The 54524-nt window shown below is 63.9% G+C and carries 54 protein-coding genes and 4 tRNA genes (1 of these 58 only partly in view); 26 read left to right on the forward strand and 32 right to left on the reverse strand.

Translation table 11 applies throughout. The features are described 5' to 3' along the window. Window positions 1-245, reverse strand: partial view of a hypothetical protein gene (locus V9L21_RS02215; RefSeq protein ID WP_337308746.1) — the 5' portion only. The gene continues 109 nt to the left of window position 1, outside the view; 245 of the gene's 354 nt are visible here — the first part of the coding sequence; the start codon lies at window positions 243-245; its stop codon lies beyond the left edge, outside the window. 92 nt (window positions 246-337) lie between these two features. Between V9L21_RS02215 and V9L21_RS02220 the strand changes: the two genes are divergently transcribed. Then, window positions 338-697, forward strand: a complete 360-nt coding sequence (locus V9L21_RS02220; RefSeq protein ID WP_337308866.1) for an HU family DNA-binding protein — start codon at window positions 338-340, stop codon at window positions 695-697. Between the two features lie 110 nt (window positions 698-807). Here the strand turns inward: V9L21_RS02220 and V9L21_RS02225 are convergent, their stop codons facing one another. The 5 genes from V9L21_RS02225 to V9L21_RS02245 form a co-directional block, all read right to left on the reverse strand. Beyond that, entirely contained in the window at window positions 808-1446 is a 639-nt protein-coding gene (locus tag V9L21_RS02225; RefSeq protein WP_337308748.1) for a L,D-transpeptidase, read from the reverse strand. A 92-nt stretch (window positions 1447-1538) separates the two neighbouring features. Continuing rightward, the gene (locus V9L21_RS02230; RefSeq protein WP_337308750.1) at window positions 1539-1904 is read right to left on the reverse strand and encodes a hypothetical protein; all 366 of its coding nucleotides are present in this window, start codon (window positions 1902-1904) and stop codon (window positions 1539-1541) included. A gap of 214 nt (window positions 1905-2118) precedes the next feature. Next, window positions 2119-5517: an efflux transporter outer membrane subunit gene (locus V9L21_RS02235; RefSeq protein ID WP_337308752.1), complete on the reverse strand. Its 3399-nt coding sequence runs from the start codon at window positions 5515-5517 to the stop codon at window positions 2119-2121. Continuing rightward, the gene (locus tag V9L21_RS02240) at window positions 5505-6824 is read right to left on the reverse strand and encodes a hypothetical protein (protein ID WP_337308754.1); all 1320 of its coding nucleotides are present in this window, start codon (window positions 6822-6824) and stop codon (window positions 5505-5507) included. Before V9L21_RS02240 ends, V9L21_RS02235 begins: the two co-directional genes overlap by 13 nt. A 41-nt stretch (window positions 6825-6865) precedes the next feature. Further along, window positions 6866-8122, reverse strand: coding sequence for an HlyD family secretion protein (locus V9L21_RS02245; protein ID WP_337308756.1), 1257 nt, complete (start codon window positions 8120-8122; stop codon window positions 6866-6868). Window positions 8123-8967: 845 nt separating this feature from the next. Here V9L21_RS02245 and V9L21_RS02250 point away from each other — a divergent pair. Next, a complete protein-coding gene (locus tag V9L21_RS02250; RefSeq protein ID WP_337308759.1) occupies window positions 8968-9372 on the forward strand; it encodes a hypothetical protein in 405 nt (134 codons plus the stop codon). 30 nt (window positions 9373-9402) lie between these two features. Here V9L21_RS02250 and V9L21_RS02255 read toward each other — a convergent pair whose 3' ends face one another. The 5 genes from V9L21_RS02255 to V9L21_RS02275 all read right to left on the reverse strand — a co-directional run bounded on the left by V9L21_RS02255 (window position 9403) and on the right by V9L21_RS02275 (window position 14131). Beyond that, window positions 9403-10164 (reverse strand): enoyl-CoA hydratase, encoded by a 762-nt coding sequence (locus tag V9L21_RS02255; protein WP_337308761.1) that lies wholly within the window; start codon window positions 10162-10164, stop codon window positions 9403-9405. Then, the gene (locus tag V9L21_RS02260) at window positions 10161-11342 is read right to left on the reverse strand and encodes a CaiB/BaiF CoA transferase family protein (RefSeq protein WP_337308763.1); all 1182 of its coding nucleotides are present in this window, start codon (window positions 11340-11342) and stop codon (window positions 10161-10163) included. The genes V9L21_RS02255 and V9L21_RS02260 overlap by 4 nt, the downstream gene beginning before the upstream one ends. A gap of 4 nt (window positions 11343-11346) precedes the next feature. Beyond that, on the reverse strand, window positions 11347-12321 hold the full coding sequence (locus tag V9L21_RS02265) for a Bug family tripartite tricarboxylate transporter substrate binding protein (RefSeq protein ID WP_337308868.1): 975 nt from the start codon (window positions 12319-12321) through the stop codon (window positions 11347-11349). Between the two features lie 135 nt (window positions 12322-12456). After that, entirely contained in the window at window positions 12457-13350 is an 894-nt protein-coding gene (locus V9L21_RS02270) for a LysR family transcriptional regulator (RefSeq protein ID WP_337308765.1), read from the reverse strand. A gap of 433 nt (window positions 13351-13783) precedes the next feature. Further along, complete coding sequence (locus V9L21_RS02275) at window positions 13784-14131, reverse strand: DUF2958 domain-containing protein (RefSeq protein WP_337308767.1); 348 nt, start codon at window positions 14129-14131, stop codon at window positions 13784-13786. Window positions 14132-14267: 136 nt separating this feature from the next. Between V9L21_RS02275 and V9L21_RS02280 the strand changes: the two genes are divergently transcribed. Further along, window positions 14268-14540 (forward strand): helix-turn-helix domain-containing protein, encoded by a 273-nt coding sequence (locus V9L21_RS02280; RefSeq protein ID WP_337308769.1) that lies wholly within the window; start codon window positions 14268-14270, stop codon window positions 14538-14540. 69 nt (window positions 14541-14609) lie between these two features. Here V9L21_RS02280 and V9L21_RS02285 read toward each other — a convergent pair whose 3' ends face one another. Then, window positions 14610-15290 carry an ImmA/IrrE family metallo-endopeptidase gene (locus V9L21_RS02285; protein WP_337308771.1) on the reverse strand — a complete coding sequence of 227 codons (681 nt, stop codon included), beginning with the start codon at window positions 15288-15290 and terminating at the stop codon, window positions 14610-14612. 313 nt (window positions 15291-15603) lie between these two features. On the opposite strand from V9L21_RS02285, the gene V9L21_RS02290 reads away from it, so the two are divergent. Continuing rightward, on the forward strand, window positions 15604-16350 hold the full coding sequence (locus tag V9L21_RS02290; protein ID WP_337308773.1) for a TraB/GumN family protein: 747 nt from the start codon (window positions 15604-15606) through the stop codon (window positions 16348-16350). Between the two features lie 168 nt (window positions 16351-16518). On the opposite strand, the gene V9L21_RS26365 is transcribed toward V9L21_RS02290, so the two are convergent. The 11 genes from V9L21_RS26365 to V9L21_RS02345 all read right to left on the reverse strand — a co-directional run bounded on the left by V9L21_RS26365 (window position 16519) and on the right by V9L21_RS02345 (window position 25880). After that, window positions 16519-16785 (reverse strand): hypothetical protein, encoded by a 267-nt coding sequence (locus tag V9L21_RS26365; protein ID WP_443304489.1) that lies wholly within the window; start codon window positions 16783-16785, stop codon window positions 16519-16521. Between the two features lie 234 nt (window positions 16786-17019). Further along, entirely contained in the window at window positions 17020-17622 is a 603-nt protein-coding gene (locus V9L21_RS02300) for a hypothetical protein (RefSeq protein ID WP_337308775.1), read from the reverse strand. 647 nt (window positions 17623-18269) lie between these two features. After that, on the reverse strand, window positions 18270-19004 hold the full coding sequence (locus tag V9L21_RS02305; RefSeq protein ID WP_337308776.1) for a hypothetical protein: 735 nt from the start codon (window positions 19002-19004) through the stop codon (window positions 18270-18272). Between the two features lie 285 nt (window positions 19005-19289). Next, entirely contained in the window at window positions 19290-19772 is a 483-nt protein-coding gene (locus V9L21_RS02310; protein WP_337308778.1) for a hypothetical protein, read from the reverse strand. 138 nt (window positions 19773-19910) lie between these two features. Further along, window positions 19911-20861 (reverse strand): hypothetical protein, encoded by a 951-nt coding sequence (locus V9L21_RS02315; RefSeq protein ID WP_337308780.1) that lies wholly within the window; start codon window positions 20859-20861, stop codon window positions 19911-19913. A 297-nt stretch (window positions 20862-21158) separates the two neighbouring features. Further along, window positions 21159-21246, reverse strand: a tRNA-Ser gene (locus V9L21_RS02320). 32 nt (window positions 21247-21278) lie between these two features. Continuing rightward, on the reverse strand, window positions 21279-22538 hold the full coding sequence (gene hemW / locus V9L21_RS02325) for a radical SAM family heme chaperone HemW (RefSeq protein ID WP_337308782.1): 1260 nt from the start codon (window positions 22536-22538) through the stop codon (window positions 21279-21281). 25 nt (window positions 22539-22563) lie between these two features. Further along, window positions 22564-23163 carry a non-canonical purine NTP pyrophosphatase gene (locus tag V9L21_RS02330; RefSeq protein WP_281151236.1) on the reverse strand — a complete coding sequence of 200 codons (600 nt, stop codon included), beginning with the start codon at window positions 23161-23163 and terminating at the stop codon, window positions 22564-22566. Window positions 23164-23175: 12 nt separating this feature from the next. Further along, a complete protein-coding gene (rph, locus tag V9L21_RS02335) occupies window positions 23176-23907 on the reverse strand; it encodes a ribonuclease PH (RefSeq protein WP_258502198.1) in 732 nt (243 codons plus the stop codon). Window positions 23908-23970: 63 nt separating this feature from the next. Beyond that, window positions 23971-24876 (reverse strand): PP2C family protein-serine/threonine phosphatase, encoded by a 906-nt coding sequence (locus V9L21_RS02340; protein WP_337308784.1) that lies wholly within the window; start codon window positions 24874-24876, stop codon window positions 23971-23973. Beyond that, entirely contained in the window at window positions 24873-25880 is a 1008-nt protein-coding gene (locus tag V9L21_RS02345) for a serine/threonine protein kinase (protein ID WP_126747017.1), read from the reverse strand. The genes V9L21_RS02340 and V9L21_RS02345 overlap by 4 nt, the downstream gene beginning before the upstream one ends. A gap of 91 nt (window positions 25881-25971) precedes the next feature. On the opposite strand from V9L21_RS02345, the gene V9L21_RS02350 reads away from it, so the two are divergent. From V9L21_RS02350 to V9L21_RS02365, 4 genes are all read left to right on the forward strand, one after another. Next, entirely contained in the window at window positions 25972-26886 is a 915-nt protein-coding gene (locus tag V9L21_RS02350) for a YicC/YloC family endoribonuclease (protein ID WP_337308786.1), read from the forward strand. A gap of 8 nt (window positions 26887-26894) precedes the next feature. Next, entirely contained in the window at window positions 26895-27515 is a 621-nt protein-coding gene (gene gmk, locus V9L21_RS02355) for a guanylate kinase (protein ID WP_015867099.1), read from the forward strand. A 31-nt stretch (window positions 27516-27546) separates the two neighbouring features. Further along, window positions 27547-27750, forward strand: a complete 204-nt coding sequence (rpoZ, locus tag V9L21_RS02360) for a DNA-directed RNA polymerase subunit omega (RefSeq protein WP_021009011.1) — start codon at window positions 27547-27549, stop codon at window positions 27748-27750. A gap of 93 nt (window positions 27751-27843) precedes the next feature. Continuing rightward, window positions 27844-30099, forward strand: a complete 2256-nt coding sequence (locus V9L21_RS02365) for a RelA/SpoT family protein (protein ID WP_337308787.1) — start codon at window positions 27844-27846, stop codon at window positions 30097-30099. A 22-nt stretch (window positions 30100-30121) separates the two neighbouring features. On the opposite strand, the gene greB is transcribed toward V9L21_RS02365, so the two are convergent. Continuing rightward, complete coding sequence (gene greB / locus V9L21_RS02370) at window positions 30122-30700, reverse strand: transcription elongation factor GreB (RefSeq protein WP_337308789.1); 579 nt, start codon at window positions 30698-30700, stop codon at window positions 30122-30124. Between the two features lie 140 nt (window positions 30701-30840). Next, window positions 30841-31290 (reverse strand): hypothetical protein, encoded by a 450-nt coding sequence (locus V9L21_RS02375; RefSeq protein WP_337308791.1) that lies wholly within the window; start codon window positions 31288-31290, stop codon window positions 30841-30843. Between the two features lie 191 nt (window positions 31291-31481). Here V9L21_RS02375 and V9L21_RS02380 point away from each other — a divergent pair, with 191 nt between their 5' ends. Further along, window positions 31482-31745 (forward strand): hypothetical protein, encoded by a 264-nt coding sequence (locus tag V9L21_RS02380; protein ID WP_337308793.1) that lies wholly within the window; start codon window positions 31482-31484, stop codon window positions 31743-31745. A 50-nt stretch (window positions 31746-31795) separates the two neighbouring features. Here V9L21_RS02380 and V9L21_RS02385 read toward each other — a convergent pair. The 3 genes from V9L21_RS02385 to hrcA all read right to left on the reverse strand — a co-directional run bounded on the left by V9L21_RS02385 (window position 31796) and on the right by hrcA (window position 33052). Beyond that, window positions 31796-31872 (reverse strand) — tRNA-Arg (locus V9L21_RS02385). A gap of 63 nt (window positions 31873-31935) precedes the next feature. Next, window positions 31936-32012, reverse strand: a tRNA-Ile gene (locus tag V9L21_RS02390). Window positions 32013-32044: 32 nt separating this feature from the next. Next, window positions 32045-33052 carry a heat-inducible transcriptional repressor HrcA gene (gene hrcA, locus V9L21_RS02395; RefSeq protein WP_126747023.1) on the reverse strand — a complete coding sequence of 336 codons (1008 nt, stop codon included), beginning with the start codon at window positions 33050-33052 and terminating at the stop codon, window positions 32045-32047. A gap of 28 nt (window positions 33053-33080) precedes the next feature. Here hrcA and V9L21_RS02400 point away from each other — a divergent pair, with 28 nt between their 5' ends. The 3 genes from V9L21_RS02400 to rapZ are packed head-to-tail and all read left to right on the forward strand — an operon-like array spanning window position 33081 to window position 36548. Further along, window positions 33081-33992 (forward strand): NAD kinase, encoded by a 912-nt coding sequence (locus tag V9L21_RS02400; RefSeq protein WP_337308795.1) that lies wholly within the window; start codon window positions 33081-33083, stop codon window positions 33990-33992. A 1-nt stretch (window position 33993) separates the two neighbouring features. Continuing rightward, window positions 33994-35673, forward strand: a complete 1680-nt coding sequence (gene recN / locus V9L21_RS02405; protein ID WP_337308796.1) for a DNA repair protein RecN — start codon at window positions 33994-33996, stop codon at window positions 35671-35673. Beyond that, window positions 35673-36548, forward strand: a complete 876-nt coding sequence (gene rapZ / locus V9L21_RS02410; protein ID WP_258502210.1) for an RNase adapter RapZ — start codon at window positions 35673-35675, stop codon at window positions 36546-36548. The genes recN and rapZ overlap by 1 nt, the downstream gene beginning before the upstream one ends. A gap of 28 nt (window positions 36549-36576) precedes the next feature. Here rapZ and mutY read toward each other — a convergent pair whose 3' ends face one another. The 3 genes from mutY to mutM form a co-directional block, all read right to left on the reverse strand. Then, window positions 36577-37611: an A/G-specific adenine glycosylase gene (gene mutY / locus V9L21_RS02415; protein WP_337308798.1), complete on the reverse strand. Its 1035-nt coding sequence runs from the start codon at window positions 37609-37611 to the stop codon at window positions 36577-36579. Between the two features lie 37 nt (window positions 37612-37648). Further along, window positions 37649-39610, reverse strand: a complete 1962-nt coding sequence (locus V9L21_RS02420) for a dynamin family protein (protein ID WP_337308800.1) — start codon at window positions 39608-39610, stop codon at window positions 37649-37651. 89 nt (window positions 39611-39699) lie between these two features. Then, window positions 39700-40512 carry a bifunctional DNA-formamidopyrimidine glycosylase/DNA-(apurinic or apyrimidinic site) lyase gene (gene mutM, locus V9L21_RS02425; protein ID WP_337308802.1) on the reverse strand — a complete coding sequence of 271 codons (813 nt, stop codon included), beginning with the start codon at window positions 40510-40512 and terminating at the stop codon, window positions 39700-39702. Window positions 40513-40584: 72 nt separating this feature from the next. Between mutM and V9L21_RS02430 the strand changes: the two genes are divergently transcribed. From V9L21_RS02430 to V9L21_RS02465, 8 genes are all read left to right on the forward strand, one after another. Further along, window positions 40585-42438 carry a tetratricopeptide repeat protein gene (locus tag V9L21_RS02430; RefSeq protein WP_337308804.1) on the forward strand — a complete coding sequence of 618 codons (1854 nt, stop codon included), beginning with the start codon at window positions 40585-40587 and terminating at the stop codon, window positions 42436-42438. Between the two features lie 5 nt (window positions 42439-42443). Continuing rightward, window positions 42444-42956 (forward strand): lipoprotein insertase outer membrane protein LolB, encoded by a 513-nt coding sequence (locus tag V9L21_RS02435; RefSeq protein ID WP_337308870.1) that lies wholly within the window; start codon window positions 42444-42446, stop codon window positions 42954-42956. Next, the gene (gene ispE, locus V9L21_RS02440; protein ID WP_337308806.1) at window positions 42953-43843 is read left to right on the forward strand and encodes a 4-(cytidine 5'-diphospho)-2-C-methyl-D-erythritol kinase; all 891 of its coding nucleotides are present in this window, start codon (window positions 42953-42955) and stop codon (window positions 43841-43843) included. Before V9L21_RS02435 ends, ispE begins: the two co-directional genes overlap by 4 nt. A gap of 68 nt (window positions 43844-43911) precedes the next feature. Further along, window positions 43912-43988: transfer RNA gene (locus V9L21_RS02445), tRNA-Gln, on the forward strand. Between the two features lie 172 nt (window positions 43989-44160). Next, complete coding sequence (locus V9L21_RS02450) at window positions 44161-45132, forward strand: ribose-phosphate pyrophosphokinase (protein ID WP_126747032.1); 972 nt, start codon at window positions 44161-44163, stop codon at window positions 45130-45132. Window positions 45133-45223: 91 nt separating this feature from the next. Continuing rightward, a complete protein-coding gene (locus V9L21_RS02455; protein ID WP_157615666.1) occupies window positions 45224-45892 on the forward strand; it encodes a 50S ribosomal protein L25/general stress protein Ctc in 669 nt (222 codons plus the stop codon). Between the two features lie 72 nt (window positions 45893-45964). Beyond that, window positions 45965-46597 carry an aminoacyl-tRNA hydrolase gene (gene pth, locus V9L21_RS02460; RefSeq protein ID WP_337308808.1) on the forward strand — a complete coding sequence of 211 codons (633 nt, stop codon included), beginning with the start codon at window positions 45965-45967 and terminating at the stop codon, window positions 46595-46597. Window positions 46598-46807: 210 nt separating this feature from the next. Further along, window positions 46808-47161 carry a hypothetical protein gene (locus V9L21_RS02465; RefSeq protein ID WP_337308810.1) on the forward strand — a complete coding sequence of 118 codons (354 nt, stop codon included), beginning with the start codon at window positions 46808-46810 and terminating at the stop codon, window positions 47159-47161. On the opposite strand, the gene V9L21_RS02470 is transcribed toward V9L21_RS02465, so the two are convergent. Then, window positions 47147-47449: a YfhL family 4Fe-4S dicluster ferredoxin gene (locus tag V9L21_RS02470; protein WP_337308812.1), complete on the reverse strand. Its 303-nt coding sequence runs from the start codon at window positions 47447-47449 to the stop codon at window positions 47147-47149. The genes V9L21_RS02465 and V9L21_RS02470 overlap by 15 nt on opposite strands. A 62-nt stretch (window positions 47450-47511) precedes the next feature. On the opposite strand from V9L21_RS02470, the gene V9L21_RS02475 reads away from it, so the two are divergent. From V9L21_RS02475 to V9L21_RS02500, 6 genes are all read left to right on the forward strand, one after another. Continuing rightward, entirely contained in the window at window positions 47512-48462 is a 951-nt protein-coding gene (locus V9L21_RS02475; protein ID WP_337308814.1) for an ABC transporter permease, read from the forward strand. Next, window positions 48459-49334, forward strand: coding sequence for an ABC transporter permease (locus V9L21_RS02480; RefSeq protein WP_337308816.1), 876 nt, complete (start codon window positions 48459-48461; stop codon window positions 49332-49334). Before V9L21_RS02475 ends, V9L21_RS02480 begins: the two co-directional genes overlap by 4 nt. Window positions 49335-49337: 3 nt before the next feature. Then, the gene (locus V9L21_RS02485; RefSeq protein ID WP_337308818.1) at window positions 49338-50327 is read left to right on the forward strand and encodes an ABC transporter ATP-binding protein; all 990 of its coding nucleotides are present in this window, start codon (window positions 49338-49340) and stop codon (window positions 50325-50327) included. After that, complete coding sequence (locus V9L21_RS02490; RefSeq protein WP_337308820.1) at window positions 50324-51154, forward strand: ATP-binding cassette domain-containing protein; 831 nt, start codon at window positions 50324-50326, stop codon at window positions 51152-51154. The genes V9L21_RS02485 and V9L21_RS02490 overlap by 4 nt, the downstream gene beginning before the upstream one ends. A 218-nt stretch (window positions 51155-51372) precedes the next feature. Then, complete coding sequence (locus V9L21_RS02495) at window positions 51373-52860, forward strand: ABC transporter substrate-binding protein (RefSeq protein WP_337308822.1); 1488 nt, start codon at window positions 51373-51375, stop codon at window positions 52858-52860. Further along, entirely contained in the window at window positions 52857-54278 is a 1422-nt protein-coding gene (locus tag V9L21_RS02500; protein ID WP_337308824.1) for an amidase, read from the forward strand. Before V9L21_RS02495 ends, V9L21_RS02500 begins: the two co-directional genes overlap by 4 nt. Window positions 54279-54524 lie beyond the last annotated feature (246 nt).

Consider the following 54524-nt stretch of genomic DNA (forward strand, 5'->3'; position numbering starts at 1 on the left):
AGCGAGCGGCGTTCTTGGGCCGCGTCTACCTGAAATTCGACGAGCCACTTCATGATCATTGCCATGACGATGAGAAGGCCGATGAGGGCAGCCATCAATGTGCCGCGCCAGTTGCGGATGCGCAGGACCGAAGATTCCGAATTATTCATTGCTGTGGGTGTGCAAGCCGCAAGATCAGGACTTGCCCTTTTGGCTTGGCCACGAAGATACGTGGTGCGCCCAATTTCCCACAGGAAATGTTTCACGTTCGGGATTGGTTTACGTGTAACACCGTAACTAGGGTACAACTCTGTCCAGTACGCCACATACCCAGCCGCGAAGTTCTCGCCGAGCGGAAATTCGGCATTCGCATTCAGTCAAACTCGGGGGCTGTACCTCACTTTTTCCAACCGTTCTATTGAAAGGAACTCCTGTTTTGAACAAGACCGAACTCATTGCCGCAATTGCAGAAGACACCAACCTCAGCAAGGCCGACGCAGGCCGCGCCTTCGACTCGGCGCTCGAGCACCTGTCGCGTGCCCTGGTGCGCGGAGAAACCGTTCAGCTGATCGGCTTCGGCACCTTTACCGTGGCAAGCCGCGCCGAGCGCCAGGGCCGCAACCCGTCGACCGGCGAAGCGATCACCATCAAGGCCAGCAAGAGCCCCAAGTTCGCCGCCGGCAAGGCGCTGAAGGACGCCATCAACCAGGTGGGCTGATCCATCGGGGCACCAGCCCCGATGCAAGTTGGCGATTCGCCGGTTCGAATGCGCTTCGGGCCGGCGCGCCAACGTGCAGCGCACCGCGCTGCACAAGGCCCGGCGCAGGGTCAACCATCGCCTTCGGGCAAAAAGCTGAAATACGCACGCGCAGGCTGCTTCTCGGGCAAGACGTAGACCACGCCACGCGCACTGCCGAACACCGGCTTCACATAGGTTTCGTAAAACGCCGCGGGCACATTGATGCATCCGTAGGAAACGCGGCGATCTTCCGCATTTGCCGACGCAAGCCGCTCCAGCCGCCGCTCTGACTTGTTGTTCGTTCGAACACGATGCATGGACACGGCCGCGCCGTAGTCCACCCAGACAATGTCTTCGCCCTGCAGGTTGATGCCGGGCTCTGAAACAAAACGCCCCGCGGGCGTGGTGCGTTCATCGGGGCGTATGTCGGACAGCTTTCGCTCGCCGATGCCCGGTACCGATTCGTCTCCTTGCGCGAGCCCCAGCAGCACGGGCGACGCGCCTTGCAGGATTCCGTCGGCGCCAAAGATAAAAACGCGCGCCTTCTTCTTGTCGACGATTGCGAAAGGAAGGCCTTGGTTGTCTTGCGTGCTGGCGGCTGCCTGCGCCAGCTGCCGCACTTCAACCGATGCTTCGGTGCCTGCGAAGGTCTCGGCAGCACCAGTTGCCGCATGAATGAAAGTGGCCCCGCATGCAAGCGCAAGGGACAGGAGCAGGGAGTTCTTCATGAGCAGCAGAAAAACATGGCACGAGAGCCCGGCTCGAAGCGCGGCCGCCAATCAAAATTGGCGGCCGCGTTCAGGCGCCGGGGGGCCGTCGATCAGCCGCGGTCAGCGCGGGCGCGGCGCACCGGCACTGCGGGCGCCGGTTCAGGTGCGGGCATGGGTGCGGCAACGGGTGCCGGCGCCGGCGCCGCCACCATGCGCACCGGCTCGGGTGCGGGCGCCGGGGCAACCACACGCACAGGTGCGGGCGCGGCAGGCGTTGCAACTTGCAGCGTGGTGCCGGTTTCGCCCATGGGGCCGCCGGTCTGGTTTTGTTGGCCGGCGGGCATGTACACATTGCCTGAAATGGCAGGCGCGTCGGTCTTTGCCATTGGTGCCACGCCTTGCGCCATTGCCGGCGCAATTGCAAAGGCCATGGCGGTGGTCACCAGAACGTGAGCCATCGAGTACTGAATCTTCATTTGTAATCTCCCTAGAGTCTGATTTCGACTGGCAACCCGGGGGCGGATGCCCGGCGCGAGCGCAGTCTGCAATCAAGAACGCAGGGAGCAGCGCAAAGACGACAGCGCGCACTCGACGATGCGGACAAGTCGTGAAATTTGACGCGCTTGCACGCGCTGTTGCGATGCGCATCGACGGAGCCCTATGCGGCGGGCTCCGCCAATGCGTGAGGCACTACGCGCCGCGCCAGCCGCCGCCGAGCGCTTTGTAAAGGTTGACCATGTTCACAGCCTGCTTGAGCTGCATCTCGATGAGCTGCTGCTGCTCCGAATAGAGCTCGCGCTGCGCGTCCTGGCTCGAAAAATAATCTTCCAGCCCGCCGCGGAACCGCGTGCGCGAAATGCTCGCCACCTTTTCGAGCGCCTGAACGCGGGCGTGCTGTGCCTCGAGTTGCGGGCGCATGTGGTCGTCGGCAATCAGCGCATTGGCGGTCTCGCGGAACGCCACTTGCGCGGCGTATTCATACGATGCCATTGCAGCAGCCAGCCGCTCTTCGTTGCCCGTGATGTTGGCCGAGCGGCGGCCCCAATCGAAGATAGGCAGCGACACGCCCAGCACGCCGGCCCAGCTCCGGTTGCCGCTGCTCAGCAGCGTCGACAAGTCTCCGCTGATGCCGCCCGCCAGTGCCGTAAGCGAAATGGTGGGCAGCATGGCGGCCTTGGCCGCACCCACGCCGGCGTTGGCGGCCTCTACCCGTGAATAGGCCGCCAGAAGATCGGGCCGGCGCTGAAGCAGGCTCGAGGGCAGGCCCGCCGCAACCGATGCCGTCGAACTCTGTGGCCAGGGCCGCGCGCTGCCCGTGTCTGGCGGCACCGGTTGGCCGACCAGCACGTTCAGCCATTGCAGGTCTTGCGCAACGCGCATGCGGAACTCTTCTTGCCGCACGCGTGCGTTCTGCAGCAGCGACTGCGCGCGGTACACGTCGAGCTGCGCCGCACCGCCGGCCGCCTTGGCACGGCCGATCATGTCGGCGTTGGAGGCCAGGCCGCTTTCGTTGGCATTTGCCAGCGCCAGCAGTGCGCGGTCGGCGCGCAGCGTGAGATAGGCATTCGACACCTCGCCCACCAGGTTCATGCGGGCCGCGGCAAAGTCCTTGTCGCCCGCCTCGGCCAACGCGCCGGCTTGCTGCGCCGTGCTCTGCTGGCGGCCGAAGAAGTCGAGCTCGTAAGACGTGACGCCGGCCTGGATGTCGAAGCTGTTCGACACGCGCCCGTCGGACGGCACATTGCCGACCGGGCTGAGCGAGCCCTGCGGCGTGGTTTGCGCGCGCTGCGCATGGCCCGACAACCCGATTTGCGGAAACAGCGAGGCGCGGCTTCCTGCATACACGGCTCGCGCTTCGCGGGCCTTCGCGGCATAGGCGCGAAGGTCGCGGTTCTGGGTGAGCGCGGTGGCTATGAGCCCGCGCAGTTCATCGTCCTGAACAAAGTTGCGCCATTCGACCGGCTCGGCATTGGGCGCCGCGGTGCCCGCAGGGAATTGCGATGGCAACGCCAGGTCGGGTTGCTTCATGGGTGGCGTCATGTTGCAGCCGCTCACCACCAGCACCACGCACACCGCCAGCACCATCAAGATGAGTCGCAGAGAAAAGCGCACGAACCCCGCTTCGGGCGCGCCGAATCCTGCGCTGGCGAGCAGGGCCGAAGCCGCACGCCATGGCCGCACCTGAACCGCGACATGGCTCGGGGGCACGTTGAACACATGGCTTACCAAACGTTCGCGCTGCGCCTCGGTGCCAGCAAATCGCAGTTCGGCACCGGCCGAGCTTTTGCCGGCAAGCTTTGCAGGCAACCAGCCGACCGGCTCGACGTACACCTCCAGCGGCTGCCCCACGCGCATGCGCTTGAGAGCGCGCGATTCGAGCAGCGCTCCATCCGCAGCAATGTTGACGAAGCGCGAGTCGATTTCGCCGGCGGCCGTTCGCAGCCGGGTGCGCGCGCGCCAGGGAAAGCGCTCTTCCTGGTCGGGCCGCGGCAGATCGACGCAGGCGATGAGCGCCGCCAGGCAAAGAACGAGTGCAATGCCGGTCCACACCAGGTTGAGCTCGTCGCCCGGCGTGAGCTCCTCGCCGCTCAATGCCACCGATGCGCCACCCAGCTGCAGCGCCACCAGCAGCCCGCCAAACACGGCCACCAGCTTCCAGTGCACCACCGTCTTGGAACGATCGAGCCCCTTGTTCGTTACCTTGAATGGGCGCCCGAAGGGCCGCAGCATTGCGCTGGCGAGCGTGCCCGTTACCGCCATGGCGGCCACGAGCTGGCTCACCTCGCTGAACACCGGCAGGCAACGCCGCTGGCTGATCCAGTAGCTGTAGGCCCAGAACATCATGAGCGGCGGCAGGCCGAATGACGCAAAGGCTTGCGGCGTTGCGTGGAACACCGACACGCCCGCATACCAGTAAAGCGCAGGCGCCAGCATGATCATTGCCATGAAGGGCTTGCCCAGCCAATGCAGCAGCCCGTGCAAGAAGTGCAGCCGCGCCGAGAAGCTGTAGCCCTTGCCGCGCAGCGGCCCCTGGGGCAGCAAGGCGAGCTGAACCGTACCCAGGCACCAGCGGCTGCGCTGGTTGATGTAGTCGATGATGCTCTCGGCCGACAAACCGTTCGACAGGCGCTCGCCCAGCCAGCGCGTGACATGGCCCTTGCGCAGCAGCAGGTAGGTGGTGTGGATGTCTTCGCACACGCTGCCCACCGGAAAGCCGCCCGCAGCGGTGATCAGGTCGCGCCGCACGATGAACGAGGTGCCCACGCAAAAAGCCGAGTCCGCCGCGTCCTTTGCGGGTTGCAGCACGTCGAAGAACACGCGCTGCTCGTCGACCCAGCTGTCGGTAGCGCGCAGGTTGTGCTGGATGGGGTCGGCGTTGTAATAAAACTGCGGCGTTTGCACCAGCCCGACCTTGCGGTCCGCAAAGAGGCCGAGCATGCGGTAGATGATTTGCCGCTGCGGCGCAAAGTCGGCGTCGAGCACCAGGATGTACGGCGCGTTGGTTACGCCCGCTGAAATTTTCAGCCCGTTGTTCATGTTGCCCGCCTTGGCATGGCTGTTGTCGGGCCGGCGCGCGTAGTGCACACCCTTGCGCTCGCAATAGTCGCGCAGCCAGTCGCGCCGGGTGTCGTCCAGCACCCAGACGTTCACTCGCGGATAGTCGATGGCCTGCGCGGCGATGATGGTTTTTTCGAGCACCGCCAGTTCTTCGTTGTAGGTGCAGATGAACACGTCCACCGCCGGCACCTTGTCGCCGCGGCGGCGCAACTCGGCCTCGCCCAGGTCGGCCAGCGGCGTGTTGTCGCGCCGGCCCACCAGCATGTGAATGGACATCAGCGTGTAGACGATGGCCGTGAGCTCGAAGGCCAAGAACACCCACGCGAACAGCGTTTCAAAGCCCAGGTCCGAAGGCGGCATGGTGGCCACCACGCGCCACACGGCATAGCGCATCAGCAGCAGCGCGGTGAGCGCGCCAAACACCATGCGATGGCTGGTGCGATCGACCCGCGCCAATGACATGAGGAGAAGCGCGAGGCCCGCAACAAGGGCGTTGAGCTGGAACTCCGGCGTAGCGATCAGGTTGGACATGATGGGATAGCTCCTGCGGCAATGGTCTTGCCGGTGAAGGGGTTGAAGCCGGTTGCGGCAAGCGCAATCCAGGCGGTAGCGCCCAAGTGGGGCCAGCGGTAGTAGTAGAAGTCGGCGCCCGTCGAGTCCGGCCCTATGGCCAGGCCGGTGGAAATGCGGGCGCTCGGGGTTGCGTAATACAGGCCGTTGTCGGCGCGTTGCGATGCAAGCAGCTGCCACAGCGCCTCGGGTGCCGTGCCCTTGCGCGCCACCAGCGTGGCAGCCGCCTGCGCGCTGCCCTCGGTCCAGATGCCGTCGGGGTTGCGCGAGAAGCCGTAGCCTTCGGCGAAGCGGTGGTTCTTGTCGACCCAGTCGAGCGCCCGGGTCCAGGCGCATGAACCTTCAGGCGCCGCCAGCACGGGCCACAGCTGTGCATCGAGGCCCGAGGCTTCGGTGGAGATGGTGGCGCCGTCTTCTTTTGTGCCGATATTGAAGCGCTGCTCCTGCGCATTCCACATGCGGTTGACGAACTCGAGCGCGGTGCGCGCTTGCTGGCGCTCGGCTTCGTTGGGCCCGCCCGCGCGCGCGGCCCAGGCTGCCGCCATGGCAATGTCGATGTTGTGCTCGGTGGACTTCCAGGTCTGCGCGCGCTGCGCGTTGTCCCAGCCATACCAGCCGCCGTTGTAGCCGTCGGGCGCATTCTTGGCGCGGGTGCGCTGCTCGATCCAGCCCAGCAGCTTGCGCGCGCTGGCCAGGTAGGCCGGCGACCGCTCCGCCTCCGACAGGTTCAGCAGCAGCAAGGCGGCCCACGCCACGTTGCCGGTGGCGGTGCTCACCTGGTAGGCATCGGCAATCCATTGCTTCTTGCCCGCATCCCAACGGCCCGGTAGCGCCGCCTTGTCCTCGGTCATGGGGCCGGCGCGATAGGCGTTGCGCACGCGGCCGTCGGGCATGCCCGGGTCGCGCTCCATGGCGCGTACCACGGCATCGCCAATGCGCTTGGCCGAAGCCGCGTCGCCGCAGGCCAGCAGCGCAATGCCGGCCAGTGCGTTGTCATAAGTAAAGGCTGCGCCGGCCAGCGCGGGCTCCAGCGGCGGACCCTGCTTGCTGTCCGCAAGCCGGTAGCTGGCCAGAAACAGCGGCCCCGAGGTTGCGCCCTTCTGGTCTTCAGCCACCGCGCGGCGCAGCCCCTCGCAGCTTTGGCGCGCGAGCTGCTGCTGCGTGGCGCCAGGCTTTTGCGCATGGGCCACGGGCATCAGCAACATCGACACCATCGATGCGACGGCGCAATGCACCAACGTGCGCGGAATGGAGAAGAGAACCTGCATAGGCTTGTTCCAGGTGCCGGGCGGTGCATTTCTGCCTGCGCTCAAGATCTTTGAAGGGTGGCCGTTACCACCTTGCCGGGCGCGCACATGTTGCTGCCCCCGTCTGCCGGGGCGTCTGGCAGCTGCTTGCTTTCGATGCGCGCCACGGCGTAGAGGGAGCCCTGCTCCGCATAAGGAAACGGCACGCTGTAGGTGCTTTGCAGCTCTTCCGAAGCCACGGGCAGCAACTGCTCGACCCGCGCCGGCATCGACTTGGAGTTTTCGCCGATCTTCACGTCGAGCATGGAGCCGATGCCCAGCCGCTTGGCCACACGCGCCGGAAACACCGCCACCACGCCAAGCCGGCTGCAGTCGGTTACGCGCACCAGCGAGGCACCGGCCGTTACGTAGGCGCCCTCAGGCGCCAACACCGAGTGAACCTGCCCCGCCTGCGTGGCCTTGATTTCGTAGGAAGACAGCTTTTCGACCCGGCGGCGCTCTTCGTCTTCGAGCTGAATGACTTGCTTGAGCTGCTGGAGAATGGCCGCGCCGTCTTGCTGGGCGCGGCCCACGCTGTTGCGCAGCGCCTCGCGGCGGCTTGCCAGCGTCTGGAAAAGGCTGTTGCCGCTGGTGCCCACAAAGGCGCCCTGCCCCGCGCTTGCCACCGTTTGGGCCTGGCCGGCAAACGCCTGCTCGGCCACTGCCGCAGTGGCACGCGCCGTGTTCAGCTGCGCCACCGATGCGTTCATCACCTGCTCGCTGATGGCGCCTTCCGCCAGCAAGGCCTGGTTGGTCTTGACCTTGTTTTCTTGCTCTTCGACCATGCTGTGCGCCGCATCCCGCTGGCGCCGCGCAACCTGCCAGGCCTCCCAGGCCTGGGCCACCGAGGCTTGGCGGTGAACGTTGGCCTCCTGGCCGACGGACCTCATCTCCTGGTTGTCGGCCTTGAACTGGTTGCCCAGTTGCGCCAACTGGCTTTGCAGCGCCAGGTGCTGCGAGCGCAGCGTGGTCAGGATCTCCTGGTTGACCGTTGGGTTGCGCACCGTGGCCACCACCGTGCCGGGCTCCACCATGTCACGCGAATGCACCACCATTTGCGTGACCACGCCGTTGATGGGCGACGTGATCAACGCCACCGGCGCCTGCAGCACCGCCCGGGTGGCCTGCGACGACAAGAGCGGCTGCACCAGCGTTGAGACCATCAGCCACAGCACGAAAGCCAGCAGCACATAGCCCGCCAGCTTGGGAACAAAGGCGCCCGATTGCCGGCCCCGGCCGCTGGACAAGAAAACCAATGAAGGCAGTTTCGACACACGCATACCCCACCTCTTTGATGCGAAGGCGTGCGCCGAAGACCGGCGCAACATCCATTGAATGAAAGGAACTTGCCCGCAGCACAACGGAGCCGACCGACCCGTGATGGCCGGTGCGTCCGCAATGCTGCAGTGCAATAAGAAGGTACGGCGAAAGGCGATTTACCACTGCTTCGGTGCGCAACAAGATGTGCGAAGTTCACATTGCTGCCGCTCGTCCGCTCGCGAAAAGGTCCTACAAGGCTCGCGGCATTGGCCGGGTTGACAACAAAAGACCTCATGCGGCATGCAGCGGCCGCGCGCGCTCAGGCTGCCCAGTGAGCGGGCAAGCAAGAGGCCCGGAAGCAGCGAAACCCGAAGTTCACCTGCTCCACATCGCGAAACCGGCGCGCGGGGCGGCTGAACATATCCGGTAACCAACCTGATCGAAGCTGACGGTTTTCGACAACGCCTGAAACGATTGCCGGCCCCAAAGCCCCTACCGCCTTATATTTACAAGCGCGATACCAGCGACACAAGGCAACACAGGCGGCGTTGCGGTTGGCTGCATAGTGCTTTTCCGCCGTTTGCAGCGCCCTTGCCGGGCGGCACCAAATGGCCATTCCCCACCGCTCTTCGGCTGTTTACCGAGGCGCCACCGGAGCACAGGTCGTGTCATTGCTGCCCACGAGCACCGCCTTCGCCGAGCCGCTCTGTGGAAAAAGCACGCCTTCTTCGCGCGCACGCACCGCGCGCGAGACCCTGGCGAGTAGCGCTTTATGGTTAATGCGCTGTAACGCCATTGAATACTATTTGCTGCATCAAACCGCCAATAACGAATGACGTTTCCGGCAACGTCAGAAGGGCATGCCATGTCCATCGCGCGCTTCGCCATTCGCACGCTTGTTTGCGTTGCTGCCGTTCCCGCCATTTCAGACGAGCCCCTTGCACCGCACGACCGCGTGTACCTGAGCAAGGCCGAAATCGAGAACACCTTGATCGGCAAACCCATCGTCTCGAGCAATCTGGCGAGCGGCATGATCTCGCGCTGGCAGTTTTATGCCGACGGCCGCGTCGACTTTGTCAACCGAAGCGGCCCGGGCCGCGCCTCGGGCAAGTGGTTTCTGAACCCCGACGGCGCCATGTGCGTGACCATGGTTGCCCGAACCGGCTGCCGCTACTGGTTCAAGAACGAGAAGGACGGCGCCCTTGCGAATGCCAACACCAGGGAGCCCAACGCGCCCACGGTGGCAGAGATACGGTTCGAGCAGCCCTGAAAGCACCAGGGCACGCCTGCCCTGCACTACCTAGGCACGCCCGATGAAAGCCGCCACTCCGTCGCGAAACGCCTGGCTGCCATACACCTCTTCGATCAGGTCATCGTCGTCCAGCCGCTGCTCGACGACGATGCGGCGGATGCTCTCCTTCACGGCCTTGTGCGTGACCGGCGACAGCGCCATGAGCCGCTCTGCCAGCGCAAGGGCCGCGGCGTCCAGTTCGCCCGGCGTGCAGGCCGCATGCACATAGCCGCAGGCCAGCGCTTCCTGCGCCGTCAGGTGGTCGGCCAGCAGCAGCATGCGCTTGACGCGCGGCACGCCCAGGGCGGCCTGCAGCCGCGCGATGTTGCGCGACGACAAGGTGTTCGACAGCGTCCTGGCAATCGGCGCGCCGAAGCGCGATGCGTCGCTGCAAACCCGGAAATCGCAGGCCGTGGCCAAGGCCAGGCCGCCGCCCACGGCCCAGCCGTCGACCACTGCCACCGTGGGTACGGCAATGCGCTCTACCGCATCGATGACGCGCTCCACAAAGGCCTCGTAGGCAATGCCATCGCGGCCGCCCTGAAAGTCCTTGAAATGGCCGATGTCCGTGCCCGAGATGAAGGACTTGCCGCCCGCGCCCTTGAACAGCACGCTGCGTACCGCCGGGTTGCGCACGCACGCGCCGATGTGCTCCAGCAGCGCCTCGTACATCTGCAGCGTCATCGCGTTGTGCCGCTCGGGGCGGTGGATCGCGATCTCGGCCACGCCCGAGACATCGACTCGCAGCCGCACGCATTCAGCTGAACTCACAAGGCCTCCGCCGCGCTGGCAGGTGTGTTGATCTCGGCCAGGATTTCTTCGTTGTGTTCGCCCAGCAATGGCGGGTGCCGGCGCACCTGCTGCGGCGTGCCCAGCAGCTTGACGGGAAAGCCGATGTTCTTGACCTTGCCTTCGATCGGGTGGTCGATTTCCATGCACATGCGGCGGTGCGTTCCGTGCTCGCCCTCAAACGCCTCCGGATACGACAGGATGGGCCCCGCCGGGATGCCGGCGGCCAGCATGGCGTCGATCCAGTCGGCGCTGTCCCGCTGGCCGAACTCCCGTTCGAGCGCCTCGATCAGCGCCTCGCGGTTCTTCAGGCGCAGCGACACGCTGGCGTAGTCCGCGTGCCCGACGAGGTCTGGCCGCTCCAGCAGTTCGCACAGCCGGGTCCAGAGCTTCTGGTTGGTCGCGCCCATCACAAAGTAGCCGTCGCGCGCCTTCACCGCCTGGTAGGGCGCGCTCATCTTGTTGCTGGTGCCCAGCGGTGTCGGCTGCTTGCCCGTGCCCCAGTACTCGGACATGTCCCAGACCGAGAAGGCCATGGCCGCGTCGAACAGCGAAGCATCGATGTGCTGGCCCACGCCCGACTTCTGCGCGCCGATGTAGGCCGCGAGCAGCGCGTAGGTGGCAAACAGCGCGCAGCCGATGTCGGCCACGGGCACGCCGGCCTTCACCGGTTTTTCGCCGGGGTAGCCGGTCACGCTCATCACGCCGGACATGGCCTGCGCCATCAGGTCGAAGCCCGGCCGCTCGGCCCACGGGCCGCTCTGGCCGAAGCCGGAGATGCTGACGTACACGATCTTCGGGTGGATCTCCTTGATCGACTCGTAGTCGATACCCAGGCGCTGCACCGCGCCGGGGCGGTAGTTTTCGACGATCACGTCGGCGGTTTGGGCCAGCTTGTAGAAGGATGCGCGGTCTTCCTCGTTCTTGAGGTCCAGCGTCAGCGAGCGCTTGTTGCGGTTCATGTTCAAGAAGCCCATGCTGTCCGGCCCCTTCATCTTGAAGCCCATGGCGCCGCGGGTCTGGTCGCCGCCCGGCGGCTCGACCTTGATCACGTCGGCGCCCAGGTCGGCCAGCAGCATGCAGGCGAACGGCCCGGCCATGACCTGGCTCACGTCCAGCACCCGAATGCCCTGCAGCGGCAGTTGTCGCGCGTGGTTCATTTTTTCAGCCCTCCTCGGTGACCTTGGCGGTGCGCACCACGTCGCCCCATTTCTTGAACTCGGCAGCCATGAAAGCCGCAAACTTGTCGACCGGGCCACCGCCGTCCTCCACGCCGTAGCCATCGAAGCGCGCAACCACGTCCGGCTGCGCCAGCACCTTGTTGATGTCGGCATTGATCTGCAGGGCCAGGTCCCTGGACATGTCCTTGGGGCCGACCACGCCATACCAGCTGGAGACGTCAAAGCCCTTGAAGCCCTGCTCGTCCATGGTCGGCATTTCCGGAAAGCCCTTGGCCCGCTGCAGCCGCGTCTGGACGATGCCCGTCATGCGCTTGGCCTTGACCTGGGCCGTGGCCGCCGTCATGGTGTCGAAGCTGTAGTCGATCTGCCCGCCGATCAGGTCCGTCTGCATCGGGCCCGACCCCTTGTAGGGCACGTGGATGCTCTTGACGTCGGCAGCCATGTTGAACATTGCGGCCGCCAGGTGCTGCACCGATCCCGTGCCGGAGGAGCCGAAGCTGATCTTGCCCGGGCTCTTTTTGCACTGCTCGACCACCTCCTTCACCGAGCCGGTGGAATTCTTCGCGCTGGTTACCAGGATGTGCGGCGTGGCGCCGACCATGGCAATGGGCGCGAAGTCTTTCAGCGGGTCGTAGGTAATGCTCTTGAAGATGTGCGGCGAAATGGCATGCGTGTTGACATGGGCCATCAGCAGGTTCACGCCTTCGGTAAAGCGGGTGCGCGCAAAAAAGTCCGCCGCCAGTGCGCCGGTGGCGCCGGGCTTGTTTTCGACCACCACCGAGCGGCCCCACAGCTCCGAGAGCTTTTGCCCCACGATGCGGGCGAACACATCGGTGCCGCCGCCGGGCGCCCAGCCGACGTAGATCTTGACGATGCCCTTGGGCAGCTCTGTGGCCGCAAGGGCCCAGGGCGCCGCCAGCGCGCCGGCGCTGGCCGCAATGAAGTCTCGGCGTTTCATCATGTCGTGCGTCCTTTGTCTCTGTCGTAGTAGTGCCGCTACTCTCCCGTAGCGCAGAGGACGTCGCAAGAATGTGAAAAGCATGCCTGGTTTCGCAATCCGCGAAGCCGCAGCCGCAGGAGCGCCGCTTTCTTTCTAGGCTTTGTTGCCGATCAACTGTGCCACCACGTTGCGCAGCGTCTGCTCCTGCGCATGGCCTTCCACGCAAGACAGCACATAGGCGCGGTGGTGCCAGTCGCCCTGGATTTCGGCGGAGCCAAGGTCGTCTTCGGGGTGAAAGCTGCGCAGCACTTCGGGCGGCATCAGGCCCACACCCAAGCCATGGCGCACCAACGCGAGCATGGTGTCGAACCCGCTGGTCGAAAAGTTGTTGGGAAACGACCGGCCGCGGCTGCGGTAGGCCCCCTGCAAGGCCGACAAGATTGCCGAGCCCTTGCCAAGGCTCACGATCGGCAAGTCCAGAAAGTCGTCGATGCCCACGGGCCCTTGTGCCGCAAACTGGAAATGCCGGCGGCTGTACACCAGCACCAGCCTGTCTTGCCGATAGTCGAACTTCGGCAGGTCGAGGAACCCGCTCTTCTTCTCATAGATGCCGACGTCGATCACCTTGTCGCGCAGCAGCTGCTGCACGATCTTGCTGTTCTCTTCCATGATCTTCAGCGTGATCTGCGGATAGGCGTCGCGCAGGCGGGCGATGTCCTTCGCAAGAAACTGAATGATGGCCGCCTTGGGCGCGCCGATGAGAATGCGCCCGTCCTGGCCATGGCTCAGCACCTGGGCATCGCCCTCGAGCCGGCCAATGAGGTTGTCGATCTGCCGGATGTGCGCCATCAGCCGGCTGCCGGCCTCGGTAATCAACACGCCGTGGGGCACCCGCTTGAACAGCCTGGCGCCCAATTGCGCCTCCAGGTCCGTCACCCGCTTGGACGCAGCGGCCACCGCCAGGCTCAGCCTGTCGGCGGCCCGCGAGATGCTGCCTTCCTCGGCAATGCAAAGAACGAGTTGGACGGTGGTGGAGTCGAGCTTCATGGGGAGTCTTATTGCACCGTTAGTTATGAGCGATATGTAATACCAAATGTGTACAACTTTGCGCCACTCCATCGTCCAGACCGCCCTTCACAGAGGGGGCGTTCTCCACCATTGCGGTGGATAAGACGGTGGAAAAGCCTCTGCGCGGCCAGGCGCCCTGCGCACCCCGCAACAGTACGCGTACTCTGGATGGACCCGAAGTGGCCCATGGCAAGACGGCGGGTATCGCTTCACAGAACTCTCGCACGCACTTCACCTTGACTTCGCCCGCAGCACGCACACTGCCTTCCGACAGCGGCCGGCGCTGGTAGAGGCAAGGGAACAAAGATCCGCTCAGGGAAAAAACGCCTCGATGCCGACCGCTGTCACCTTTCAAGATTTGAGCAAGCCCAGTGGCCGCGCGGCGCCACATGTGGAGGGCACAAAGGCTCAGTCAATCGACGATGCGCCCGGCGCGCCGCGCCAGCCGCGCGTATTCGCTCAACGGCTTGTTCGCCTTCCAGTACAGGTCGCGCTCGATGCCCAGCGTGCCGCCCAGCAGCCGGATCGACATCAGTTCGCGCGCGGACACATGGCCCGGCGCGGGCGCGCCCATGCCAAGGTCGCACAAGCCATAGGCCGTGTCTGCGTCGTCAGGGTTCAGTTCAGTGATGAGCCACCTGGCAGCGCCGCGCGGGTTGAGCCACTTGACCACCGGATGCGGATCGAAGCGAGGGTTGCCTCGCGATGCCTTGCCGTTGGCGAGCAATAGCTGGCGCAACTCGGGGGTGATGAGTTCCAAGGGCGGCCTCCCAGCTCGCGGCTCGAATGGGGCTGGCACCTAAAGGTGCCAATCTCGCCTTCGAGTTCTGAGGTAACTATATACCGTGAAACCTTATCCCGTGGAGGTTTATGCGGGACAACTTGAACATCGTTAGATGGTCAAGACAGGTAACCCCGACAAGCAGAAGGCCCCCGAACTCGTAGCCTTCGGTGAAGCCGTTCGCCGTCGGAGGAAGGAGCTTGGCTACTCGCAGGAAGCGTTTGGCGATTTCTGCGGGATCGACCGCAGCTACATGGGAGGGATTGAGCGCGGGGAACACAACCTGGCGCTCATCAACATCCTCAAGATCATTGATGGGCTGGGGGTTCGGCCGTCTGAGTTTTTTAGGGACTTGGACGAGGCGGTGGGTTCGACGCGTAAGCGCTAGGCGCTAATACCAAGCGGGTCCCTTTGAAATTTGATCGTATCGACTCCGGCGAGACATCAACCGGCCGGCCTATAAGTAAGGCGCGACAAGATTCAACTCGTCCAGCCGCAGAGCCATGGCGTGAGCCGAAACCCCGAAATACTGGGCAAGGGAACTGAATCTCACTCGGTCAAACTGCTCGGCGCGAGCAACCGCCTTCGCGAAAAGAATTGAACCCCTGGGTGCAGCAAAGAGGCCACCTGCGTCCGCCTTCAGGTGATAGGCGACCGTCTCCGTCAGTGCAAGCGGGTGCTTGCCAAAGCGCGCGGTGAACTCGTCGACGACAGCCCGGCGCGGCATGAGTAAGCACGCAGCAAAGTAATCAGCCTCCTTTTCGAGTGGGGAGCGCTGCCAGCCACCACTTCCCACAGGTAACTCTCGGTGCAACGTCCGATCACCAACATGTGGATGCAGGATGAAGTGGCCGATCTCGTGGGCCGCAGTGAAGCGTTGCACCTCATACGGGAATCTTGACGATACGAGGATGGTCGATCGGTCGCGCTGCCACAGCCCCGCCGCTTCACCGCCGCCGCGGTAGTCGGTTTCCAGCCGGCTTCGAGTGTCGTAGTAGAGATCGCAGTGCTCGGCTACGTTCCGTGGATCAAACAAGGTAGGCAAGTCGGGCACCCCGAGTGGGTAGCGAACGTGCCGCCGCGTCCAAATCTCGTATTGGAGTCGCCTCACTTCATTCTCGATTGCAGATTTATCCATGGCGCGCACCTCGCTGGCTGTTTGGAGCTGGCTCGACCCAAAACACTATATATAGCGTGTCGGCATGCACTTCACGCTACATATAGTGTATCCAAGATTTTTCACATAGTAAATCCAATCACTTCGGCGTACATCAGTCCGCAGAAAAGGTCAGGAACATCGACAAGACCATGTGGTTTGCACGGCGAACGGGAGACCTCCGCACGAACGAGGCCACAACGGCGGCGCAAGCAACAGCGGAAGCGAAGCAATTCGCAATGACGCGACTGAGCCGTGGCACATTGGGGGCATCCAACAGCCATGAGCCCACAACATGTATTACGAAGTTAGTGGCAGCCGCTTACGAATCCTTGGCACCTACCATCTCTCTCCGGTTGACAGATCACTTCCGGCGTTCGTGACCGATGCCGCGCAGTGGGCTGATGCGGGGTGCATGGAACACAACCCACAAGAGTTTGCGCCACTTATGCGCCTCAACGACGGTGCGCGATTGGAGGATCTTCTTCCGCCGGATCTGTGGACTGCTGTGAAGGCCGCCTGGGAAAAGGAACCGAAGATTCCTGCTGTGTTGCAAAAGCATCGACCCTGGGCCGCGCTGATCATGCTCGGTGTCGCACGGCTGCGGTTTGGTCCTGGCGCGGAGACCGTGCTCGGGGCAAGTTTAGAGAAAAAGGGACAGACCTTCGGCTACATCGAGCGAGCTGGAGACGTTGCGGCACTGTTCGATTCAGTGCCGTTGCCGGATGTCGTTGAAGTGATTCGGCAAGCGCTGCCGAAGCTCGGTCGTTCTCAGGAGCAATTCGAGGGCATGTACGACCGATGGGCTGCACGCGATGCCGCAGGGCTCCAGGCGCATGTCGAACTTACACCAATGTTCGGCAATCAGGTCATCAGGGACTCGCTCTTGCTCTCCAGAAATCGGGCGTGGGTTGAGTCCGTCGTGAAGGCCGGAAAGCCCGCTTCAAATACGGTGCTTGCCGTCGGGGCGATGCATCTCGTCGGTCCCGGTAACTTCATCGACCTTTTGCGCGAGCGCGCAGTTCCAGTTCGAGAGCTCTAGGGTTAACGCTCACGGCCGCCGTCATGTTTAGCACGTTGAAGTCCATCCCGATGTGCAGCGTTTCGTCTTCGGCGATGCGCTCGTCCGTGTAGTTGACCTTCCGGTCGAAGTTCGGATAGACGCTGCCACTGGTCAGGTTGGTGAACTGGCCGCGGATGTAGGCCTCGATCAGCTGCGGCGGGTAGCTGGCCAGCAGCGACGGGATGTGTAGTCAACCGGCAGGTTCCTGGCGTTCTCATACGTGCTCGCATGGATCAGTCCGTACAGGTGCTTGAGGTGCGGCTTGTCACGCACGAGCTTCACGAACCGCTGATAGGCGAATTTGAAGCCCTCGGAGGTCGTCGTCACGTCCACGCCGTTTTTCAGGCCGTCGACGCTGTAGCGCATCCGCGCGATGATCTTCCACCAGGCCAGGTCGGCCTTGTTCATCTTCATCACGTCGAGCTCGTCGACAACCGCGTGACAGGTCTTTCAGCGCGAGGTCAGCGGCAACGATCTGATTCGCGACGGAATTGACCGTTTCTGCTCGTTTCGAAACTCGGCCAGAAATAGCGGATCTCGAAACTCCGTATTCCCGTGCGAGTTTGGAGGGATGTCCCATAGGTGACCTCAAAAATGAAAAAAAGCCGCACGAGGCGGGTTCGGGTATCAAGTTTGAAGCGGCAGGCTTCAGTCCAGCGATTGCATATTTTCGACGAGTTCGCGAATCATGTCGTCGACCTTGATCTCGGCGTCTCGGAACTCAATATCGAGCGCGTAATCGTCGTCCGGCGGTTCTTTTCCTGGCAAGCAGTGAAGGATCGCCTTCGCTACGAGACTGCGGTAATTACCGAGCAAGCGGTACTGGTCAGCGTCCAAGAATACGCTCGCACCAAACACTGCCTCCTTCAACGTCTCAGCCCGCGCACGTAGGCGGGTGCATTCATCAAGGGTCTTCTCAGAGGACGCGCTCTCCGCCTCTGACATGACATCGGCGTAAAGACCCAAGGTCGCCTTGTAGAGCGCCGTGTACGCGCTGAACTTCATATCGATCACTCGAAGCGCGCCAGTTTTTTTCAGCTCTTGCTCGGCTTTGCTTCGCTCAGTCGCCGCGATCAGCGATACCTTGTAGGCTTCCAAATCTCTCTGGTGCTGCGCTTTTGCCGCCTCTAGGTCCTTGTTCAGCCAATGACTGATCTGTCCCTTGAAAAGCCATGCCGCTGCAGCCAGCAACGCAGTCGTGCCCGCACTACTCGCAGCAACGGTCCAAATAAACTGTCCCCAATCCTCCATGCTCCACCTCCTGAGGCGGAGCATAGCGGGAGCCGGACACGCGCCCGGCATCCCTGTGGAAACTCAGGATGTGCAGTCGGGCGCGCACACGGGGCGGAGGGTTTACCCATCCTGCCGCTGGGGCCAGAGATCCGCGCCGAGCCCGAGAAAGGGGAACGGGTGCGCGGGTGTGGTCACTCTGGGTTTTCGATACTTCGAATCCTCCTCAGCGCCGTAAACTGGCGCCAAGGCGATCCGTCATGTGGCGGCCCAAATCGTCCCAGGGCGCCCGCTGCCGCTAAATCAGGCGGCAGAAGGTGCGCTGTTTGAAAGCCCCTGGCGGAGCGCCGGGACAAGCCGGAAAACGCAAGCCGAACGCTGAAAGCCATCCTAGGTAGGCGGAAAGCTAGTGCCCGGCAAGGCACGATAAAAATGCCGACCCTCATGAAGTCGGCGGGCCGCCGGCGAGAACTAACAGGTGCAAGCCATGTTCACGCTGACGCTGCAGTTCCCGGTCACTGCGGTCGCTGCGATCCTGATCACGCTGCTTTGATAGAGGGGGCGGAGAGCAATCTCCGCCCTCTTCTGTTGGTTCGATGGGCTGACTCGATAGGGCAAATCGCGGAGATCCGCCAACCACGCTGATGGCGCTCTCCGCCGCGCTGCACTCACGCCATTTCCATCATGGCGGTTATCTTGTCCTGCAGGAGGTTGTTCACATCAGCTTGCAACTGAACAATTTCTGCTCTAAACGCATCGAGTCTCGGCTGCGGCAATGCGACGTCGAAACTGTTTCTATCGTTGATTGCGGCGGTGACCTTTACATGTAGATCGAGCAGTTGCCCATACTCATCGTGAGTAATGAACGGCGCCACGGCTTCGATGGCGTCACCACCTGCCTGCAGGTACTCGCTCACCCAACTTTGCCTCCGTACGAATGCATCACCGGAGGCGAAGACAAGGGTGCAAAACGCGACACCGGTCGATGCGTATTCGCGGACAGCTTTGCACACCTCGTTCAGCACTTCGTACTTGCGGTCGATCATCCTCAAGGCGCCGGCAGTCTTAATCGATTGAATGGCTTTCGCCCGTTCCGCTTCGGCGATGAGCGAGACTTTATACGCCTCCAACTCCCGCTCGAAAGCGGCTTTATCGATCTGAATATCGCGCTGAAACTGCGCCTTGATGCGTTCAATGTCCTTGTTAAGCCAATGAGAGAGCTGACTTCGACCTAGAACACCTGCGATTGAGAGCAGAACCGCCGTGACTCCACCACCTGCCAATGCTGCTCGGAAAAAATCCCAGTCCATATTCGCCTCCTGCGGGAAGCTTACAGGTAGAAGCGGGGTATATGATTTTTTGGGGGCACCTTCCTCATCGAGGGCAAACGCGCTGGGTTTCAAGCGTGATCGCCTATGTAGGCCTGGGCCGTTGCCCTACACGACAAAAAGCGAGACTGAACTTGGCATCCAAGCTGTCGAGCAAGTAAGGGACTTCGCCGTCGGCCAAACGATTGCAATAAGTACCACGGAATTCTCGACAATCTGTTGGACCCATTGCCTTTTCGCAAATCAAGCCGCACAGCAGTTAGAAAAGCATGGCGCGCAATCGGAATCAAGTTTGAGCTGCCAAGCTCGGCTGAGAGCGAAAGTAGTCTCACGCATTCGCTTGCTGGGCAGCCGCGAATGTCATGGTTTATCGCTGCGGGCGGCAGCCTTCTTTCGCTTGTCTAGCCAGCCGGCCGTCTCATCCAAACGCTCGTTCGTCACATAGTGAACGAAACACATAACCCGATAGCTGGAAAAAAAGCCTTTAAAGTCTTCGTGCAACTCCTTCGCCCATTCGAGACGTTCTGTCTGCGAGAGAAAGGAATTCATATCTACGGCATCGCTCCGAAGATGAAATACGCTGTTCCTGAACTTCCTGAGCGAATCACAGTGCTTCTTGATCTTGCTACCTATTGCGTCCACGACAGGAACAAGCTCGCAGAACTCTGCCGGGCGAAATTTTTGCAGCAGGAGTCGTAGGTTCAGATCCCTGAAGCTCTCGCATGCGACGCCCAAATAGCCGAGCCAAGTGCAGAAGTAGATGGAATAGTTCAGCCGCTCGTTCTGACTCAATCGGCCATTTCGCTTCCACTTCGCATCCAACTTTTCGTAGCTGGTACGCATGAGGTCAGCTGCGGAGAAGTAGTGAACATGAAACGTAAGGACCGGGTCCGCATCTCGATGCGGAAGAGACTTGACTGATGTCTGGTCGACGGCGGCCGCTGGGGTGGTTGACGTCACGGAGTTCGCAACCTCGCCTAGCTAAGTGATTCCGTTTGCCTTCGCGTCCACAGACACGAGCCATCGAACCGCAGATGCCGCAGAAGACAGCACATAGACCGCAACATCCATCGAAGGAGCGATTGGCTGCTGAACACCTTGACCGTGTCTGTAGTGATGAATACTGTCAACGAAATCCGCGAAGCCATCCAGCATCTTTCCCATCATCGCCAGATCAGTTGGCTCGATGACGCCCGCCACCATCTGCGGTTTCAAATGCGTGTCAATCATCCGCCTATTCAAATTCTGGGCTTGGGGCACCATGAGTCGAGCCAGAATTTCCATTGCTTCGAACGCCGATCGGACCGCACTCTTGGAGTCAACGGGTTGCGCATCTAGATGACCAAGCGCGTTTTCAAGCGCAGCCTTGACCGCTGCGTATCTAGGGTGGCCAAGCCCCCGCAGGACCGAGGCTTGATTTCGCTGAAACTCGGCATCAACTTGGAAGTGAACTCCGCACAATGCATCTACGATGTACCCGATGCTCTGTTCCGAGAGCACTCGATGGACAAACTGCCTCCATGCGACAGCCATGTCTTCGAATGGCGACACATTGACAAAGCGGAGGCGCGTCGCGTGTTTGCCCATCAGATACCTGTACACAAAGGTAATGGCATTCAAGATGTCTGGAAGCGCCGCCGTCTCGAAGAATTGGTCATATCTCCAATAGCCGGTATGGGAAAGCTTCAATCCCCCTTCGACCCTTAAGAACGTGGCGAGGTCTCCGTGCTCGGCCTTGAGATGCTCTTGCGCGTATGACCCGAGCCGAATCCGGAACGGAGCACTGTCTGACAACGGAGCCGCAGGCTGCAGATAGAGCCTTGTGAACGGCATACCAAGCGGCGCAGACGCCGGAGCAGGGATTGGAGCAGACGACATCGCCGCATTCTCGACGATCTGTGCCGGGGCGATGAGCGCGGCCTCGCAACCCACCTAGTCACTTTCCGGGCGCTTTGATGATGCGCAGCACCTGCCGTTCGGACAGTTCGCGCCGCGAAAGCAGCTTCGCCCTCTCTCCGCCAGGTAGTCGCCGAAGATGCGGCTGTTCCGGGTGCTGTGCCCCTCGCCGCGGCGCTTCGCGATAAAAAGTACGACGATTGATGCCATGTTCGAAAGTTGGCTTGCGGGTCTGCGGCAGACCTTGTCAGATTCAAAAGGACATCTTCCCCAATGAAAAAGTCCCGTCGCATGGACTGCGCGGGACTTTTAAAAACTGCCAAGGATCGATTCTGGCGGAGAGTGTGAGATTCGAACTCACGGACGCTTTCACGTCGGCAGTTTTCAAGACTGCTGGTTTAAACCACTCACCCAACTCTCCGGAACCATCGATTTTATGCTGACGCTGGCCCTTCAATCCTCGGGCAAGAAAAGCGTCTGCAGGTCACTCAAGAAATCCAGCCCGCGTTCGGTGGGCCACACGCGGTGCAGGTCGCGCGCGATGAGGCCCTTGCGCTCGGCTTCTTCCAGGCCTTTTTGAATGCTGGTCATGGCAAGGCCGGTGCGCTCGCTGAACTGGGGCAGCGTAAAGCCTTCTTTCAGGCGCAGCGCGTTGAGCATGAACTCGAACGGCAGGTCGGCCAGCGCAACCTCGTCGCTTTGCGACACGGCCATGCCGGCACTGGCGTTTTGCATGTACAGGCGCGGCTCGCGGTAACGCACCTGGCGCACGATGCGGTGCGCAAAGCTCAGCTTGCTGTGCGCGCCGGCGCCAATGCCAAGGTAGTCGCCAAACTGCCAGTAGTTGAGGTTGTGCGCGCAGGCGTGGCCGCTGCGCGCATAGGCAGAAACCTCGTAGCGCGCCATGCCACTGGCGGCGGTTCGCTCGGTGATGCGGTCGAGCATGGCGTAGGCCAAATCATCTTCAGGCAGCGCGGGCGGAAACTTGGCGAACCAGGTGTTGGGCTCGATGGTGAGGTGGTACACCGATATGTGCGGCGGCGCCAGCGCCAGCGCTTGGCTCAGGTCGGCGTCCAGGCCCTCGATGGTCTGGCCCGGCAGGGCGTACATCAGGTCGAGGTTGAAGGTGTCGAACGCGCTGGCGGCCTCTTCCACGGCGGCAATGGCCTGGGCGCGGTCGTGCACGCGGCCAAGCGCTTTCAGGTGCTCGTCGTTAAAGCTTTGCACGCCCACTGAAAGGCGGGTTACGCCGGCGCTGCGGTAGGCGCGAAAGCGGTTGCGCTCGAAGGTGCCGGGGTTGGCTTCAAGCGTTATTTCGCACTCGGGCGCAAGCTTGAGGCGGGCGCGCACGTCGCCCAGCAGGCGGTCTATAGCCTGGGGCGAAAAGAGGCTGGGCGTTCCGCCGCCGATAAAAATGGTGTGGACTGTGCGGCCCCAAATAAGGGGCAGCGCGGCGTCCAGGTCGGCAATGAGCGCATCGAGGTACGCCGTTTCAGGAATGCCTTCAGCCTCGGCCTCGCTGGTGGCGCGCCACTCGTGCGAGTTGAAGTCGCAGTAAGGGCACTTGCGCAGGCACCACGGCAAATGAATGTAGAGCGACAGGGGCGGCAGCGCGGCCAGTTGCAGCGGGCCGGGGCGCATCCAGTGCAGCACGTCGTTGGCCTGCGGGGCGCCCGCGGCCTGCGCCGGCTGAATGGGAAACACGGTGGCCATTGGGTTCAGTCAGTCAGTCAGCCGGTCAAAACCAGCGTTCGCGCATCAGCGCGAGCATGGCCTTTGCCGCCTGGCCGCGGTGGCTGTTGGCGTTTTTTACCTCGGGCGGTAATTGGGCAAAGGTTTTGCCAAAGCTGGGCAGGTACATGACGGGGTCGAACCCGAAGCCGTTGTCGCCAATGGGGGCCTGGGTAATTTCGCCGACCACGCGCCCTACGGCGATGAGGGGCTCGGGGTCGTCGTGGCCGCGCAGCGCAACCAGGGTGCTGACGAGCGCGGCGCGGCGGTTGGCTACGCCGTTCAGTTGCTCGAGCAAGGCCTTCACGTTGTTGGCATCGCCCTTGGCATAGCCGAACTGGGTTGCATAAAACGCGGTGTCGACGCCGGGCAGGCCGCCGAATGCATCGACGCACAGGCCGGCGTCGTCTGCAATGGCAGGCAGGCCGGTGGCGGCGCTGGCATGGCGCGCCTTGGCCAGGGCGTTTTCTACAAAGGTGCGAAATGGCTCTTCGGCCTCGCCCACGCCCAGTGCCGATTGCGGCACAAGCGTGACCGACAGCTCCGCAAACAGCTGCTGCAGCTCGGCCAGCTTGCCGGCGTTGTTTGATGCCAAGACCAGTTGCATTGCCGCCATTGCTTATTTAGCGAGCAAAACCTGCTGCTGCATGACGATGAGTTCGCCAATGCCCTTTTCGGCCAGGCCGAGCAGGATGTTCATCTCGTCGCGCGAAAACGCCGCGCCTTCGGCGGTGCCCTGCACTTCAACAAAATGGCCGGCGCCGGTCATCACCACGTTCATGTCGGTGTCGCAGGCGGAGTCTTCGGTGTATTCCAGGTCGAGCAGCGGCGTGCCGCCGACGATGCCGACAGAAATGGCGGCCACGTGGCCCCGGATGGGCGTTGCGGGAATGGTGCCGGCGGCCAGCAGCTTGTTGACGGCGTCTTGCGCGGCAACAAAGGCGCCGGTAATGGCGGCGGTGCGGGTGCCGCCGTCGGCCTGCAGCACGTCGCAGTCGAGGTGAATGGTGCGCTCGCCCAATGCGGCCAGGTCGAACACGGCGCGCATCGAGCGGCCGATAAGGCGCTGGATTTCTTGCGTGCGGCCGGTCTGCTTGCCCTTGGCGGCTTCGCGGCTGCTGCGGGTGTGGGTGGCGCGCGGCAGCATGCCGTATTCGGCGGTAACCCAGCCTTCGCCGCTGCCCTTTTTGTGCGGGGGCACGCGCTCTTCAACGGAGGCGGTGCACAGCACGCGGGTTTGGCCGAATTCGATGAGCACCGAGCCTTCAGCGTGAATGGTGAAGCCGCGGGTCATGCGAACGGGGCGCAGCTGGTCGGCGGCACGGCCGCCGCTTCGTGTGAAAGCAGTCATTTTTTTAGAGGTATGTAAGAAACAAAAGCGGAGGCAGCTCCGCAAGCCGAAGCAGCCGTGGAATCAGATTTTCTTGGCAGCAGAACGGCGAATGGCTTCGTTGATTTCGGCAATGGAGCGCTCGATGGCGTCTTCGTCCATGTCGTCGATCTCGCCGTCGGAGGGCATGCCGGCTTGGATGGTGGAGGCAAACACGCCGTCGTCGATGGTTTCGGTAGAAACGCCGCGGTCTTCGCGCTTTGAATCGGACATTTCCCATTCGAGCGCAATGAGCGTGACGTTGTCGCTGTGGGCGCCGCCCTTGCGAAGCGCCATTTCAGCCAAGTCTGGCGCAGCATCGGACACGGGCTTGTCGGAAGACAGGGTGTGCACGATGACGGCGTCGTCGAGCACGCCCCACACGCCGTCAGAGCACAGCATGATGCGGTCGCCGCGCTGCAGTTGCAGCGGGGCAGAAATATCGAACAGCGGCGTGGTCGGCGAACCCAGGCAGGTGAGCAGCAAGTTGCGGTTGACGGGCATGTCGGCGCCGTGGGGGCGCGGGCGCTCGGCATGCGAATGGTCGCGCGTGCGGGTGAGCAGGCGGCCGTCGCGCACCACGTAAAGGCGCGAGTCGCCGCAATGCATCCAGGTGGCGGTGGTGCCCTGCAACAAAGCTGCCACCACGGTGGTGCGGGGCGTGTCGAGCATGGCCTTGTTGCTGGCGTACCGCATGATCTGCTGGTGCGCCGCCATGGCCGATTCAGCCAGGAAAGCCTTCGCGTCTTTTACGGTTGGGCGGGCTTCGCGCTGGTAAAGGGCCGCAATGGTCTGCAATGCGAGCTGGGCCGCAACCTCGCCCTCGGGGTGGCCGCCCATGCCGTCGGCCAGCACAAAAAGGCCGGACTCCCGCGTGTAGCAATAGCCCATGCGGTCTTCGTTCTTGAGGCGGCCGCCTTTGCGGCTGACCTGGAATACCGAGAATTTCATGCCGGACGGGTGGTAGGTGCCGCCGCCCTGGGCAGGGCCTTCTTGTCGAAGGAGCGGATGTTGTCGAATGAAAGCCGCACCTTCTCGCCCACGGTGAGCTTGGTGTAGCGCCGCTCGCCTTCACGGCTGAGTTCTTTTTGCAGCGCAAAGACCGATTGCGGGCGGGAAAGCGGGTCGAGCGACATGCACCATTCAACCACTTCGATGAGGTTGTCGGAGTACACGCCGCGCAGGCGCGACAGCGACAGGCTGAGGCGGTCTTTCTCGATGCGGCGCGGCGCGTCGTTGGGCGGGTAGCCCTGCATGCAGGCGTAGATGCAGGCGCCAATGGCGTAGATGTCGGTCCAGGGGCCCATGGACGAGTCGCGCCGGTACATCTCGGGGGCGGCAAAGCCGGGGGTGTACATGGGGCGGATGAAGATGCCCTCTTTGCTGAGCACTTCCCGTGCGGCACCAAAGTCGATCAGCACGGCGCGGTCTTCGTCGGTAACAAAGATGTTGGCGGGCTTGATGTCCAGGTGGAGCATCTTGTACTGGTGCACGATGCGAAGGCCGCGCAGAATTTCATCGAAAAGCGAGCGGATGGTCGATTCGCGGAAGACCTTGGGCCGTTTCAGGTCGCGCGCGGTCACCACAAAGTCCTGCAGGGTGGCGCCCTCCAGGTAGTTCATGACCATGTAGACGGTTTCGTTCTCGCGAAAGAAGTTGAGAACGCTGACCACCGAGGCATGCGAAATTTGCGCGAGCGAGCGGCCTTCTTCGAAAAAGCTCTTCAGGCCGAGCCGGTAGAGGGAGAGCTTTTCGGGCGCGACTTCGGGCGTGAGCTCGCCGGGCCCGCGAGTTGCAAGGGAGGACGGCAGGTATTCCTTGATGGCAACCTGCTGTCCGCTGGGGTCGATGGCAAGATAGACGACGCCAAACCCGCCTGCTGAAAGCCGGCGAACGATGCGGTAACCGCCAATGACCGTATCGGGCAGCAGGGGCGAAGGCTTGACCTTTGACATAATCCGGGAGTTTCGCCCGAAGGCGATGGTGCGGCAAGCGAACGCCATGCCGACGCCTCGGTGCATACAGCAAAAACCACAGTGAGGCGCAATGCCAGTTTACAGCATGACCGGCTATGCCAGTGGCCAGAACGGCCCCGTTGGCAGCCACTCCGAAGCCGAAGCACGGCCTACCGCCGCAGGCCGACTCGGGGTCGAAATACGCTCGGTCAACAGCCGCTTTCTCGACCTCACCTTCAAATTGCCGGAGGAACTTCGCCAGCATGAAACCGCGCTGCGCGAGCTGCTCACGGGCAAGCTGAAGCGCGGCAAAGTCGAAGTGCGGGCTGCCATCGAAAACACGGCCCAGGGCGGCATTGCCGAACCCTCGGTCAAGCTGCTGCAGCGGCTGAACGGCGTGCAAGACGGCATCAAGGCCTGGCTGCCCGGCGCCCGCGAACTGAGCGTGGCCGACGTATTGCGGCTGGCCGGCGGCGACGGCACCACCCGCGGCGACTGGGGCAGCGACCTGCTCGACGTGGCCGGCAAGGCGCTGGACGCGCTGATGTCCGCCCGCCAGCGCGAAGGCGCGCGGCTCGCCAAGATGCTGGAAGCCCACCTGGCCCAGCTGCGTACGCTGGTCGAACAGGCCGGCCCGCTGATTCCTCAACTGGTCGAGCAGCAGCGCGCGCGCTTCCTGGAGCGCTGGCAAGAGGCCATGGGCCTGACGGGCGGCACCCTGCCCGAGGCCGCGCAAGACCGGGCGCTGAACGAGGCGACGGCTTTTGCAATTCGCATCGACGTGGCGGAAGAGCTCACGCGCCTCAATTCCCATCTGGACGAGATCGAGCGGCTGCTCAAGAAGGGCGGCGAAATCGGCAAGCGGCTGGACTTTTTGATTCAGGAGCTGCACCGCGAGGCCAATACACTGGGCTCCAAGTCCGCAGCACTGGAGCTCACCCGCATTGGCGTGGACATGAAGGTGCTGATCGAGCAGATGCGCGAACAGGTACAAAACATCGAATGAGCGAGCGAATGGACTATCCGGGCAACATTTTTGTGGTGGCGGCACCCAGCGGGGCCGGCAAATCGAGCCTGGTCAAAGCGCTCATGGAGCTGGACACGGCCGTTCAGCCCTCGGTTTCGCACACCACGCGGCCACCGCGCGGTCAGGAAAAGCACGGCCGGGAGTACTTTTTCACCTCGCCGTCGGAGTTCGACGCCATGATTGCCGCGGACGGCTTTGTGGAATGGGCCCATGTGCACGGGCACCGGTACGGCACCTCTAAAAAGGCCATTGAAGAGCGGATTGCCCAGGGGGCGGACGTCATTCTGGAAATCGACTTTCAGGGCGCAATCCAGATTCGCAAGACTTTTGCCAACGCGGTCATGATTTTCATCCTGCCGCCAAGCTGGGAAGAACTGCGCTCCCGGCTGGAGCGGCGCGGCGAAGACAGCGCCGCCGTCATCGAGCTGCGGCTCAAGAATGCCGCCGAAGAGATGGCCCGGGCGGGGGAATTCGACTTCGTTATAATCAACGAGTTATTTGAGCGCGCGCTTTTCGATCTCAAGGCGATCGTCCACGCTCAGCGGCTTCGGTATTCTGCACAGCGCCGCGCACGTGCCGACACATTCGCCGCACTGAACATCCCCTGATTTCCTGCTCACCGACCGAAAGATTCTGATCATGGCCCGCATCACCGTCGAAGATTGTCTGCTTCAGATCCCCAACCGTTTCCAGCTGGTTCTGGCCGCCACGTACCGTGCGCGCATGCTGAGCCAGGGCCACGCGCCCAAGATCGAGAGCAAGAACAAGCCCGCCGTCACCGCCCTGCGCGAAATCGCCGAAGGCAAGATCGGCATCGAAATGCTCAAGAAGGTGCCGGGCTGATCTGACGCACCCCTGCAACGAAAAGGCACCGCAAAGCGGTGCTTTTTTTACGTCTGGACGCGTCCATACAGCGGTCACGCTAAAGTGGTAGCCATGAGTGCGGTTGCCAAACATCAGTCCCATGCCCCTTCGGGCATGCCAAAGCCGAGCCCGGCGGCGCTGAATGCGGCCGCCGCAAGCTTTGCCGCGCTGACGGCCAGGCTCGATTACCTGAGCCCCGAAGACACCGAGCTGGTCCGCCGCGCCTACCGCTTTGCCGATGAGGCCCACCTGGGCCAGTTGCGCAACAGCGGCGAGCCCTACATTACGCACCCGATTGCCGTGGCGGCGCAATGTGCCGAATGGAAGCTTGACGCGCAGGCCCTGATGGCCGCCCTGCTGCACGACGCCATCGAAGATTGCGGCGTTACCAAGCCCGAGCTGATCGAACGCTTTGGCGCCCCGGTTGCCGAGCTGGTCGACGGGCTGACCAAGCTGGACAAGCTGCAGTTCAACACGCGCGAAGAAAACCAGGCCGAATCGTTCCGCAAGATGCTGCTGGCCATGGCGCGCGACGTGCGCGTCATTCTGGTGAAGCTGGCCGACCGCACACACAACATGCGCACGCTGGACGATGCGCCGCGCGAAAAATGGGCTCGCATCTCGCGCGAAACGCTCGAGATCTACGCGCCCATCGCGCACCGGCTGGGGCTGAACCAGACTTACCGCGAACTGCAGGAGCTCTCGTTTCGTCACCTGAAGCCCTGGCGCTACGCCACGTTGTCCAAGGCCGTGGCCAAGGCGCGAGGGCGCCGGCGCGATTTGATCCAGAAGGTGCAGAAAGAGGTCGAGTCCGCCTTCTCCGCTGCCGGCATGACGCTGCGGATCGCGGGCCGCGAAAAAACGCTCTATTCCATCTACCGCAAGATGGAAGAAAAGCACCTGAGCTTTGCCCAGGTGACCGACATCTACGGTTTTCGGCTGATCGTGCCGAACGTGATCGCCTGCTACACGGGCCTGGGCATCCTGCACCAGATGTACAAGCCGCTGCCGGGCAAGTTCAAGGACCACATCGCGATTGCAAAGCTCAACGGCTACCAGTCGCTGCACACCACCCTGGTGGGCCCGGCGGGTGTGAACGTGGAGTTTCAGCTGCGCACCGAGGCCATGCACGTGGTGGCCGAATCGGGCGTGGCGGCGCATTGGCTGTACAAGGCCGCCGAGCCCAATGCGGCAAGCAATGACCGGCTGGGCACCAAGTGGCTGCAGTCGCTACTCGACATTCAGGACGAAACCCGCGACGCGGCCGAGTTCTGGGACCACGTCAAGGTCGACCTGTTTCCCGATGCGGTCTACGTGTTCACGCCCAAGAGCCAGATTCTGGCGCTGCCGCGCGGCGCCACCGTGGTCGACTTTGCCTACGCCATTCACAGCAACATTGGCGACCACACCTCCGCCGCGCGCATCAACGGCGACCAGGTGCCGCTGCGCACCGAACTTAAGAACGGCGACGTGGTCGAGGTGATTACCGCTCCCGTATCAACGCCCAATCCGGCCTGGCTCGGCTTTGTTCGAACCGGGCGCGCGCGATCCAAGATCCGCCATTATTTGAAGACGCTGGCGCACGCGGAATCCGAAGGGCTGGGCGAAAAACTGCTGGCGCAGGCGCTGCGTGCCGAAGGCCTCAGCAAACTGCCGGCGGACGATACCGAGCACCAGGCGCTGTGGGAAAAGCTGCTGCGCTTTACCGGCAACCGCACCCGCGCCGAGCTGCTGACCGACATAGGCCTGGGCAAGCGAATTGCCAGCATCGTGGCCAAGCGGCTCGTGGCCATGCTCTCCGAACTGGGCGAGCGGCCGGATGCGCTACTGCTGAGCCGCGAGCGCTTCATTTCGCACGAAACCATTTCGCAGGGCGCCGTGACGCTGGACGGAAGCGAAAACTCTTCCGTTCGCTTTGCCCTGTGCTGCCGCCCGATTCCGGGCGACGAAATCGTCGGCTACTTGGGGCACGGCGAAGGCTTGGTGGTGCACACCGAAAGCTGCGGCGTCGGCCAACGCTTGCGGCACAAAGACAGCGAGCGCTTTTTCGCGGTCGAATGGGCCGACGAGCCCACCCGTGCTTTCGAAACCGGCGTAGTAATTACCGTGCGCAACGACAAGGGCGTGCTCGCACGGGTGGCCGCCACGCTGGCGGACGCCGAAGCCGACATCACGCACGTCGAAATGGCCGATGAAACGCCGCAAGATTCAACCGACCTGCGCTTTGTGATTGCCGTGCGTGATCGGAGCCACCTCGACGCGGTGTTGCGTGCGGCGCGGCGCACTGCATCGGTGCTGACGGCCGCGCGGACGGTTCCCGCGCCCTGAAATTTCGCCCCGGGCGGCGGTCTCAGGCCGCGGTGCCTGAACCCTGCGCGGGATAGCTCACAGACAGCAACTCGACCTCGTGCGTGCCGCCCGGCGTCACAAGCTTCACCACGTCGCCCTCGCGTGACTTGAGCAAGGCCCGCGCGATGGGCGAGATCCAGCTGACCTGCGACTGGGCGCTGTCCGCCTCGTCGATGCCCAGGATGGTCACACTGCGCTCGTCGCCCGTTTCATCGGCATAGCGCACCGTGGCGCCAAAGAAAACCTGATCGCTGCCGTGGTGCACCGAGGGGTCGGTCACCTCGGCAATTTCTAGCCGCTTGGTCAGAAAGCGAATGCGTCGATCGATTTCTCTCAGGCGCTTTTTGCCGTAGAGGTAATCGCCGTTTTCCGAGCGGTCGCCATTCTTGGCCGCCCAATGCACCGCCTCGACAACCTTGGGGCGCTCTTCGTCCATCAATTGCAGCAATTCATCGCGCAGCCGGGCATATCCCGCTGGCGTGATGTAGTTCTTGCTTCCGCTGGGCAGCGCCGGGCCGGCGCTTTCGCCGCCGTCGTCGTCTTCGTCGGCGTCTGTTTCCTTGGTGAATGCTTTGCTCAAGGCAAAACCTCCGAATTTAAAAAGGCCCGCAACTTTCATTGCAGGCCTTCATGATGAAGTGCGGCGAACTCCTGAGTCGCCCGTTCAACATATTGTGCCCCTATCCATGGGCACGATTCCTGGGTACCGGCCGGCTTGCTTCACCCCAGGTCGGAGCGCTTGCAGTCGAAAACCACGCTTTGCTCGACGGCGCGCAGCGCGGGCACCTTGTTCACGAAAGTCACGCCAGCGCTCATCAGGCGCCACTCCGTGGTCTTGAACAGCTTGAAGAGGCTCGTGGTTTCGACCCCGACCGTCGGGATGGAGTTGAAGACATAGACGGGCTCGCCGGACTGGCTTTCTTCTATGTTCACCAGGTCCGCCCTGAGCTTGCCCATGGTTTCCGTATCTTTCGTCCTGGAGCGAACGACGTCCATGTTGACGGTACGAGAGTGCTCGTCGATTGAAATCCTGCGGATCGAATTGAGGGACGAGGCGGTTCCGCTGTTCGCGCCCGGAATGCAGGTGATCTTTCCTGCCCAAGTCGAACCTGTGGCCGAAAACAGCAAGAAAAGGAGCGGAAATGCGAGTCTTTTTGCGTGAGTACCCATGATTCACTCTAAGCCGTTTCCCCGGCCGGCAGGGTTCGACCTATGTCTTACGGACTAATTGTTACGACATCAATAAACGTTAACATTTTGGTCTTCACGTGAAATAAGTCACATTCTTAATTCCCGAGGCTTGCTACTGATGAGTTGAGCGGGAGGGAAGCTCTGAGCTCTATGGACTCTGGTGGGAAGCAATGGTCACTCAGGTCATTCATAACGCGACCATCACGTTGCAGTTGCCCTTCGGCATGAGCGCCAGCGCCGAAGTCGCGGCGCTTCGGGCCGCGGGCATTCCGGTCGACGGCTTGGGCAATGCGACGTCGGGCTATCTGTTCGTGCGAACCACGGGCCGCGGCGACAACCGGACGAACACCTTTCGGTGGTTTGCCACGAGCATCGGCAGAGATCCCATCGACGTGACCAGTTTGCCTGGAGGCCCCTCTTTGGCATGCCGATAGGCAAAAGAAAAAGGGTTAGGACACGTTAATGTCCTAACCCTTTAAGAGAGTGGTGCGGCTGGCAGGAATTGAACCCACGACCCCTTGGTTCGTAGCCAAGTACTCTATCCAACTGAGCTACAGCCGCACAGCTATCGATTATAGCATCCATTTTTGGCCCAAACCGGATCAGGTTGGAAATGAATGCAAGTGGTAGGCCGTGATGGGCTTGAACCATCGACCAACGGATTATGAGTCCGCTGCTCTAACCAACTGAGCTAACGGCCCACGAGAGACCCCGATTCTATTCGCCGTGCGCCTTACTTACGGTGGCTCAGCGCGTTGCTGACCAGGCGCGAGGTGATGTCGACGATTTGGATCATGCGCTCGTAAGGCATGCGGGTCGGGCCGATGACGCCGAGGGTACCCACGACCTGCCCGTCGACTTCGTAGTTGGCGCTGACGATGGAAAGCTCTTCGATGGGCACCACCTGGCTCTCGCCGCCGATGAAGATGCGCACGCCCTCCGCCTTGCTCGACACATCGAGCAGCCGCATGAGCTGCGCCTTTTGTTCGAACAGTTCGAAGGCACGGCGCAGCTGGCCCATGTCGCTCGAAAAGTCGGTCACCGAGAGCAGGTTGCGCTCGCCGGAGATCACAACGTCGTCTTCCTGCGCTTCGGTGAGCACCTCGGAGCTGACCTTGACGGCGGCCTGCATCAAAGCGGCGATCTCGCCGCGCAGCTTTTCGACCTCGGACTGGAGCCGGTCGCGCACCTGCTCGATGGTCAGCCCCGCATAGTGGGCGTTGATGTAGTTCGACGCCTCGACGAGTTGCGACTGCGAATAGTCGGCCTCGGGAAAGATCACCCGGTTTTGCACGTCGCCGTCCGGCGAGACGATGATCACCAGCAGCCGCCGCTCGGAAAGCTTCAGGAACTCGATCTGCTTGAACACTGATGCCCGCCGAGGCGCCATGACGACGCCGACGAACTGCGACAGGTTGGACAACAGGCTGGCCGCGTTGGCTATCACCTTCTGCGGTTGGTCGGGCGCAAGGCTTGGCGCGCTCATCTGCTCGCGCTCGGCAGTGAGCATGGTGTCGACGAAAAGCCGGTAGCCACGTGCTGTGGGAATGCGGCCGGCGGAGGTGTGCGGGCTGGCAATCAGCCCCAGCGCCTCGAGGTCGGACATGACGTTGCGGATGGTCGCGGGCGAAAGGTCCAGCCCCGGCGCGCGCGACAAAGTCCGCGACCCGACCGGTTGGCCTTCGGCGATGTAACGCTCCACCAATGTCTTGAGGAGCAACTTGGCACGGTCGTCCAGCATTGCAAGATTTTAGTGTTGTAATTTGTACATGACTTCCCGCTTCCGCAACGTCGCCCTGATCGGCAAATACCAGGCTTCAGGCGCCCGGGCGCAAGCGGACGCGCGCGACGGCGTCATGGAAGATATTGGCGCCTTCCTGGAATCGCAAGGGTGCACGGTTTTCGTCGAAAAATCCGCCGCTGAGGAGGCCGACGCGGATGCGAGCGTGGGCGGCCGCTACCAGCCGCTGAGCGTGGAAGAAATCGGGCAGCGCTGCGACCTTGGCCTGGTGGTCGGGGGCGACGGCACCATGCTGGGCATTGGCCGGCAATTGGCGTCCTACGGCATTCCGCTGATCGGCATCAACCGCGGCCGGCTCGGCTTCATTACCGACATTCCGCTCGACAACTACCAGGCCACGCTGATTCCCATGCTGGCCGGCGAGTACGAGGAAGACCACCGCAGCCTCATGCATGCGCAGGTCATGCGCGACGGTGTGTCGGTGTTCGATGCGCTGGCAATGAACGATGTGGTGGTCAACCGCGACTCCACCTCGGGCATGGTCGAGTTGCGGGTGTCGGTGGGCCGGCACTTCGTGGCCAACCAGCGCGCCGACGGGCTGATCATTGCATCTCCCACAGGCTCGACGGCGTACGCGCTGTCGGCCGGCGGGCCGCTGCTGCATCCGGCGGTACCGGGGTGGGTGCTGGTGCCCATTGCACCGCACACCTTGTCAAACCGCCCGGTGCTGCTGCCCGACGCGGACGAGATCGTGATCGAGCTGGTGTCGGGGCGCGGCGCCAGCGCCAATTTCGACATGCAGTCCCTGGCCTCGCTCGCCATCGGCGATCGGGTAGTGGTGCGGCGCTCCGACTTCCGGGTGCGCTTTCTGCACCCGCGGGGCTGGAGCTATTTCGACACGCTGCGCAAGAAACTTCATTGGAACGAAGGGGGCTCCTGAGATGGCGCTGCGACGCATCGCACTGCGCGACTTCGTGATCGTGCGATCACTCGAACTCGACTTGTCCGCCGGTTTTACGGTGCTCACCGGCGAAACCGGCGCGGGCAAATCCATATTGATCGACGCGCTTCAGCTGGCGCTCGGCAACCGCGCCGATGCAGGCGCGGTGCGCGAGGGCGCCGAACGCCTGGACGTGAGCGCCGAGTTCGACGCCGACCCGGCCTTTGCGGCTTGGCTCGACGAAGGCGGATTCGAATCCGGCGACGCCCTGCTGCTGCGCCGCACTGTCGACCTGCAAGGCCGCAGCCGCGGCTGGATCAACGGCAGCCCGGCCACGGCCACGCAGTTGCGGGAGCTCGGCGACCGCCTGCTCGACATTCACGGCCAGCATGCGTGGCAAAGCCTGACGCGCCCCGAGGCCGTGCGCGGCCTGCTCGACGCCTATGCCGGCGTGCGCACCGATGCGCTCGACGCGGCCTGGCACGGCTGGCGGCAGGCAATCTCCGCACTCGACAACGCGCGCTCTGCACAAGATTCGCTGCAGCGCGAGCGCGAACGGCTGCAATGGCAGATTGCCGAAGTGATGAAGCTGGCGCCCGCCGAAGGCGAGTGGGAAGAGCTCTCGACCAACCACGCGCGCATTTCGAACGCGCAGGCTTTGATCGACGCGGCGCAAGGCGCAAGCCAGGCGCTCGAAGACGACGACAACGGCGCCCTTGCGGCGCTCGCGCGCGCGGTGACGCTGCTGCAGAACTGCGAGCACATCGAGCCCGAATTCCGTGCGCTCGGCGAAGTGCTGGCCTCCAGCGTGGCGCAGGCCTCCGACGCCGCGCATTCGCTGCACGGCTACCTGCGCGACGCCGAAGCCGATCCGCAGCGCCTTGCCGAACTGGACGAACGCATGGGGTTGTGGATGTCGCTGGCGCGCCGCTACAAGCGCACGCCCGACGACCTGCCCGCGCTGCTGGCGGGATGGCAAGCCGAGTTGAAGGCGTTGGACGCACAAAGCGATCTCGAAGGCCTGGAGCGCGCCGAACAGGCTGCACAGCAGGCCTACATGAAGGAGGCCAAGGCGCTCGCCAAGTCGCGCAAGCAGGCCGCGCCGCGCCTGTCCGAAGCGGTCACGCAAGCCATGCAGGGGCTGGGCATGCAGGGCGGCCGGTTCGAAGTCGAACTGCAGCCGCTGGCGCAGCCGGGCCGCGCGGGGCTCGAAGACGTCGCCTTTCTGGTGAGCGGCCATCCGGGCAGCACGCCCCGTCCCATCGGCAAGGTGGCTTCGGGCGGTGAGCTTTCCCGCATTGCCTTGGCCATTGCGGTCACCACAAGCCAGCTTGGCGCCGCGCAGACGCTGATCTTCGACGAGGTCGATGCCGGCGTGGGCGGGGCTGTCGCCGAGACCGTGGGGCGCCTCATGAAGCAACTCGGGCGCGACCGCCAGGTCCTGGCCGTTACGCATCTGCCGCAGGTGGCTGCGTGCGCCGATCACCACCTGGTGGTGGCCAAGCGCCAGACGGCCGCGGCCGGCCAGGACGGCCCGCGCACAGAAAGCGGCGTTTCGCGCCTGGACGACGAGAACCGCGCGCGGGAAATCGCCCGCATGCTCGGCGGCGAGAAGGTTTCGCACACTTCGCTGGCGCATGCCCGCGAAATGCTGGGCCACAAGACTTCGGCGACGCTGTGATGAACCTCGATCTGGTGCTCATCACCGGCATGTCGGGTTCAGGCAAATCCGTCGCATTGCATGCACTGGAAGACGCGGGCTACTACTGCGTCGACAACCTGCCGCCCGAGTTGCTGACACCCTTCATCGCGCTGCAGCACGAGCAGGAAGCCAAGCGCGTTGCCATTGCCATGGACGTGCGCAGCGGCGTGTCGCTGCCGATCGTTCCGCAGCAGCTCGAAGCGTTGCGGCACGACGGTGTTTCGCTGCGTTCGCTGTTTCTCGACGCCACCACCGATGCCCTGCTGCGGCGCTATTCGGAAACCCGTCGGCGGCATCCGCTGTCGCGCCAGGAGGGCCGCACCGACGCGCCCGAGCAGGAGCGCGCGCTGATACAGGCCATCGAACTGGAGCGCGAGCTGCTGGCCGACCTGCGCGATGGCGCCGACGTGATCGACACCAGCCTGATACGGCCGGCGCAGCTCCAGAGCTACATCAAGGCGCTGATTTCCGCGCCGCAAAGCGCGCTGACGCTGGTGTTCGAATCGTTCGCTTTCAAGCGCGGCGTGCCGCTGGACGCCGACTACGTGTTCGACGTGCGCATGCTCCCCAATCCGCATTACGTGCCCACCTTGCGGCCGCTCACCGGCCGCGACGCGCCAGTGGTCGAATGGCTGCGCGAGCATGAAGACGTGGCACGCATGTACGACGACATCGAGCAGTTTCTTTCGCGCTGGCTGGATGCGCTGGCGCGAGACCATCGCAGCTACGTGACGGTGGCCATCGGCTGCACCGGCGGCCAACACCGCTCGGTGTTCCTGGTCGAACAGCTGGCACGTGCCTTTGGCGCGCGTTGGGGTGCCCTCAAGCGGCACCGCGAGCTGGACGCGATCTGAACTCGCCCACAGCCGGCAGCTCTCGAAGCTAGCCTGCGCTGCTTTCCAGCAGCTTGCGCATCGGCGCCGGCAACCCGAGCCGCCCCCACTCCTCTGCCTCCACCCAGCGCGCGGTCTCGCTTTGCGGCTGGCCGCCCTGAAGCATCACCGGGTGAAGATGCAAGTCCTTGTGGGTCAGCACGTGCACGAAGGGCTGCAGGTCTTGGGCCTTGCGCTGCGCGGCCGGCGGCAGTGCGGCCAGCAAGTCTTCGCGGCTCTCGAACACCGGCAGGCAATAGAGGCCGGCCCAGATCCCCTTGGCGGGACGCTTTTCAAGCCAGACGCGGCCTTGCGCATCGCGCGCCAGCAGCGTCCAGAGCGACTGGGCACTGCGCTTGAGCTTGCGGGTCTTGACGGGATAGCGCTCCGGCTGGCCCTCGCGCAAGCCAGTGCAGATGCTGTTCACCGGGCAGATCATGCAGCTCGGCTTGCGCGGCAGGCAAACCGTGGCGCCCAGATCCATCACGCCCTGCGTGTAGCCCGCAATCGCTTCCTTCTGCCCGTCAGGCGGCAGCAGCTGCGTGGCCCGGTCCCACAGCGCGCGCTCCTGCGCCGACGAAGACATGTCTCCGCCGAAGCCGAGCACGCGTGTCAGCACGCGCTTCACGTTGCCGTCGAGAATCGCTACGCGCTCGCCGAAGCAGAAGGCCGCGATCGCCGATGCGGTGGAGCGGCCGATGCCAGGCAGCGTGGTGAGCTCTGCCGCGGTCCGCGGAAACTCTCCGCCGAAGCGCGCAACCACCTCTTGGGCGCAGCGGTGCATGTTGCGCGCGCGGCTGTAGTAGCCCAGGCCACTCCAGAGTCCGAACACCTCGTCTTCGGTGCCATCGGCCAAAGCCCGCACGGTCGGAAAACGTTCGAGAAAGCGCGCAAAGTAACCGAGCACCGTCGAAACCTGGGTCTGCTGGAGCATGACCTCCGACAGCCACACGCGGTACGGATCGCGCGTGTTCTGCCACGGCAGCTCGCTGCGCCCGTGGCTGCGCTGCCAGGCCACGATGCGCTGCGCAAAATCGAGCGGCACGTGCAACTCCTGCGTCGCGCCGCCGGTCGGCGGGCAATCAGGCTGCACGCAGTTCGCCGATGGCGGCCGCAGCGGCCGGCCTTCCCTGTTGCGCGATCATCGAAGTGAATTCCTGCAGCCGAAGATGCAGTTCGGCCAGGCTGCTCTCTTGCGCGGCAAGCTCCAGCAGGCGTTCGTCGAGGTTGCCGGCCGCATTTTGGATGCGCTCGATCGCCTCGATGCGCTTGCTGAAAGTGCGGCGGCGCTCCTTCAGCTGTGCGTCGATCTGTGCGCTGGCACCCTTGCTCCAGCGCTCGACCTCGGTCATGGCCGCTTCGTTGACCAGCCGCAGCCGGCTGGCGAGCGCACGCACCAGCTTGTCGCAAAAGTCCGCCTGCGCGAGCCTCAGCAGATTGCCGACGCTCAGGTAGTGGATGTGGCTGCGCTCGATCTGGCTCAGCTCCTGTTCGAAGCTCGTCAGGTCGGGCTCGGCCGGCGCCTGCAGGTTGAAGCCCTGCTCCGCATTGAGCTGGCGGAACGTGGCGTGCAGCATCGACTGGATCTCGGCCGTGGTGGCCTGCACTTCGCGCAGGTTGTTGCGCAATGAATCGAAGGTCTCGCCATACACCTTGCGCACGTTGAGCTTGATGCCCGGGCGCTTGAGCGCGGTCGAAAGCCGCACCATATCCTCCTTGAGCGCGGTGCGGCCGAGCACGGCATACACCTCGCGCAGCAGCTTGCCCTGCACGGAACGCAGCGCGAGGATGCGCGTGTTGCTGCCCTCGAACTCGTTCTGCTCCTGGTCGATGCGGGCGCGCATGTGGCGGATCACCGAAACGTTCTTGCCCCGCAGGCCCTGCAGTTCGAGCGCCTGCTCCGACAGATCGCGTTGGCGCACTTTCAGGATGCGCTCGGCTTCTACGCGCAATGCCACCATGCCTGCATCAACGGCAAGCCGCAACATGGTTTCGCGCTTGCCGAGCACGCCTTCGGCGAGCAGCGTTTCGAGCGCCAGCAAACGGCTGGCTTCGAGCAGCCGCCCGTCGCGCTGGATTTTTGCCTGCAGGCCCTTTTGCGCCGACACCGGCAGCACCTGCACGAGCGGAACCTCGAGAAACTTGGCCGCCACTTCACGCTGGCGCTCGATCTGCATTTCGATCTGCGCGGGCGTGCTGAGCGTGTCCCACATGGTGTCGATCTTGTTGAGCACCACGAAGCGCGTGTCGCTGCCTTCGTTTTCGGTGACCAGGTGCTCGCGCCAGATGGACAGGTCGGACCGCGTCACCCCGGTTTCGGCACCCAGGATGAAGACGACCGCATGCGCCTGCGGAATGAGGCTGACCGTGAGTTCGGGCTCGGCGCCAATCGCGTTCAGGCCCGGGGTGTCCAGAATGACCAGCCCCTGCTCCAGCAAGGGGTGCGGCATGTTCAGGATGGCGTGGCGCCAGCGCGGAATTTCGACTCGGCCTTCGGCGTCCTGCACCGGGTTGTCGTCGGGGGTTTCTTCGTTCCAGAAACCCAGCGCGTTCGCCTCGTCCTTGCTGACCCAGCGCACTTCGGCCACCTTGCCCATGGCTTGGGCCAGTTGTTCGGCGTTCTCGACGTCGATTGCAATCTCAGTCCAGCGCGTGGGCTTCTCGCGCCAGTGCGTGAGCGAATGGGGTTCCAGCCGGGTTTCGATCGGCAGCAGCCGCAGCTTGGGCGATACCGCGGCGTCGTAGCCCAGTTCGGTCGGGCACATCGTCGTGCGTCCGGCGCTGGCCGGCATGATGCGCCGCCCGTAGCCGGCGAAGAAGATCGCGTTGATCAACTCCGACTTGCCGCGCGAGAACTCGGCCACGAACGCGACCATGACCTTGCTGTTGCGAATCTGCAGCTCGAGGCCGCGCAGGCGCTCGGCCACGGCTTGGTCGAGCAGCTCGTTCTCGGTCAGCCAGCGGGACAGCCACTGGAGGCGGTGAGCAAAATTGCTTCGCCAGGCGCCGTGCTGATCGAGTTGTTGGTTGAAAGAGCGGCTCAAAGGAAATATGTAAGAAACAACTTACAAATATAGCATCGCAAGCTGTGGAGCAACCGTTTGCAGGATATTCGAACGCGGACGCCGAAACACTATTTTTGACAATTTGGGCAATAGTAAGTGGAACGCTGGCCTTGGCGTAGCTGCCGTATCGGCGTTGCGCAGACCCGACAGGGTTCCCCGGCCCGGCCATAGACCGTGGCCTCGAGCTGGAAATAACCGTTCTGCCCGTCCACATTAGAGAAATCGCGCAGCGTGCTGCCGCCCTTCTCCACCGCCCTGGCCAGAATCTCCCGCACCGCCGCGTGAAGCTTCAACGCCCGCGGCCGGCTGATGCGTGCGGCGGACAGCGTCGGTCGAATGCCCGCCTGGAACAGCGCCTCTGACGCATAGATGTTGCCGACGCCCACCACCACATCGCCCGCGAGCAGCACCTGCTTCACCGCGGTGCGGCGCTTTCGAAGGCCGGCGTGGAACGCGTCGAAATCGAACCCGTCGCCCAGCGGCTCCATGCCCAGTCCGCCGAGCAACTTGATGGCCCATGGCGCCGCCTCGTCCTCGACATACACCACGGCGCCGAAGCGGCGCGGATCGTTGAGCCGCAGGGTACCCCGGTCGGTCACGAGATCGAAGTGATCGTGAACGCCGGGCGGCGGCAGCGCCGCATCGAAGCGCAGGCTGCCCGACATGCCCAGGTGCAGCAGCAACAAGCCGCGATCCAGGTCGATCAGCAGGTACTTGCCGCGCCGGCGCACTTGCAGCACCTGCCGGCCGACCAAGGCGTCGGGCGCGACCATCAACGCCCACCGCAAAGGCTTGCCGATGCGCACCGCATCGATGCGTGCACCGGCAATGCGTTCGGCAAAACCGCGCCGCGTCACTTCAACTTCGGGAAGCTCTGGCATAAGAATAAAAACTCCGGGCTGCGATGAAGCCCCACGCGGTGCTCGCTCAAAAGCTTGGATTATTATGGTTCGATGATTCCATCGCCCCGCCGACACCGCCTTGCGGCGGCCGCGTCTCTCGTGCTGCTTGCTTGCGCGGTTCACGCGCAAACCTCCGATCCCGCTGCGCCCAACAGCCCGGCGCCCATCATCGAGCGGCCGACTCCGTCCCGGCCGGGCGCAAGGCCGCCGGCTGCAGCGCCGGTCGCCGCCAAACCGGCGAGCGAAACCGTCGCACAGCCCTCGGCGCTCACGGCCGAGCTGTTCTACGAAATCCTGATGGGCGAGATGACCACGCGCTCCGGCGACCCCGGAGCGGGCTACGCGCTGGTGCTCGACGCGGCGCGGCGGCTGCGTGACGGCAAGCTGTTTCAGCGCGCGGTCGAAATTGCATTGCAGTCGCGCTCGGGCGATGCAGCGCTTGCAGCGGCCCGCGCCTGGCAGGAAACGCTGCCCAACTCGCGCGACGCACGCCGCATCGAACTCCAGATCCTGATTGCGCTCAATCGCATCGGCGAAACGGCCGAGCTGCTGCGCGCCGAAGTCGCCGCCACCTCGCAAGTCGAACGCCCCATGCTCATGGCGGTGATCGTGCGCAACTACTCGCGCTCCACCGACAAGAAACTGGCCGCCTCGGTGGTCGAGCAGGCACTGGCCGACGAACTCAGGAAACCCACCACCGGTGGGCTGGCCTGGGCGACGGTGGGCCGGATGCGCCTGAATGCGGGCGATACCTCCGGTGCGCTCGACGCTGCATTCAAGGGCCAGGAAATCGATCCCGCCTCCGACGCGCCGCCGGCGCTGGCGCTCGAAATGATCGACCCCAGCCAACCGCTGGCCGAGCCGATCGTCACGCGCTACCTTGCCAGCAACCCCAAGGCCTCGCCGGACCTGCGTGTTGCCTACGCACGCGTGCTGGTCGAGAACCGCCGCTTTGCCGATTCCACCGCCCAACTGCAGGCGCTGACTGCGGCGCGGCCGGAACTGGCCGAACCCTGGCTGCTGCTCGGCAGCCTGCAGGCGCAGGCCCGCCAGGACGGGGCTGCCGAAACATCGCTCAAGCGTTATGTCGAACTCGCCGCGTCCCAAAAAGACCAGAAGGATGCGGACGACCGCCAGCGCGGCACCACGCAGGCATACCTGCTTCTCTCGCAACTCTCGGAGCGCCGCAAGGACTTCACGGGCGCGGAGCGCTGGCTCGCACGCGTCGACAGCACCGACGACCTGGTCGTGGCGCAGACCCGCCGCGCAGGCCTGCTGGCACGCCAGGGCAAGCTGCCGCAAGCGCGCGAAGTGCTGCGCGGCCTGCCCGAGCGCACGCCGGAGGACAAGAAGCAGAAGTTCCTCGCCGAAGTGCAGTTGCTGCGCGACGCCAAGCAATACCAGGCCGCCTACGACATGCTGGCGCAGGCTTCCGTGGCCGCGCCGAACGACACCGACCTGATCTACGACCAGGCCATGGTGGCCGAGAAGCTGAACCGGCTTGACGAAATGGAACGGCTCCTGCGCCGGCTGATCGAACTCAAGCCCGAAAACCAGAACGCCTACAACGCGCTCGGCTACTCGTTCGCCGATCGCAAGATCCGGCTCGACGAGGCGCGCACCCTGATCCAGAAAGCGGTGCAGCTGGCGCCGCAAGACCCGTTCATTGCAGACAGCCTGGGCTGGGTCGAATTCCGGCTGGGCAACACGACCGAGGCCATTCGCATCCTCGAGGCGGCCTACAAGACGCGGCCCGATCCGGAGATCGGCGCGCACTTTGGTGAAGTGCTCTGGACGGTCGGCCAGAAAGATCGCGCCGTCACGATCTGGAAAGAGGCGTTGCTGAGCGACGCCGAAAACGAAACCCTGCAGGAGACGCTCAAGCGCCTGCGGGTGAAGCCGTGACGGCAATGCTCGCCCCGGACTTACAGGGCGGCCGCAGGGGCTTGCTGGCGGCGGGCGTTGCGGCGCTCCTGGTAACGGCCGGTTGCGCGCAGCTCTCCGGCGGCGTGCGGCCTCAGGGCACCGACACCTGGAGCGGCCGCATGTCGCTGCGCATCGACAGCCAGCCGGTGCAGACCTTCTCCGCCTTGTTCGAATTGCGCGGTTCTCCGGAAGCGGGCGAGCTGTCGCTCACGAGCCCCATCGGCAGCACCCTGGCCCAACTGCACTGGTCGCCCGGCGAGGCCCTGCTCAAGAACGGCAGCGAAGTCCGGCGCTACGAGTCGGTCGATGCGCTGATCGAAGCCGCCACCGGTGCCGCAATACCCGTCGGCGCGCTCTTCGGCTGGCTCGCCGGACGCGACGACCGCGTTCCCGGCTGGCGCCCCGACTTGGCGCAGATTTCGAACGGCCGCCTGCAGGCCACGCGTGAGAACCCGGGACCTACGGCCGACCTGCGCATCGTGTTCGAACGGTCATGAAGGCGATCTACGACCTTCCCGCACCGGCCAAGCTCAACCTCTTCCTGCACATCACCGGCCGGCGCGAAGACGGCTACCACCTGCTGCAGTCGGTCTTCATGCTGATCGACTGGTGCGACACGCTGCACGTCGAACTGCGGCGCGACGGGCAGCTCAGCCGTGAAGATCTGACGACCGAATTGCCGCCCGACGACCTGGTGCTGCGCGCGGCCCGGGCGCTTCAGGTGCATGCCAGCCCCGGCCAGGGGGCCCATATCGGCGTTGCCAAGCAGGTTCCGGCGCAGGCCGGCATGGGCGGAGGCTCTTCGGACGCCGCAACGTGTCTGCTGGCGCTCAACCGCTTGTGGAACCTGAACCTGCCGCTGTCGCGCCTGGCTGAAATCGGCGTGAAACTGGGTGCCGATGTTCCGTTTTTCCTCGGGGGCCGCAATGCCTGGGTCGAGGGAATCGGCGAGAAAATCACCCCCGTGAATGTGCCTGCGGCACGTTTCGTTGTGGCCAAGCCACCCGAGGGACTCGACACGCGCTTAATTTTTTCTGCGCCAGACCTTCAACGCGCCACTCCTGTTGCTATAATCTCGGGCTTTGCTGCAGATAGCGAACAGCTTGAAGCTCCAAACCAGGAAAGCAGTGCTTTCAAGGTTTTCGACTTCGGCCACAACGACCTGCAGCCGGTTGCCCAACGGCTTTGCCCCGCAGTCACCGAAGCCATCGAATGGCTCGGCGCCCAAGGATTGAAGGCCCGGATGACCGGCTCCGGAAGTTCGGTATTCGCGAAATTGCCGCAAGGGCCGCAAGAAGCGAAACTGGCCGAAGCCCCCGCGGGCTGGCAGGTTCGTCAATGCAGCAACCTGGCCGTTCATCCACTTTGGGGATGGGCGACCTGAAGATAATCGGATCGTGATGGGTCCGATGCGACATATATCGGTTTGTGGTGAAAACCATCGACCCGTGTAGGGGAGTCGCCAAGTTGGTTAAGGCACTGGATTTTGATTCCAGCATGCAAAGGTTCGAATCCTTTCTCCCCTGCCAAATCTCTTCAGGCTGCGGTCTCACCGCCGCAGCGCTTTCAGACTGCGGCCCACGGGCCGCAGTGCTTCTTTTGCAGCCTACCCGCTGCAATAATCGGCGGCCTCCGGGCCGCCACCACGACTCAAACTCTTTGGCGGCTTCCTAAAAGCCATTCGACTGCCGGGACGCGCTCATGCAGGCTAATCACCCTGATTTCATGGTTTTCACCGGCAACGCCAATCCTGGCCTGGCCGCAGAAATCGCGCAAAACCTCGGTACCTCGCTGGGTGCCGCGCGCGTGGGTCGCTTCTCCGACGGCGAAGTCACCGTCGAGATCAACCAGAACGTCCGGGCGCGCGATGTGTTCGTGGTGCAGTCCACCTGCGCACCGACCAACGAAAACCTGATGGAACTGCTCATCATGGTCGACGCGCTCAAGCGCGCCTCGGCCGAGCGGATCAGCGCCGTGATTCCCTACTACGGCTATGCCCGCCAGGACCGCCGCCCGCGCTCCAGCCGGGTGCCGATCTCGGCCAAGGTGGTGGCCAACCTGCTGGAAACCGTGGGTGTTGAGCGCGTGCTCACCATGGACCTGCACGCCGACCAGATCCAGGGCTTCTTCGATATTCCGGTCGACAACATCTATGCGTCGCCGGTGCTGCTGGGCGACCTGCGCCAGAGAAACTACGAAGACCTGATCGTCGTGTCGCCCGACGTGGGCGGTGTGGTGCGCGCACGCGCGCTGGCCAAGCAGCTGAACTGCGACCTCGCCATCATCGACAAGCGCCGCCCGAAGGCCAACGTGAGCGAGGTCATGAACGTGATCGGCGAAATCGACGGCCGCAACTGCGTGATCATGGACGACATGATCGACACGGCCGGCACGCTGGTCAAAGCGGCCGAAGTGCTCAAGGAACGCGGCGCAAAAAGCGTCTACGCCTATTGCACGCACCCGATCTTCTCGGGCCCGGCCATCGAACGCATCACCCACTCCGCCCTCGACGAAGTGGTCGTGACCAACACCATTCCTCTTTCCGACGGCGCTCTGGCGTGCGGAAAGATCCGCCAACTTTCCGTGGCACCGCTGATCGCCGAAACGATCCAGCGCATTGCCAAGGGCGAGTCGGTCATGAGTTTGTTCTCGGACCAGGACAACCTGTTCTGAGCAAAAAGCGGGCGCCACTTCCTTTTTCCGGAACGGCGCCCTTGTTGAACCGGAGTCGCACTGGTCGCGGTGGACTCTCACAGGAGTTATTATGAAATTCGTCGCTTTTGAGCGCGCCAAGCAGGGCACGGGTGCGAGCCGCCGTCTCCGCATCTCGGGCAAGACGCCCGGTATCGTCTATGGTGGTGAAGGCAAGCCCCAGCTGATCGAGCTCGATCACAACGCGTTGTGGCACGCCCTCAAGAAGGAAGCCTTCCACGCCTCGATCCTCGAAATGGAACTCGGCGGCGCCACCAGCAAAGTGCTGCTGCGCGACGTGCAGTACCACCCGTTCCGCCAGCTGGTGCAGCACATCGACTTCCAGCGCGTCGATGCAAAGACCCGCCTGCACATGAAGGTGCCGCTTCACTTCAAGGGTGAAGAAGAGTCCGACGCCGTCAAGCTCGACCACAACCTGGTCACGCACGTGATGAACGAGCTCGAAGTGAGCTGCCTGCCGAGCGACCTGCCCGAGTTCATCGAGGTCGACCTCTCCAGCCTGAAGAAAAACGCCACGCTGCACGTGAGCGACATCAAGCTGCCCAAGGGCGTGAAGTTCGTGAGCCACGGCAAGCTGAACCCCGTCATCGTGTCGGCCGTGCCTCCGCTGGTCGCCGAAGAGCCGGCACCTGCCGCTGAAGGCGCAGCACCTGCCGAAGGCGCTGCAGCTGCCGGTGGCAAGCCTGCCGCCAAGACGGCAAAGCCCGCTGCGAAGAAGTAATTCTTCCCGCACCCTGCAAAAGGCCCGCTTCGTGCGGGCCTTTTGCTTTTGGGGCGGCGAGATAATTCCCTCATGATCAAGCTGTTTGTCGGCCTCGGTAATCCCGGGCCTGAATACGAAGCCACACGGCACAACGCGGGCTTCTGGTGGATCGACGCACTCGCACGCGACTGGAAGCTCAATCTGGTGCCCGAGCGCAGCTATCACGGCCTTGCGGCGCGCGCGAACATCGGCGGGCAGAGCGTGTGGCTGCTCGAGCCGCAAACCTTCATGAACCTGTCGGGCAAATCGGTCGGCGCGCTCGCGCGCTTCTTCAAGATTGCGCCCGAAGAAATTCTCGTGGCGCACGACGAGCTCGACGTGGTGCCCGGCCAGGCCAAGCTCAAGTTCGGCGGCAGCCATGCGGGCCACAACGGCCTGCGCGACATCCATGCGCAGCTGGGCACCGGCGACTACTGGCGCCTGCGCCTGGGCATAGGCCATCCCGGCGTGAAGTCGGAGGTGATCAACTGGGTGCTCAAGAAGCCGCTGAAGGAACAGCGCGAAGCCATCGAAGACGCCATCGTCCGCACGCTGCATGCGGCCCCTGCCCTGGTGGCGGGCGAGATGGAAAAGGCTACCTTGATCATTCACACGAGCAAACCGCCCCGGCCCAAACCGCCGCGGCGAGAGCCCGGCGACGGAGGCACGCCCGCCGCCACCTAGTCAGCCGGCAACGAGAGCGCGGGAGAGAGAAAAGGGAGAGAAATAAAAATGAGAAGAAGCAGAAGAGCCACCCAGGTCGGGAAAACCGGCGCAGCTATAGTTTTAATAGCATCAAGTGTTCTCTGGCTACCCGCCGCGGCACAGGGAAGGTCCGAAACCTACCGCTGCGGCAACACTTATACCGACCGGCCCTGCGAGGGCGGAAAACCGGTGAAGGTCGACGACGTGCGTACCGAGGCAGACCGCCGCGCCTCGGAGACCGCCACCCACAAGGCCGAGGTTCGCGCCGACCAACTCGAGCGCGTTCGCCTGTCCCAGGAAAAAGAAGCCTACGAGCGCGATCGCCGCTCCGCCCACGAGGCCAGGCAGGCAGCGGTCGCCGAGCGAAAGCTCGCGTCTTCCGAGCAACTCGCGCAGGCACGCGCCCGAAAACTCGCCTCCGAGCCGCACAAGTCGAGCACGCGTTTCAGCGGGGCAACCGGAGGGAAACCAGCTTCGTCGCCGGACGGCGCCGGAGGCGGCAAGAAAAAGCGAAAGCCGTCGTCCGGCTCAGACGCCGGCTGACGGCGCTGGCGGCCGCGGCTCCACAGCCGCGGCTGCTGCCTTGGCCGCGGCAAGCCGCTCGAACTTCTGCCACAGCGTCTCGCGGCTTTCCACGTGTTCCGGATTGATGGGGATGCACGCAACCGGGCACACCTGCACACACTGCGGCTCGTCGAAATGGCCCACGCATTCGGTGCACTTGCGCGGGTCGATCTCGTAGAACTCGGCGCCCATGTAGATCGCATCGTTCGGGCACTCGGGCTCGCAGACATCGCAGTTGATGCATTCGTCGGTGATCATGAGGGCCATACCCGATTATCGCGAACAAGGCACGCTTGTTGCACGAGTCGGGTTATGCTGCGCCCCGCCCCATGAGCCTGTTCATTCTCAAGCGCCTCGCCACGCTGATCGCCACGCTGATCGGCGCCTCGGTCATAGTGTTTCTTGTCCTGGAGATCCTGCCCGGCAACGCCGCGCAGTTGCTCATGGGCCCCGATGCCGCGCCGGAAGCAGTGGCCGCGCTGGCCGCCAAGCTCGGCCTCGACCAGCCCGCCTGGACGCGCTACTGGCAGTGGATTGCGGGCCTCCTGACCGGCAACCTCGGCGACAGCTACGCCTACAGCACCCCGGTGCTCGACCTCATCCTGGAACGGCTCGCGCTCACCGTGCCTTTGGCGCTGCTCGCGATGGCGCTGACGACGGTGCTTGCGCTGCTTGTGGGCGTTACCGCCGCAGCGCGCCACAACAAGCTCGGCGACGTGGGCCTGATGGGCCTCACGCAGGTGGGCATCGCCATTCCCAATTTCTGGTTCGCGATCCTGCTCATTTTGGTGTTCTCCGTTCAGCTGCAATGGTTCTCGGCCGGCGGCTTCGAGGGCTGGGGCGAGGGTGTCTTCGCCGGCATCAAGTCGCTGCTGCTGCCGGCCCTCTCGCTGGCGGTGGTGCAGGCGGCCATCCTCGCGCGCATCACGCGTTCGGCGGTGCTCGAAGTGATGCGCGAAGACTTCGTTCGCACGGCGCGCGCCAAGGGCGTTTCGCAGCGCGCGGTGCTCTGGACCCACGTGCTGCGCAACGCGATGATTCCGGTGGTCACGGTCATGGGCATGCAGTTTTCCGAACTGCTGGCCGGCACCATCGTGATCGAAAAAGTGTTCTACCTTCCTGGCCTGGGCCGGCTGATCTTCGAGGCCATCGGCAACCGCGACCTGATCGTGGTGCGCAACTGCGTGATGCTGCTCGCGGCCCTGGTGGTCATCGTGAACTTTGTGGTCGACGTGCTCTACGCCGTGATCGACCCGCGCATCAAGGCGAGCGACATATGAGCGCTGTACCCATTCCGAGCGCGGCGGCGCTCAAGGTTCCCGGCTTCTGGCGCCGCGCGCTGCGGCACCGCAGCTTCGTGCTCGGCGGCGTGCTCACGCTGCTCCTGCTGCTGGCTGCGGTCGTCTCGCTGGTGTGGACGCCGTGGTCGCCCTACGAGATGGACATGCCCAACAAGCTCAAGCCGCCTTCTGGCGCGCACTGGCTGGGCACCGACACCTACGGGCGTGACGTGGCCTCGCTGCTGCTGGTGGGCGCGCGGGCGTCCATCCTGGTGGGCATGATTGCCGTGGGCATCGGCCTTGTCGTCGGCACGGCGCTGGGCCTCTTGGCCGCGGCGCGGCGCGGCTGGGTCGAAGAAGCCATCATGCGGCTCACCGACTTCTCGCTCGCCTTCCCGGCCATCCTGTCGGCCATCATGATGACGGCCGTGTTCGGCGCCGGCATCGTCAATGCGATCATCGCAATCGGCATCTACAACATCCCGACCTTCGCGCGCATCACGCGCGCATCGGCCAACGCCATCTGGTCGCGCGAATACGTGGCGGCCGCGCGCGCATGCGGCAAGGGCTCGTTCGCCATCACCATGCAGCATGTGCTGCCCAACATCTCGGCTGTGCTGATCGTGCAGATCACCATCCGCTTCGCGATTGCCATCCTGGCCGAGGCCGCCCTCTCCTACCTCGGCTTGGGCACGCAGCCGCCGCAGGCCTCCTGGGGCCGCATGCTCAACGAGGCGCAGACCATGATGTTCCAGTCGCCCCTGCTCGCGGTGTTTCCGGGCATGGCCATCGCCTTGGCAGTGCTGGGACTCAACCTGCTGGGCGACGGCCTGCGCGATTTGCTCGACCCGCGCCTGGCGAGGGCGCGTTAAGCCATGCCTCTTCTCGAAGTCAAGGACCTGCACGTCGAGCTGCAAACGCAGCGCGGCCCCGCCGAGGCCGTGCGCGGCATCGGCTTCACGCTAGAGCGCGGCGAAACACTGGGCATCGTGGGCGAATCGGGCTGCGGCAAATCGATCACGGTGCAATCGCTCATGGGCCTGTTGCCCGCCACCGCAAAGGTCAGCGGCAGCATCCGCTTCGACGGCACCGAGCTCGTGGGCCTGGGCGAAAAAGCCATGTGCCAGATTCGCGGCAACCGCATCGGCATGATCTTCCAGGAGCCGATGACGGCACTGAACCCGGTTCACACCATTGCGCGCCAAGTCGGCGAACCGCTGCGCCTGCACCGCGGGCTCAAAGGCGCCGAGGCGCGCAAGGAAGTGCTCGCATTGCTGGAGCGCGTGGGCATTCCCGATGCGGCTTCGCGGCTCGATGCCTACCCGCACCAGTTTTCGGGCGGACAACGCCAGCGCATCGGCATTGCCATGGCGCTGGCCTGCGGGCCCGACCTGCTCATTGCCGACGAGCCCACCACCGCGCTCGACGTCACCATCCAGAAGCAGATCCTCGAGCTCATCCAGGGCCTGGTCGCGGAACGCGGCATGGCGTTGATCCTGATCTCGCACGACCTTGGCGTCATTGCCCAGAGCGTCTCCAAGATGCTGGTGATGTACGGCGGCAGCGTGGTCGAGAGCGGCCCGACCGAAACCGTATTCGCCGAGCGCGCGCATCCGTACACGCAGGGGCTGTTCGCGGCGCGGCCGGCGCTTGGTGCGCCGCGTGGCATTCGCCTGGCGACCATCCGCGGCAGCGTGCCCGAACTGATCGACCTGCCGAAAGGCTGCCCTTTTGCGGGCCGATGCAAGTACACCGTCGACGCCTGCCATGCGACCAAGCCTGCGCCCACGATGCTGCCGCACGACCACGCGGTGCGATGCATCCGGCTCGAAGAGATTGCCTCGGAAGGCGCCCTCGCATCATGAGCCAATCGATCAGCAACCAGCCCCTGCTCGAGGTGACCGACCTCGTGCGCCACTACGCCCTGCCGCGCGAAAAGCTCTTCGGCCCGCCGCCGCTCGTCAAGGCGCTCAACGGCGTGAGCTTCAAGGTCGAGGCCGGCCGCAGCCTGGGCATCGTCGGCGAATCGGGCTCGGGCAAGTCGACCATCGCACGCCTGGTGATGGCGCTCGACACGCCCACCTCGGGCAGCGTGCGCATGCTGGGCCGCGACCTGCACCAGTTGCCCCGAAGCGAACTGCGCACGGCGCGGCGCGACTTTCAAATGGTGTTTCAGGACCCCTACGGCTCGCTCGATCCGCGCCAGACGGTGGCGCGCATCGTGGCCGAGCCACTCGAGGCGTTGGCCGAAACGAGCCGAGCCGTGCAGCGCGAGCGCGCCTCGGAGGCGCTGGCCGCGGTGGGCCTGCGCACCACCGACATGGACAAGTACCCGCACGAATTTTCGGGCGGGCAGCGCCAGCGCATCGCGATTGCGCGCGCGCTCATCACGCGCCCCAAGCTCATCGTGGCCGACGAACCCGTGAGCGCGCTCGACGTGTCCGTGCAGGCCCAGGTGCTCAACCTCATGCAAGACCTGCAGCAGCAGTTCGGCATCAGCTACCTGCTCATCAGCCATGACCTCGCGGTGGTGAACCATCTGTGCGACGAAGTCTGCGTGGTGTGGAAGGGCAAGATCGTCGAGCAAGGGCCGCCTGGCGAGCTTTTCAGCAATGCGCAGCATCCGTACACGCGCACCCTGCTCGATGCGGTGCCGCGCACGCCGGCAGGCGGCACGTTGCTGGCCGCCTGAGTAAACGCCGCGCAAATCCGCATCCGGGTACGTCCCGAGGAAAAAGCGCCGCTGCAGGCAAGCAGCAACGCGCCCGCTGCGAGAGAATGACTTTGGCTGCGCGCGTGGCATCTTTCGTGCTGCGTGCTCTTGCTCCGCGCCGCGGCGCCTCCATTCGGGGCGCCGTGCGCGTTGAAGCAGCCAAATCGCACACCCAGTTTTTCCGGAGATCACACCGTATGCTGAATCGTCGCACCCTCCTTGCCACCGCCGGCGCCACCGTTGCCCTGGCCACTCCTGTCGCCGGCATGGCACAGGGGCGGAAGGACGCCATCGTGATCGGCATGGCGCTCGAGCCGCCGGGGCTCGACCCCACTGCGGGTGCCGCGGCCGCGATTGGGGAAGTGGTGCACTACAACATCCTCGAGACGCTCACCAAGATCAACGCCGACGGCAACGTCACGCCTCTTCTGGCCGAAAGCTGGGAGGTTTCGCCCGACCTGAAGACCTACACCTTCAAGCTCAAGCGCGGCGTCAAATACCAGAACGGCGAACCCTTCAACGCCAACACCGTGAAGTTCGCCTTCGATCGCGCGGGCGGCGAGAAGAGCACCAACAAGGACAAGCGCACCTTCGCTAACCTGAGCACGCAGGTGGTCGACGACTACACCGTGGTCATCATCAACAAGGAAATCGACCCCGACCTGCCCTTTGTGCTGGGCCAGGCCACGGCGTCGATCGTCGAGCCCAAGAGCGCCGACACCAACGCCACCAAGCCGGTGGGCACGGGCCCCTACAAGCTCGACAACTGGGCCAAGGGCTCGTCGATCACGCTGAGCAAGTGGGACGGCTTTCGCAGCCCCGGCACCGCGAAGATCAACAAGGTCACGTTCCGCTTCATTGCCGACGCCGCCGCGCAGGCCGCGTCGCTGCTGGCCGGCGACGTCGACGTGTTCACTCGCATCGGCACGCGCGTGGTGCCGCAGTTCAAGAACAACCCGCAGTTCCAGACCATCCTGGCCGGCTCGCGCGCCAAGACCATTCTTTCGATCAACAACAAGAAGAAGCCGCTGGACGACGTGCGCGTGCGGCGCGCCATCCTCTCGGCCATCGACCGCAAGGCCGTGATCGAAGGTGCGGCGGACGGCTTCGGCGTGCCGATCGGCAGCCACTACGTGCCGGGCGCGGCGGGCTATGTCGACACGACTGCCGCCAATCCGTTCGACATTGAAAAGGCCAAGAAGCTGCTCGCCGAAGCCGGCGTGAAGACGCCGCTCGAACTCACCATGACCCTGCCGCCGCCGCCCTATGCACGCCAGGGCGGCGAAGTGATCGTGGCCCAGTTGGCCAAAATCGGCATCACGGTGAAGGTGCAGAACGTCGAGTGGGCCCAGTGGCTCAGCGGCACCTACGGCAACAAGGACTACGACCTGTCGATCGTGTCGCACGTGGAGCCCTTCGACCTCGGCAACTACGCCAAGGCCGACTACTACTGGGGCTACCAGTCGAAGGCCTTCAACACGCTGTTCGACAAGATCAAGTCCACGGGCAATGCGGCCGAACGCGCCAAGCTGCTCGGCGACGCGCAGAAGATGCTGGCCGCCGATGCAGCCAACGGCTTCCTCTACCAGCCGCAGTTCCCGACCATCGCAAAGAAGAACGTGAAGGGCCTCTGGAAGGAAAACCCGATCTTCGTGAACGACCTGTCGGCGCTGTCTTGGGGATGAGCACGGACGTGTCTTCCCTCTCCTCTGCATTGAACGACCTTTCCGCCCAGGAGCTCTCCACCGCCTACCGCGACAAGCGGCTGTCGCCGGTCGAGGTCACTCAGGCCGTCATCGCGCACATCGAACGCTGGGAACCGAAGCTGCAGGCCACCTGGCTCTTCAGGCCCGAAGCCGCGCTCGAACAGGCGCGGGCTTCGGAAGCGCGCTGGCAGCGCGGCGAAGCGCTGGGCCCGCTCGACGGCGTGCCCGCCACCATCAAGGAAAACATCGCCACGCGCGGCGACCCGATGCCGGCCGGCACAGCCGCCGTCGACCTGAAGCCGGCAGCCGCCGATGCCCCGCCGGCCGCGCGCCTGAAGGAAGCCGGCGCGGTCATCGTGAGCAAGACCACGATGCCGGACTACGGCATGCTGTCTTCGGGGCTTTCGAGCTTTCACAAGCTGGCGCGCAATCCGTGGGACCTGAGCAAAACTCCCGGCGGCTCCAGCGCCGGAGCCGGCGCGGCGGCTGCCGCGGGCTACGGCCCGCTGCACATCGGCACCGACATCGGCGGCTCGCTACGGTTGCCCGCAAGCTGGTGCGGCATCTTCACGCTCAAGCCGAGCCTGGGCCGCATTCCCATCGATCCGCCCTACATGGGTCGCGCCGCGGGCCCCATGACCCGCAGCGTGGCCGATGCTGCGCTGATGATGCAGGTGCTCTCCAAGCCCGATGCGCGCGACAGCATGAGCCTGCCGCCGCAAGACATCGATTGGGCGAGCTTCGATGTCACGCCCGACCATTTGCGTGGGCTGCGCATCGGCCTGCTGCTCGACGCGGGCTGCGGCCTGGCGGTGGAGCCCGAGATCGAAGCGGCCGTGGAGAATGCGGCGCGCCTGTTCGAAAAGGCTGGTGCGATCGTCGAAACCATGCAGCCTTTCATGTCGCAAGCCATGCTCGACGGCATGGACCATTTGTGGCGCATGCGCTCGCTGGTGGACATGAAGACCCTGCGCGCCGACCAGCGCGCCAAGGTGCTGCCCTACATTCGCGAGTGGGCCGAGAGCGCGGCCGAGTTCAGCGGCGAACATGTGTTCCGCAGCTTCAGCCAGTTCCACGCAACGCGCGTGGCGGCGGTGCAGGCCTGCGCACGGTTCGACTACGTGATCTCGCCAGTGTCGCCCAACATGCCCGCAGCCGCGGAAGCGCCCTCGCCGACCAACGATCCGCTGCGGCCGCTGGAGCACATCGGGTTCACTGTCCCGTTCAACATGTCGGAGCAGCCGGCGTCTTCAGTGAACTGTGGGTACTCGGCGAGCGGGCTGCCGATCGGGCTGCAGATTGCCGGGAAGCGTTTCGACGATCTCGGCGTGCTGCGCGTGTCGCGTGCTTTCGAGCTGATTCGGGAGTCGCAGCGGGCCTGGCCTGTTCTGCCGTAGCGCTTTTGCCGCCGCTGTTCAGGGCGGCGCGCCCGCCGACGGGGTACCTTTCTCCGCGAATGTCCCCCGGCCTTCGGCCTCCTCCTTTATTTCGCTGCGCAAGGCACCCCGCCAGCGGGTGCGTTGCACAGAGCGGTGGTTGATCAGCGGTACATCAGCAGCGTGCCCCGGTGCACAGGGCATCGGGTGCTCCACGCAGCGAAATAAAGGAGGAGGGGCGCAGCCCCGGGGGACATTCGCGGAGGG

The sequence above is a fragment of the Variovorax sp. CCNWLW235 genome, assembly GCF_037204085.1.
Taxonomy (GTDB): domain Bacteria; phylum Pseudomonadota; class Gammaproteobacteria; order Burkholderiales; family Burkholderiaceae_C; genus Variovorax.

Excerpts from the sequence above, each read along its gene's own strand:
- V9L21_RS02225 (WP_337308748.1), bottom strand. The coding sequence starts at position 1,446 with ATGAAGAACTCCCTGCTCCTGTCCCTTGCGCTTGCATGCGGGGCCACT.
- V9L21_RS02230 (WP_337308750.1), bottom strand. The coding sequence starts at position 1,904 with ATGAAGATTCAGTACTCGATGGCTCACGTTCTGGTGACCACCGCCATG.
- V9L21_RS02235 (WP_337308752.1), bottom strand. The coding sequence starts at position 5,517 with ATGTCCAACCTGATCGCTACGCCGGAGTTCCAGCTCAACGCCCTTGTT.
- V9L21_RS02240 (WP_337308754.1), bottom strand. The coding sequence starts at position 6,824 with ATGCAGGTTCTCTTCTCCATTCCGCGCACGTTGGTGCATTGCGCCGTC.
- V9L21_RS02245 (WP_337308756.1), bottom strand. The coding sequence starts at position 8,122 with ATGCGTGTGTCGAAACTGCCTTCATTGGTTTTCTTGTCCAGCGGCCGG.
- V9L21_RS02250 (WP_337308759.1), top strand. The coding sequence starts at position 8,968 with ATGTCCATCGCGCGCTTCGCCATTCGCACGCTTGTTTGCGTTGCTGCC.
- V9L21_RS02260 (WP_337308763.1), bottom strand. The coding sequence starts at position 11,342 with ATGAACCACGCGCGACAACTGCCGCTGCAGGGCATTCGGGTGCTGGAC.
- V9L21_RS02265 (WP_337308868.1), bottom strand. The coding sequence starts at position 12,321 with ATGAAACGCCGAGACTTCATTGCGGCCAGCGCCGGCGCGCTGGCGGCG.
- V9L21_RS02270 (WP_337308765.1), bottom strand. The coding sequence starts at position 13,350 with ATGAAGCTCGACTCCACCACCGTCCAACTCGTTCTTTGCATTGCCGAG.
- V9L21_RS02280 (WP_337308769.1), top strand. The coding sequence starts at position 14,268 with ATGGTCAAGACAGGTAACCCCGACAAGCAGAAGGCCCCCGAACTCGTA.
- V9L21_RS02285 (WP_337308771.1), bottom strand. The coding sequence starts at position 15,290 with ATGGATAAATCTGCAATCGAGAATGAAGTGAGGCGACTCCAATACGAG.
- V9L21_RS02290 (WP_337308773.1), top strand. The coding sequence starts at position 15,604 with ATGTATTACGAAGTTAGTGGCAGCCGCTTACGAATCCTTGGCACCTAC.
- V9L21_RS26365 (WP_443304489.1), bottom strand. The coding sequence starts at position 16,785 with ATGAAGATGAACAAGGCCGACCTGGCCTGGTGGAAGATCATCGCGCGG.
- V9L21_RS02300 (WP_337308775.1), bottom strand. The coding sequence starts at position 17,622 with ATGGAGGATTGGGGACAGTTTATTTGGACCGTTGCTGCGAGTAGTGCG.
- V9L21_RS02310 (WP_337308778.1), bottom strand. The coding sequence starts at position 19,772 with ATGCGTACCAGCTACGAAAAGTTGGATGCGAAGTGGAAGCGAAATGGC.
- hemW (WP_337308782.1), bottom strand. The coding sequence starts at position 22,538 with ATGGCCACCGTGTTTCCCATTCAGCCGGCGCAGGCCGCGGGCGCCCCG.
- V9L21_RS02330 (WP_281151236.1), bottom strand. The coding sequence starts at position 23,163 with ATGCAACTGGTCTTGGCATCAAACAACGCCGGCAAGCTGGCCGAGCTG.
- rph (WP_258502198.1), bottom strand. The coding sequence starts at position 23,907 with ATGACTGCTTTCACACGAAGCGGCGGCCGTGCCGCCGACCAGCTGCGC.
- V9L21_RS02340 (WP_337308784.1), bottom strand. The coding sequence starts at position 24,876 with ATGAAATTCTCGGTATTCCAGGTCAGCCGCAAAGGCGGCCGCCTCAAG.
- V9L21_RS02345 (WP_126747017.1), bottom strand. The coding sequence starts at position 25,880 with ATGTCAAAGGTCAAGCCTTCGCCCCTGCTGCCCGATACGGTCATTGGC.
- V9L21_RS02350 (WP_337308786.1), top strand. The coding sequence starts at position 25,972 with ATGCCAGTTTACAGCATGACCGGCTATGCCAGTGGCCAGAACGGCCCC.
- gmk (WP_015867099.1), top strand. The coding sequence starts at position 26,895 with ATGGACTATCCGGGCAACATTTTTGTGGTGGCGGCACCCAGCGGGGCC.
- rpoZ (WP_021009011.1), top strand. The coding sequence starts at position 27,547 with ATGGCCCGCATCACCGTCGAAGATTGTCTGCTTCAGATCCCCAACCGT.
- V9L21_RS02365 (WP_337308787.1), top strand. The coding sequence starts at position 27,844 with ATGAGTGCGGTTGCCAAACATCAGTCCCATGCCCCTTCGGGCATGCCA.
- V9L21_RS02375 (WP_337308791.1), bottom strand. The coding sequence starts at position 31,290 with ATGGGTACTCACGCAAAAAGACTCGCATTTCCGCTCCTTTTCTTGCTG.
- V9L21_RS02380 (WP_337308793.1), top strand. The coding sequence starts at position 31,482 with ATGGTCACTCAGGTCATTCATAACGCGACCATCACGTTGCAGTTGCCC.
- hrcA (WP_126747023.1), bottom strand. The coding sequence starts at position 33,052 with ATGCTGGACGACCGTGCCAAGTTGCTCCTCAAGACATTGGTGGAGCGT.
- V9L21_RS02400 (WP_337308795.1), top strand. The coding sequence starts at position 33,081 with ATGACTTCCCGCTTCCGCAACGTCGCCCTGATCGGCAAATACCAGGCT.
- recN (WP_337308796.1), top strand. The coding sequence starts at position 33,994 with ATGGCGCTGCGACGCATCGCACTGCGCGACTTCGTGATCGTGCGATCA.
- rapZ (WP_258502210.1), top strand. The coding sequence starts at position 35,673 with ATGAACCTCGATCTGGTGCTCATCACCGGCATGTCGGGTTCAGGCAAA.
- mutM (WP_337308802.1), bottom strand. The coding sequence starts at position 40,512 with ATGCCAGAGCTTCCCGAAGTTGAAGTGACGCGGCGCGGTTTTGCCGAA.
- V9L21_RS02430 (WP_337308804.1), top strand. The coding sequence starts at position 40,585 with ATGATTCCATCGCCCCGCCGACACCGCCTTGCGGCGGCCGCGTCTCTC.
- V9L21_RS02435 (WP_337308870.1), top strand. The coding sequence starts at position 42,444 with ATGCTCGCCCCGGACTTACAGGGCGGCCGCAGGGGCTTGCTGGCGGCG.
- ispE (WP_337308806.1), top strand. The coding sequence starts at position 42,953 with ATGAAGGCGATCTACGACCTTCCCGCACCGGCCAAGCTCAACCTCTTC.
- V9L21_RS02450 (WP_126747032.1), top strand. The coding sequence starts at position 44,161 with ATGCAGGCTAATCACCCTGATTTCATGGTTTTCACCGGCAACGCCAAT.
- V9L21_RS02455 (WP_157615666.1), top strand. The coding sequence starts at position 45,224 with ATGAAATTCGTCGCTTTTGAGCGCGCCAAGCAGGGCACGGGTGCGAGC.
- pth (WP_337308808.1), top strand. The coding sequence starts at position 45,965 with ATGATCAAGCTGTTTGTCGGCCTCGGTAATCCCGGGCCTGAATACGAA.
- V9L21_RS02470 (WP_337308812.1), bottom strand. The coding sequence starts at position 47,449 with ATGGCCCTCATGATCACCGACGAATGCATCAACTGCGATGTCTGCGAG.
- V9L21_RS02475 (WP_337308814.1), top strand. The coding sequence starts at position 47,512 with ATGAGCCTGTTCATTCTCAAGCGCCTCGCCACGCTGATCGCCACGCTG.
- V9L21_RS02480 (WP_337308816.1), top strand. The coding sequence starts at position 48,459 with ATGAGCGCTGTACCCATTCCGAGCGCGGCGGCGCTCAAGGTTCCCGGC.
- V9L21_RS02485 (WP_337308818.1), top strand. The coding sequence starts at position 49,338 with ATGCCTCTTCTCGAAGTCAAGGACCTGCACGTCGAGCTGCAAACGCAG.
- V9L21_RS02490 (WP_337308820.1), top strand. The coding sequence starts at position 50,324 with ATGAGCCAATCGATCAGCAACCAGCCCCTGCTCGAGGTGACCGACCTC.
- V9L21_RS02495 (WP_337308822.1), top strand. The coding sequence starts at position 51,373 with ATGCTGAATCGTCGCACCCTCCTTGCCACCGCCGGCGCCACCGTTGCC.
- V9L21_RS02500 (WP_337308824.1), top strand. The coding sequence starts at position 52,857 with ATGAGCACGGACGTGTCTTCCCTCTCCTCTGCATTGAACGACCTTTCC.